The organism is Bradyrhizobium sp. CCGB12 (assembly GCF_024199845.1).
Lineage (GTDB): Bacteria > Pseudomonadota > Alphaproteobacteria > Rhizobiales > Xanthobacteraceae > Bradyrhizobium.
The window spans coordinates 3,112,322-3,168,074 of record NZ_JANADO010000001.1 but is presented as its reverse complement, the minus strand read 5'-3'; the positions used below and the strand labels follow the sequence as shown (position 1 = coordinate 3,168,074).

The 55,753-nt window shown below is 63.5% G+C and carries 57 protein-coding genes and 1 pseudogene (2 of these 58 cut by a window edge); 29 read left to right on the top strand and 29 right to left on the bottom strand.

Annotation, left to right across the window (positions count from 1 at the left end):
- Positions 1 to 828, bottom strand: the 5' portion of a protein-coding gene (locus NLM27_RS15240; RefSeq protein WP_254144083.1) for a LysR family transcriptional regulator. It extends 213 nt beyond the left edge of the window; 828 of the gene's 1,041 nt are visible here — the first part of the coding sequence; its start codon is at positions 826 to 828; its stop codon lies beyond the left edge, outside the window.
- A 76-nt stretch (positions 829 to 904) separates the two neighbouring features.
- Between NLM27_RS15240 and NLM27_RS15235 the strand changes: the two genes are divergently transcribed.
- The 5 genes from NLM27_RS15235 to NLM27_RS15215 all read left to right on the top strand — a co-directional run bounded on the left by NLM27_RS15235 (position 905) and on the right by NLM27_RS15215 (position 4,458).
- Entirely contained in the window at positions 905 to 1,516 is a 612-nt protein-coding gene (locus NLM27_RS15235; RefSeq protein WP_254144082.1) for a hypothetical protein, read from the top strand.
- Positions 1,503 to 2,123, top strand: coding sequence for a GNAT family N-acetyltransferase (locus NLM27_RS15230; RefSeq protein ID WP_254144081.1), 621 nt, complete (start codon positions 1,503 to 1,505; stop codon positions 2,121 to 2,123). The genes NLM27_RS15235 and NLM27_RS15230 overlap by 14 nt, the downstream gene beginning before the upstream one ends.
- Before the next feature lie 25 nt (positions 2,124 to 2,148).
- Positions 2,149 to 2,712, top strand: coding sequence for an isochorismatase family protein (locus tag NLM27_RS15225; RefSeq protein WP_254144080.1), 564 nt, complete (start codon positions 2,149 to 2,151; stop codon positions 2,710 to 2,712).
- A gap of 31 nt (positions 2,713 to 2,743) precedes the next feature.
- On the top strand, positions 2,744 to 2,911 hold the full coding sequence (locus NLM27_RS15220; protein WP_254144079.1) for a hypothetical protein: 168 nt from the start codon (positions 2,744 to 2,746) through the stop codon (positions 2,909 to 2,911).
- Between the two features lie 164 nt (positions 2,912 to 3,075).
- The gene (locus NLM27_RS15215) at positions 3,076 to 4,458 is read left to right on the top strand and encodes an aspartate aminotransferase family protein (RefSeq protein ID WP_254144078.1); all 1,383 of its coding nucleotides are present in this window, start codon (positions 3,076 to 3,078) and stop codon (positions 4,456 to 4,458) included.
- Positions 4,459 to 4,796: 338 nt separating this feature from the next.
- Here the strand turns inward: NLM27_RS15215 and NLM27_RS15210 are convergent, their stop codons facing one another.
- From NLM27_RS15210 to NLM27_RS15185, 6 genes are all read right to left on the bottom strand, one after another.
- On the bottom strand, positions 4,797 to 5,834 hold the full coding sequence (locus NLM27_RS15210) for an IS110 family transposase (RefSeq protein WP_254144077.1): 1,038 nt from the start codon (positions 5,832 to 5,834) through the stop codon (positions 4,797 to 4,799).
- Positions 5,835 to 6,031: 197 nt separating this feature from the next.
- Positions 6,032 to 7,180 carry a ribonuclease D gene (gene rnd / locus NLM27_RS15205; RefSeq protein ID WP_254144076.1) on the bottom strand — a complete coding sequence of 383 codons (1,149 nt, stop codon included), beginning with the start codon at positions 7,178 to 7,180 and terminating at the stop codon, positions 6,032 to 6,034.
- 418 nt (positions 7,181 to 7,598) lie between these two features.
- Positions 7,599 to 8,933 carry an ABC transporter substrate-binding protein gene (locus tag NLM27_RS15200; RefSeq protein ID WP_254144075.1) on the bottom strand — a complete coding sequence of 445 codons (1,335 nt, stop codon included), beginning with the start codon at positions 8,931 to 8,933 and terminating at the stop codon, positions 7,599 to 7,601.
- Positions 8,934 to 8,944: 11 nt separating this feature from the next.
- The gene (locus NLM27_RS15195; protein ID WP_254144074.1) at positions 8,945 to 9,814 is read right to left on the bottom strand and encodes a carbohydrate ABC transporter permease; all 870 of its coding nucleotides are present in this window, start codon (positions 9,812 to 9,814) and stop codon (positions 8,945 to 8,947) included.
- Positions 9,811 to 10,761 carry a carbohydrate ABC transporter permease gene (locus tag NLM27_RS15190; protein ID WP_254144073.1) on the bottom strand — a complete coding sequence of 317 codons (951 nt, stop codon included), beginning with the start codon at positions 10,759 to 10,761 and terminating at the stop codon, positions 9,811 to 9,813. The genes NLM27_RS15195 and NLM27_RS15190 overlap by 4 nt, the downstream gene beginning before the upstream one ends.
- 1 nt (position 10,762) lies before the next feature.
- Positions 10,763 to 11,611, bottom strand: a complete 849-nt coding sequence (locus NLM27_RS15185) for a phosphodiesterase (RefSeq protein ID WP_254144072.1) — start codon at positions 11,609 to 11,611, stop codon at positions 10,763 to 10,765.
- 262 nt (positions 11,612 to 11,873) lie between these two features.
- Here NLM27_RS15185 and NLM27_RS15180 point away from each other — a divergent pair, with 262 nt between their 5' ends.
- Positions 11,874 to 12,884 (top strand): M23 family metallopeptidase, encoded by a 1,011-nt coding sequence (locus NLM27_RS15180; protein ID WP_254144071.1) that lies wholly within the window; start codon positions 11,874 to 11,876, stop codon positions 12,882 to 12,884.
- 80 nt (positions 12,885 to 12,964) lie between these two features.
- On the top strand, positions 12,965 to 13,498 hold the full coding sequence (locus NLM27_RS15175; RefSeq protein WP_254144070.1) for a transposase: 534 nt from the start codon (positions 12,965 to 12,967) through the stop codon (positions 13,496 to 13,498).
- A 120-nt stretch (positions 13,499 to 13,618) separates the two neighbouring features.
- On the opposite strand, the gene NLM27_RS15170 is transcribed toward NLM27_RS15175, so the two are convergent.
- On the bottom strand, positions 13,619 to 15,094 hold the full coding sequence (locus NLM27_RS15170; RefSeq protein ID WP_254144069.1) for a YdiU family protein: 1,476 nt from the start codon (positions 15,092 to 15,094) through the stop codon (positions 13,619 to 13,621).
- A gap of 188 nt (positions 15,095 to 15,282) precedes the next feature.
- On the opposite strand from NLM27_RS15170, the gene aspS reads away from it, so the two are divergent.
- Entirely contained in the window at positions 15,283 to 17,055 is a 1,773-nt protein-coding gene (gene aspS, locus NLM27_RS15165) for an aspartate--tRNA ligase (RefSeq protein WP_254144068.1), read from the top strand.
- Between the two features lie 269 nt (positions 17,056 to 17,324).
- Here aspS and NLM27_RS15160 read toward each other — a convergent pair whose 3' ends face one another.
- Positions 17,325 to 19,295 (bottom strand): hypothetical protein, encoded by a 1,971-nt coding sequence (locus NLM27_RS15160; RefSeq protein ID WP_254144067.1) that lies wholly within the window; start codon positions 19,293 to 19,295, stop codon positions 17,325 to 17,327.
- Positions 19,296 to 19,542: 247 nt separating this feature from the next.
- On the opposite strand from NLM27_RS15160, the gene NLM27_RS15155 reads away from it, so the two are divergent.
- From NLM27_RS15155 to NLM27_RS15145, 3 genes are all read left to right on the top strand, one after another.
- On the top strand, positions 19,543 to 21,852 hold the full coding sequence (locus NLM27_RS15155; protein ID WP_254144066.1) for an NADP-dependent malic enzyme: 2,310 nt from the start codon (positions 19,543 to 19,545) through the stop codon (positions 21,850 to 21,852).
- A 343-nt stretch (positions 21,853 to 22,195) separates the two neighbouring features.
- Complete coding sequence (locus tag NLM27_RS15150) at positions 22,196 to 22,648, top strand: DoxX family protein (protein WP_254144065.1); 453 nt, start codon at positions 22,196 to 22,198, stop codon at positions 22,646 to 22,648.
- A 226-nt stretch (positions 22,649 to 22,874) separates the two neighbouring features.
- Positions 22,875 to 24,326, top strand: a complete 1,452-nt coding sequence (locus NLM27_RS15145) for an outer membrane protein (RefSeq protein ID WP_256569974.1) — start codon at positions 22,875 to 22,877, stop codon at positions 24,324 to 24,326.
- Between the two features lie 15 nt (positions 24,327 to 24,341).
- Here the strand turns inward: NLM27_RS15145 and NLM27_RS15140 are convergent, their stop codons facing one another.
- The 4 genes from NLM27_RS15140 to NLM27_RS15125 form a co-directional block, all read right to left on the bottom strand.
- On the bottom strand, positions 24,342 to 24,893 hold the full coding sequence (locus tag NLM27_RS15140; protein WP_254144063.1) for a dihydrofolate reductase: 552 nt from the start codon (positions 24,891 to 24,893) through the stop codon (positions 24,342 to 24,344).
- A gap of 7 nt (positions 24,894 to 24,900) precedes the next feature.
- A complete protein-coding gene (locus NLM27_RS15135; protein WP_254148830.1) occupies positions 24,901 to 25,929 on the bottom strand; it encodes a polysaccharide deacetylase family protein in 1,029 nt (342 codons plus the stop codon).
- A 166-nt stretch (positions 25,930 to 26,095) separates the two neighbouring features.
- Positions 26,096 to 26,665: a glutathione peroxidase gene (locus NLM27_RS15130; protein WP_254144062.1), complete on the bottom strand. Its 570-nt coding sequence runs from the start codon at positions 26,663 to 26,665 to the stop codon at positions 26,096 to 26,098.
- Positions 26,666 to 26,754: 89 nt separating this feature from the next.
- Complete coding sequence (locus NLM27_RS15125) at positions 26,755 to 28,359, bottom strand: L,D-transpeptidase family protein (RefSeq protein ID WP_254144061.1); 1,605 nt, start codon at positions 28,357 to 28,359, stop codon at positions 26,755 to 26,757.
- Between the two features lie 207 nt (positions 28,360 to 28,566).
- Between NLM27_RS15125 and NLM27_RS15120 the strand changes: the two genes are divergently transcribed.
- Positions 28,567 to 29,115: a CreA family protein gene (locus tag NLM27_RS15120; protein WP_254144060.1), complete on the top strand. Its 549-nt coding sequence runs from the start codon at positions 28,567 to 28,569 to the stop codon at positions 29,113 to 29,115.
- Positions 29,116 to 29,125: 10 nt separating this feature from the next.
- Here the strand turns inward: NLM27_RS15120 and NLM27_RS15115 are convergent, their stop codons facing one another.
- Positions 29,126 to 29,344, bottom strand: coding sequence for a hypothetical protein (locus NLM27_RS15115; protein ID WP_254144059.1), 219 nt, complete (start codon positions 29,342 to 29,344; stop codon positions 29,126 to 29,128).
- A 109-nt stretch (positions 29,345 to 29,453) separates the two neighbouring features.
- Positions 29,454 to 29,771, bottom strand: a complete 318-nt coding sequence (locus NLM27_RS15110) for a hypothetical protein (RefSeq protein WP_254144058.1) — start codon at positions 29,769 to 29,771, stop codon at positions 29,454 to 29,456.
- Between NLM27_RS15110 and NLM27_RS15105 the strand changes: the two genes are divergently transcribed.
- Entirely contained in the window at positions 29,752 to 29,916 is a 165-nt protein-coding gene (locus NLM27_RS15105; RefSeq protein ID WP_254144057.1) for a hypothetical protein, read from the top strand. The genes NLM27_RS15110 and NLM27_RS15105 overlap by 20 nt on opposite strands.
- Positions 29,917 to 29,950: 34 nt before the next feature.
- Positions 29,951 to 30,313, top strand: a complete 363-nt coding sequence (locus NLM27_RS15100) for a hypothetical protein (protein WP_254148829.1) — start codon at positions 29,951 to 29,953, stop codon at positions 30,311 to 30,313.
- Between the two features lie 65 nt (positions 30,314 to 30,378).
- Here the strand turns inward: NLM27_RS15100 and NLM27_RS15095 are convergent, their stop codons facing one another.
- Together NLM27_RS15095 and NLM27_RS15090 are read right to left on the bottom strand one after the other, a co-directional pair.
- On the bottom strand, positions 30,379 to 30,624 hold the full coding sequence (locus NLM27_RS15095) for a DUF6719 family protein (protein ID WP_254144056.1): 246 nt from the start codon (positions 30,622 to 30,624) through the stop codon (positions 30,379 to 30,381).
- 67 nt (positions 30,625 to 30,691) lie between these two features.
- On the bottom strand, positions 30,692 to 32,161 hold the full coding sequence (locus NLM27_RS15090; protein ID WP_254144055.1) for a PLP-dependent aminotransferase family protein: 1,470 nt from the start codon (positions 32,159 to 32,161) through the stop codon (positions 30,692 to 30,694).
- A 73-nt stretch (positions 32,162 to 32,234) separates the two neighbouring features.
- On the opposite strand from NLM27_RS15090, the gene NLM27_RS15085 reads away from it, so the two are divergent.
- The 5 genes from NLM27_RS15085 to kynU all read left to right on the top strand — a co-directional run bounded on the left by NLM27_RS15085 (position 32,235) and on the right by kynU (position 37,536).
- The gene (locus tag NLM27_RS15085) at positions 32,235 to 32,960 is read left to right on the top strand and encodes a pyridoxamine 5'-phosphate oxidase family protein (RefSeq protein WP_254144054.1); all 726 of its coding nucleotides are present in this window, start codon (positions 32,235 to 32,237) and stop codon (positions 32,958 to 32,960) included.
- Between the two features lie 53 nt (positions 32,961 to 33,013).
- Positions 33,014 to 34,291: an ArgE/DapE family deacylase gene (locus NLM27_RS15080; protein ID WP_254144053.1), complete on the top strand. Its 1,278-nt coding sequence runs from the start codon at positions 33,014 to 33,016 to the stop codon at positions 34,289 to 34,291.
- Positions 34,292 to 34,635: 344 nt separating this feature from the next.
- Complete coding sequence (locus NLM27_RS15075; RefSeq protein WP_254144052.1) at positions 34,636 to 35,445, top strand: alpha/beta hydrolase; 810 nt, start codon at positions 34,636 to 34,638, stop codon at positions 35,443 to 35,445.
- A 34-nt stretch (positions 35,446 to 35,479) separates the two neighbouring features.
- Positions 35,480 to 36,319, top strand: a complete 840-nt coding sequence (kynA, locus tag NLM27_RS15070) for a tryptophan 2,3-dioxygenase (RefSeq protein ID WP_254144051.1) — start codon at positions 35,480 to 35,482, stop codon at positions 36,317 to 36,319.
- 2 nt (positions 36,320 to 36,321) lie between these two features.
- Positions 36,322 to 37,536, top strand: coding sequence for a kynureninase (gene kynU / locus NLM27_RS15065; RefSeq protein WP_375142248.1), 1,215 nt, complete (start codon positions 36,322 to 36,324; stop codon positions 37,534 to 37,536).
- Between the two features lie 115 nt (positions 37,537 to 37,651).
- Here the strand turns inward: kynU and NLM27_RS15060 are convergent, their stop codons facing one another.
- Complete coding sequence (locus tag NLM27_RS15060) at positions 37,652 to 38,440, bottom strand: cobalamin-binding protein (RefSeq protein WP_254144049.1); 789 nt, start codon at positions 38,438 to 38,440, stop codon at positions 37,652 to 37,654.
- A gap of 118 nt (positions 38,441 to 38,558) precedes the next feature.
- On the opposite strand from NLM27_RS15060, the gene NLM27_RS15055 reads away from it, so the two are divergent.
- Together NLM27_RS15055 and NLM27_RS15050 are read left to right on the top strand one after the other, a co-directional pair.
- On the top strand, positions 38,559 to 38,957 hold the full coding sequence (locus NLM27_RS15055) for a PaaI family thioesterase (RefSeq protein WP_254144048.1): 399 nt from the start codon (positions 38,559 to 38,561) through the stop codon (positions 38,955 to 38,957).
- A 152-nt stretch (positions 38,958 to 39,109) separates the two neighbouring features.
- Complete coding sequence (locus NLM27_RS15050) at positions 39,110 to 39,715, top strand: GNAT family N-acetyltransferase (RefSeq protein ID WP_254144047.1); 606 nt, start codon at positions 39,110 to 39,112, stop codon at positions 39,713 to 39,715.
- A 60-nt stretch (positions 39,716 to 39,775) separates the two neighbouring features.
- On the opposite strand, the gene NLM27_RS15045 is transcribed toward NLM27_RS15050, so the two are convergent.
- The 3 genes from NLM27_RS15045 to NLM27_RS15035 form a co-directional block, all read right to left on the bottom strand.
- Positions 39,776 to 40,081 carry a hypothetical protein gene (locus NLM27_RS15045; protein ID WP_015686575.1) on the bottom strand — a complete coding sequence of 102 codons (306 nt, stop codon included), beginning with the start codon at positions 40,079 to 40,081 and terminating at the stop codon, positions 39,776 to 39,778.
- Positions 40,082 to 40,176: 95 nt separating this feature from the next.
- The gene (locus NLM27_RS15040; protein WP_254144046.1) at positions 40,177 to 40,863 is read right to left on the bottom strand and encodes a DUF2161 domain-containing phosphodiesterase; all 687 of its coding nucleotides are present in this window, start codon (positions 40,861 to 40,863) and stop codon (positions 40,177 to 40,179) included.
- A gap of 100 nt (positions 40,864 to 40,963) precedes the next feature.
- Entirely contained in the window at positions 40,964 to 41,644 is a 681-nt protein-coding gene (locus NLM27_RS15035) for an SDR family oxidoreductase (protein ID WP_254144045.1), read from the bottom strand.
- A gap of 118 nt (positions 41,645 to 41,762) precedes the next feature.
- On the opposite strand from NLM27_RS15035, the gene NLM27_RS15030 reads away from it, so the two are divergent.
- Complete coding sequence (locus NLM27_RS15030; protein ID WP_254144044.1) at positions 41,763 to 42,512, top strand: SGNH/GDSL hydrolase family protein; 750 nt, start codon at positions 41,763 to 41,765, stop codon at positions 42,510 to 42,512.
- Here NLM27_RS15030 and NLM27_RS15025 read toward each other — a convergent pair whose 3' ends face one another.
- Positions 42,513 to 43,256, bottom strand: a complete 744-nt coding sequence (locus NLM27_RS15025) for a tyrosine-protein phosphatase (RefSeq protein ID WP_254148828.1) — start codon at positions 43,254 to 43,256, stop codon at positions 42,513 to 42,515.
- Positions 43,257 to 43,340: 84 nt separating this feature from the next.
- Between NLM27_RS15025 and NLM27_RS15020 the strand changes: the two are divergent.
- Positions 43,341 to 43,668: pseudogene (locus NLM27_RS15020) on the top strand (MliC family protein).
- A gap of 112 nt (positions 43,669 to 43,780) precedes the next feature.
- Here the strand turns inward: NLM27_RS15020 and NLM27_RS15015 are convergent.
- Entirely contained in the window at positions 43,781 to 43,984 is a 204-nt protein-coding gene (locus NLM27_RS15015) for a DUF2735 domain-containing protein (protein ID WP_212286043.1), read from the bottom strand.
- A gap of 534 nt (positions 43,985 to 44,518) precedes the next feature.
- Between NLM27_RS15015 and NLM27_RS15010 the strand changes: the two genes are divergently transcribed.
- From NLM27_RS15010 to NLM27_RS14995, 4 genes are all read left to right on the top strand, one after another.
- The gene (locus NLM27_RS15010) at positions 44,519 to 45,553 is read left to right on the top strand and encodes a glutamine synthetase beta-grasp domain-containing protein (protein WP_254144043.1); all 1,035 of its coding nucleotides are present in this window, start codon (positions 44,519 to 44,521) and stop codon (positions 45,551 to 45,553) included.
- A gap of 182 nt (positions 45,554 to 45,735) precedes the next feature.
- Positions 45,736 to 46,437, top strand: coding sequence for a GrlR family regulatory protein (locus NLM27_RS15005; RefSeq protein WP_254144042.1), 702 nt, complete (start codon positions 45,736 to 45,738; stop codon positions 46,435 to 46,437).
- An 18-nt stretch (positions 46,438 to 46,455) separates the two neighbouring features.
- The gene (locus NLM27_RS15000) at positions 46,456 to 47,139 is read left to right on the top strand and encodes a substrate-binding domain-containing protein (RefSeq protein WP_254144041.1); all 684 of its coding nucleotides are present in this window, start codon (positions 46,456 to 46,458) and stop codon (positions 47,137 to 47,139) included.
- A 32-nt stretch (positions 47,140 to 47,171) separates the two neighbouring features.
- Positions 47,172 to 47,993, top strand: a complete 822-nt coding sequence (locus NLM27_RS14995) for a tetratricopeptide repeat protein (protein ID WP_254144040.1) — start codon at positions 47,172 to 47,174, stop codon at positions 47,991 to 47,993.
- Between the two features lies 1 nt (position 47,994).
- Here NLM27_RS14995 and NLM27_RS14990 read toward each other — a convergent pair whose 3' ends face one another.
- A complete protein-coding gene (locus NLM27_RS14990; protein WP_254144039.1) occupies positions 47,995 to 48,453 on the bottom strand; it encodes a hypothetical protein in 459 nt (152 codons plus the stop codon).
- A gap of 116 nt (positions 48,454 to 48,569) precedes the next feature.
- Here NLM27_RS14990 and NLM27_RS14985 point away from each other — a divergent pair, with 116 nt between their 5' ends.
- The gene (locus NLM27_RS14985; protein WP_254144038.1) at positions 48,570 to 48,719 is read left to right on the top strand and encodes a hypothetical protein; all 150 of its coding nucleotides are present in this window, start codon (positions 48,570 to 48,572) and stop codon (positions 48,717 to 48,719) included.
- A gap of 251 nt (positions 48,720 to 48,970) precedes the next feature.
- Entirely contained in the window at positions 48,971 to 49,675 is a 705-nt protein-coding gene (locus NLM27_RS14980; protein WP_254144037.1) for a GrlR family regulatory protein, read from the top strand.
- A 617-nt stretch (positions 49,676 to 50,292) separates the two neighbouring features.
- On the opposite strand, the gene NLM27_RS14975 is transcribed toward NLM27_RS14980, so the two are convergent.
- The 5 genes from NLM27_RS14975 to NLM27_RS14955 form a co-directional block, all read right to left on the bottom strand.
- Complete coding sequence (locus NLM27_RS14975; protein ID WP_254144036.1) at positions 50,293 to 51,579, bottom strand: hypothetical protein; 1,287 nt, start codon at positions 51,577 to 51,579, stop codon at positions 50,293 to 50,295.
- Positions 51,580 to 51,907: 328 nt separating this feature from the next.
- Positions 51,908 to 53,260 carry a transposase gene (locus NLM27_RS14970; RefSeq protein WP_254144035.1) on the bottom strand — a complete coding sequence of 451 codons (1,353 nt, stop codon included), beginning with the start codon at positions 53,258 to 53,260 and terminating at the stop codon, positions 51,908 to 51,910.
- 164 nt (positions 53,261 to 53,424) lie between these two features.
- Positions 53,425 to 53,721: a hypothetical protein gene (locus NLM27_RS14965; RefSeq protein WP_254144034.1), complete on the bottom strand. Its 297-nt coding sequence runs from the start codon at positions 53,719 to 53,721 to the stop codon at positions 53,425 to 53,427.
- An 86-nt stretch (positions 53,722 to 53,807) separates the two neighbouring features.
- Positions 53,808 to 54,611 carry a hypothetical protein gene (locus NLM27_RS14960; protein WP_254144033.1) on the bottom strand — a complete coding sequence of 268 codons (804 nt, stop codon included), beginning with the start codon at positions 54,609 to 54,611 and terminating at the stop codon, positions 53,808 to 53,810.
- A gap of 300 nt (positions 54,612 to 54,911) precedes the next feature.
- A protein-coding gene (locus NLM27_RS14955) for an ABC transporter substrate-binding protein (RefSeq protein ID WP_254144032.1) crosses the window boundary here: on the bottom strand, positions 54,912 to 55,753 show its 3' portion. It continues 160 nt past the right edge of the window; the window shows 842 of its 1,002 coding nt (coding positions 161-1,002); the start codon falls outside the window, past its right edge; it ends in the stop codon at positions 54,912 to 54,914.

Below are 55,753 nucleotides of genomic sequence, written 5' to 3'. Positions count from 1 at the left end.
GCTGACGCCGAGATCGACGGCAACGAGCGGCGCACCGAGCGCGATCGACACCGTCGGCAGGAAGCCGATGCCGGCACCGCGTTCGACAGCATAGAGCACGCCGACCGAGGAGTTGGTCTTGATCCCGACGACGCCTTCCAGCGATTTCAGCCCGAGCACGCGCGCATAGGCGCCGTCGTCGACCTGCGGCGCGCTCTGCTTGATGATGCGGTGGTCCTTCAGCTCAGCGAGCGTCGCCGGCACGCCGTAGAGGTTCTCGTACTCCTTGGAGACGAATGGATAGATGTGCAGCCGGCCGAGCTTGGCGACGATCAGATCCGGATTGGTCGGCGGCTCGAGCTGGATCGCGATGTCGGATTCCAGCCGCGCGACGTCGGCCTGCTCCATGGCGCAGCGCAGATCGACGGTGATCTTGCGATAGGTCTTCTGGAAATCGATCAGGCGTGGCAGGATCCAGAAATTGCCGGGCCCCTCCGTGACCGCGACGCGCACGGTGCCTGCGGTGTCGTTCGACGAACGCGAGGCACGGCGGAAGACGTTGAAGGCGTGACGCTCCATATGCGCAACGTCGGCGATCATCGCGGTGCCTTCATCGCTGAGCGTGAGTCCGCTCTGGTCGCGCAGGAACAGCTTGCAGCCGATACTCTCCTCGAGCCGGTCGATCCTGCGCATCAACGTGGTTGAGGTGAGCCCGAGCTCTTCGGCCGCATTGCGAAAACTTTTATATTTTGCGCATGCTAAAAACAGCTTCAAATCATCCCAGGACGCATCCAGGGCTTCTTCACGGTGCTGCATCATCGCAGCACCCCGGTGCAATAACTGCTGCATACTCCTGATCCCCAACCGCTAAGCTCGCCCTCATAGCGGGGTACGAAGCCGCAAACGATAGAGGGGCGATATCGGTATGGAAAGGGGCTCGTTTGCCGCAAGGCACGATTTCGACGCGCTGCCGCTGAGTCCGGACGTCGATGTCCGTTGCGCGCAATTTTCCGAAATCGCCGCACTTTCGCAGATGGCGCATCGCCTGGTGCCGGGCGTGCGGATTGGAACAGCCGAGCTTGCAAGATATTTCACGTTCGATCCCGAGAGCATCCTGACCTTCAGCCGGAAGGGCCGCCTGCTCGGCGGCATGGCCTTCCTGTTCCTCAACGAGCGCGGGCATGACGCGCTGCTGCTCGACGAGATCTGCCTCACCGCGCCCGAGACGCGCTATCTCGCATCGGCGAAGGATGACGTTGCAGCCATCTACATCTGGGCAATCGCGGCGACCGGGCGTGGCATCGCTGGTCTCGGCAAGGCGGCGGCTCATCTGCGACAGCTAAGGTTTCGTGGCGCCGATTGCTATGCGCAGCCGTCAACCGTGGCCGGACGCGACATCATGAAGGCGACGGGCTTTTCGCCCGTTCCGAGCTTCCAACCCGACCTCTGGTGCTACGAGCGCCCCTGGCACCGCCAACAGATGCCGATGCCGGGTGCGATCATCCAAGCAAGGAGTTTTGCAAATGCACGGTACTAGAATTCCTGTCGCCAAGCCCGACTCCCGCGCCATCACCATCCGCCTAGCGCGCGATCCCAGCGATCTCATGCTGGTCACCGCCATCCGCTCTGCGGTCTATCTCGCCGAGCAGGATTGTCCGTTCGAGGAGGAGTTCGACGGCAACGACATGGTCGCCGCGCATTTCATCGGCTTCGTCGGCAGCGAGCCCGCGGGGTGCCTGCGGGTGCGCTTCTTCGGCGATTTCGCCAAGGTGGAGCGGCTTGCGGTGCGTCACCAGCACCGGCGCTCGCGCGTCTCGTTCAAGCTGGTGCAGGCCAGCGTCGACTACGTGAAGCGCAAGGGTTTTCGCAAGATCTACGGGCAGGCGCAGGACCGGCTGGTCGATTTCTGGGCTCATTTCGGCGCCAAGCCGCTCGGCCACAACCGCAAAATCACCTTCTCCGACTTCTCGTACACGGAGATGCTGCTGGAGATCGAGCCGGGACCGGACGCCATTACGCTGGACAGCGATCCCTATGTGATCATCCGGCCCGAAGGCGATTGGGATCGGCCGGGCGTGCTCGACGCCTCCGCGGGGCGGGCGGTGACCTCGCCGCTGCGGGACCTCGCGCTCGCCGACCGCTGAAACAGGTGCAGCTGCGCGCAAGACAATGCCGGTTTCCATTCACGATGACCCGCCGATCCTGGTCTGCGCGGATCTCCAGGTCGAATATCTGACCCCGGGGCGCCGCCACGTCATCCTCGACGGCGACGCCGCCACCGCGCGCTGCATGGAACTGCTGACCCTGTGGCGCGGCAACCTCTGGCCCGTGATGCATCTGAAGCGCATCGCGCAGGCGGCCTGGTTCAATCCGGCATCCAGGCTGACCGATTGGATCGCGGAGGCGAAGCCGCGCCCGGGAGAAATGACGTTCGAGCATCCGCTGCCGTCGGCCTACAGCTCGTCGCGGTTTGTGGACTACATGTCCAATATCCGCAATGTGCGCTGCGTGCTGGCCGGCTTTTCCCTGGACGAGACCATCCTGGCCACCGCCGTGGACGGGTTTCACCGCAGCCATCGCTACGAGGTGGTCACTGACGCGGTGGCCTGCCGTCAGCCGGGCACGGGCGATGCGGCCGCCTACAAGCGTGCAGTGGTGAATGTCGTCGGGAACTTTGCTACGATCCATTCCAGCGCCGAACAGATCAGAACCAGCGGCGCTGTTGCGGTGTAGGCGGCCGCGATCGGCGGGTGGGGTTGAGACATTGTCACGGGGAGAGCAGCTCAAGGAGCTGGCAAGCGATTTGTCGCGTGCCGTCGAGACGGCGCGCCGCGTCGGCTTGCCCACAACGGTCTATCTGCTCTCGATGGCGCTCGTTGAGGTGAGGGAGGCCGCCGCCGCTGACAATGGGGATGACGACGACGCGGCCTGAGAGCTCTCCATTCCCGATATGCGGCTTTGTGCAACGCTGCTGAGCGCTTGCTGCCGACGAATTGGCGTTGCAAGCTTCGTCTCATCGCAATAGCCGGGTAACGTGATCATCAAGTGATGACGCCGGCTGTGTCGGCGACGTCACGACTGTAAGGGATCCCTGCAATGTCCATGCTGCCCAATTCGCAAGAGGCCCGGGATGTGGCCTACCAGCTCCATCCCTACACCAACGCGCGCACCCACCAGCAGGCCGGTCCCCTCGTGATCGAGCGCGGCGAAGGGCCTTACGTGTTCGATGGGGCGGGCAAGCGCTATTTCGAGGCGATGGCGGGTCTGTGGAGCGTCGGGCTCGGCTTCAACGAGAAGCGTTTGGTCGAGGCCGCGCATAAGCAGATGCAGGCGCTGCCGTTCTATCACACGTTCTCGGCCAAGTCGCACGGGCCCTCGATCGACCTCGCCGAGAAGCTGGTTGCACTCGCGCCAGTGCCGATGAGCAAGGTGTTTTTCACCAATTCCGGCTCGGAAGCGAACGACACGGTCCTGAAGCTGATCGCCTATCGCTCCAACGCGCTCGGCCAGCCCCAGCGCAAGAAGGTGATCAGCCGCCTGCGCGCCTATCACGGCGTCACCATCGCCTCGGCCAGCCTCACTGGCCTGCCGAACAATCACCGTTCGTTCGACCTGCCGCTGCCGAACATCCTGCACACGGGTTCGCCGCATTTCTATAAGGACGGCGCGCCCGGCGAGAGCGAGGAGGCGTTCGCGACGCGGCGGGCCGAGGAGCTCGACGCGCTGATCCAGAAGGAGGGGCCGGATACGATCGCGGCCTTCTTCGGCGAGCCGGTGATGGGGGCGGGCGGCGTCATCGTGCCGCCGGCGACCTATTGGGACAAGATTCAGAAGGTCCTGAAGAAGTACGACATCCTGCTCGTCGCCGACGAGGTGATCTGCGGCTTCGGCCGCACCGGCAAGATGTTCGGCTGCGAGACCTATGGCATCAAGCCCGATGCGATCGTGGTCTCCAAGCAGATCACCTCGAGCTATTTCCCGCTGTCGGCGATCATCCTGAACGACCGCATGTTCGAGCCGATCGCGGACGAGAGCAACAAGATCGGCGTGCTCGGCCACGGTTTCACCGCGGGCGGCCATCCCGTCGGCTCGGCCATTGCGCTGGAGAACCTCAAGATCATCGAGGAGCGCGGCCTGGTCGCGCATGCCGCCGAGCTCGGCGGCTACATGCAGGGCAAGCTGCGCAAGCTCACCAGCCATCCGCTGGTCGGCGAGGTTCGCGGCGTCGGCATGATCGCTGCGATCGAACTCGTGCTCGACAAGGGCCGCAAGACGGCAGCCGCGACGCCCGGCGCCGTCGGCGGCATCGCCAGCCGCATGCTCCAGGAGCGCGGCGTGATCTCCCGCAACATGCTGGACGCCATCGCCATCTGCCCACCGCTGATCGCGACCAAGGGCCAGATCGACGAGCTGGTTGCCGCCATCTCGGGCGTGCTGGAGGACATGAAGGGGGACGTGGCGAAGCTGACGCCGGCGTAGAGGCTGACGTGCTACCGTGAGCCGAGCGGCTCACCACACCATCGGTGTCGTCCTGGCGAAAGCCAGGACCCATATGTGGACGGCCCCCGTGGCACAAGAGCTTTGTGAGGTTTGATCGGATCGCTTGCATCCATATGTGCGGCCTGTTGATGCAGCTTTGTAGCCGCTGGCCAAGATGGTTTCCGCAACACGAGTTCCAATCACCGCTGCGACCTTGCTCGGCCAATGGGTCCCACGGATTTGCTCGCGTCTCGGGTCGACCGATCACACCATCTCCTCTGCTCCTGCAGCTCCGGTTCGGTCGGCGGACTAAGTCGCCGGCCGGCCGAATCTCTCAACTACGCGGCAACGGCCATTTGGGCATCGATCCGCGCGCTATCGTAGCTTTCCCCCGTGGTCATCAGTTTCCAGGCGATGCGAGCCATCTTGTTGGCCAGCGCCACTGCGGCCAGCTTCGGCGTCTTGCGCTTCAACAGCTCGATCAGCCAGCGAGGCCCGCGATCTCGGGTTTTGGCCATCTTCACCACCGAGGTTGCCCCGACCACCAGCAGCTGACGTAGCCTCTCATCACCTGCCCGGGTGATCTTGCCGAGCCGGGTCTTTCCCGCAGTGGAATGGTCCTTGGGCGTCAGGCCGAGCCAGGCTGCGAACAGCCGCCCCGAGCGGAAGGCGTGTGGGTCGGGCGCCTTCATCACCAGCGCCGCCGCCGTGACCGGACCGATCCCCGGGATCTGCGCCAATCGCCGGCTCGTGGCATCGGCCCGGTGCCAGGCCAGCAGCTTGGCCTCGACCGCCTTCAGCTCGACCTGCACCTGGTCATATTGGCGAGCCAGCATCGCAAACAGCTCGCGGGCCAGCGCCGGCACGCCTTCGTCCTGGCTGATCGCCGCCAGGAACGCGGCGAGCTTGTCCAGCCCCTTGGCCGCGATCAGACCGAACTCCGCCGCATGCCCGCGGATCGTGTTGGAGAGTTGCGTGCGACGCGCGACCAATTGCTCGCGGACGCCCAGCAGCATCAGTGCAGCCTGCTGCTCCGCCGTCTTCACCGCCACATACCGCATCCGCGGCCGGCTCGCCGCCTCGCACAGCCCTTCCGCATCGCGCCCGTCGTTCTTGTTGCGCGGCACGTAGGGCTTCACCAGCTGCGGCGCAATCAGCTTGAACGTGTGTCCCAGCCGGCCGAGCTCGCGTGCCAAGTGGTGGGCGGCCCCGCAAGCCTCGATCACGACCACCGTCGGCGGCAGCTTGGCAAAAAACTCCAGCATCGCCTTGCGGCTGAGCCGCTTGCGCAACACGACCTGCTCGGAGGCGTCAACGCCATGGAGCTGGAAAATATACTTCGACGTATCCATTCCAATGCGGATAATCTGACCCACGGACGGCTCCTGTGAATGAGTGTGTGACAACCTCATTCTGGCACACTGATGCCGTAGGGGGCCGTCCACCCCATCACCGCGTGATCTTTCGATCGAGCGCGGTAGGTGTACCGAACGACGAGTCGTCGCCAAATTCCTCGCTGGGGCAATGGGTCCTGGCTTTCGCCAGGACGACCGCGGGGAGGAATCGAGGCCGTCTAAGCCCGCTGCACCCCGATCACGCGGCCTTTCTCGATCGCGAGCGCCAGCTCGCCGCGCTTCAGCTTCAGCGCGGCGTCGCCGAACAATTCGCGGCGCCAGCCGCGCAAAGCGGGGACATCGGCCTCGTCGCTGGCTGCGATCTCCTCGAGATCGTCGACGGTGGCGATCACCTTGCTGGCCACGGCATGGCGCTCTGCGGTCATGCGCAGCAGCACCTTCAGCAGCTCGACGATGGCGGCGCCATTGTTGTTGTTGCGCGGCTTCTCCAGCTTCGGCAGCGTCGAGAAATCGCGCGCCAGCCCGCGCTCGACCGCGGCAACGATGTCCGCGCCCCATTTGGATTTCTCAAACCCCTTCGGCACCGAGCGCAGATGGGCGAGCTTCTCCAGCGTGTTCGGCGCGTGGGTGGCGATGTCGCTGATGGCCTCATCCCGCAGCACCCGGCCGCGCGGCACGTCGCGGCTCTGCGCCTCCTGCTCGCGCCAGGCCGCGACCTCCATCAGCACCGCGAGATCTTTCGGCTTGCGCACCCGCGTCTTCAGCCGCTCCCAGGCGCGCTCGGGGTGGAAGTCGTAGGTCCGGGGCGAAGTCAGGACCTCCATCTCGATGGAGACCCATTCGCTGCGGCGGCGCTTCTTGAGATCGGCGTCGAGCGCCGCGAACACGTCGCGCAAATGGGTGACGTCGGACACCGCGTAGTGCATCTGCTCCTTGGTCAGCGGCCGGCGCGACCAGTCGGTGAAGCGATGGGTCTTGTCCGGCCGGTGGCCGGTGACCTTCTCGACCAGCTGATCGTAGGCGATGCTGTCGCCATAGCCGAGCACCATGGCCGCGACCTGGGTGTCGAACACCGGATGCGGGATGATGCCCGCCTGATGCCAGATGATCTCGATGTCCTGCCGGGCGGCGTGAAACACCTTCAGCACGCCCTCATTGCCCATCAGCTCGAAGAACGGCTTGAGGTCGATGCCCTCGGCCAGGGTGTCGATGACCACGGCTTCCTCGGGGCTGGCCATCTGCACCACGCACAGCAGCGGGTAGTAGGTGGTTTCGCGCAGGAACTCGGTATCGACTGTTATGACGGGGTGCTTGGCCAGCCTGCTGCAGGCAGCTGCGAGGTCAGCGGTGGTGGTAATCAGATCCATGAACGGCCCATGACGAGATCATCAGCCGTTCCGCCGAAAGCGCTGTGATGTCAAGGGGCTCGATGCGAATTCGAGCCTTGCATTTGGGCCGGAATCGCGTTTCTCCGACGAAATTCCTATTCGTAGCGGACTCGCTGCGAGGATTTCCGGGCGCATGGCAGTGCCACCACAAGTACGCACATGGCGACCAGAGCCAGTCCCAGGAACTCGATAACCAATAGATCCACGACGAAACCCCTCAGAAACATTGCTAAACTTGTCTGGAGTGCGTTGAGGGTTTGTTAATTCTCGTGGTTACCGGCGGCGGGACGGGGCGGATGGTGGACGGCGGGTTAATGGGCAGGGCCGTCGGCCGTCCAAACGAATTCGGCGCCCCGCATGACGGAGCGCCGATGTTCGTTTGCCGTTGTAGCCGGCCTTACGGCAGCTTCAGCGACGTCTCCGCGTTGTACGGCTTGAGCGTCTCGTCGGCGGCCTTCTGGGCGGCGACGAGGGCCTCCTTCGGCTGCTTCTTGCCGTTGAGGACCAGCATCACCTCGTCCTCGAGGTTCTTGCGCACCGGCACGGTCTTGTAGGTCGCGAACCAGGGCTTTGCGACGTCGAGCTGCTCGACAGCGGTCTTGGCATCCGGGTTCTTGTTCAGGAACTCGACCATGTCAGGCGTCTTGTAGGCGGCCATGTTGGGCGCGAAATAGCCGGTGGCGCGGCTCCACCAGCCGCTCTTCTCGGGCGAGGTCATCCACTTGATCAGGGTCCAGGCGGCCTTCTGCTTCTCGGCTTCGAGCCCGGCCGGAATGATCAATGAGGCGCCGCCGATCGGCACGGCATTGCGGACGTTGCGCGGGATGAAGGCGACCTTGTAGGCGAACTTGGCGTTGTCGCGCACATAGGTCAGTGAACCCGTCGAGAGCATGATCATCGCCGCGTTGCCGGAGATGAAGGAGGTGCTGACGGCAGGTCCGGGCGTGGCGCCGGGCGGATGCACCTTGTGCTTGGCAATGAGATCGTTCCACCAGGTGAGCGCGCCGAGCATCGAGGGCGTGTCGTAATACACCTCGCCGCCGAACTCCTCGTTGTAGTAGCGCCCGCCGTTGGACATGGTGAGCGTTTCCATCATCCAGCCGCAATAGTCATAGGCGCAGGGGATCGCGATACCCCATTGGGTCACCTTGTCGCCTTCGCGCTTGGTCAGCTTCTTGGCCCAGTCGGTGAGCTCGGCCCAGGTCTGCGGCGGCTTGTTCGGATCAAGGCCGGCTTCCTTGGCCTTGTCGGCGTTGATGTAGAGCAGCGGCGTCGAATTGTGGAACGGCACGCCATAAACCGAGCGGTCGATCACCGCGTTGCCCTGCAGCGCTGGGAAGAACTGGCCGAGGAACTGCTCCTTGGTAGTACCGTCGGCCTTGATCAGGCTATCGAGATTGGTGAGCTCGTTCTCGATCTGCATGTCGAGCAGGAAATTCGCCGACATGATCACGGCAGCCGGTGGCTTGCCGGCCTTGATGGCGGCGCGGGTCTTGATCAGCGTGTCGTCGTACGAGCCGGTGTAGACCGCAGTCGCCTTGACGTTTGGATGGGTCTCGTTGAACTCCTTGATCAGGGTGCCCATGTCGCGGGCGAGCTTGCCGTCGACGGGGACGGGGAAGAACAGGTCGATCTCGGTCGGGCCTTCGCCGGCGATGGCCGGAAAGGCGAGGGCGCTAGCCATAGAGCCTGCCATGGCAAGGCCCAGCATGAGCCTGCGGGTAAACAGCATCGAAAACTCTCCTATTTGATGCCTGAGGTGACGAAAGAGCTGATGAAGCGCTTCTGGAAGATCAGGAAGGTGATGAGCAGCGGCGCGATCACCATCAGCGTGCCCGCGGCGATGGTGCCCCAGGCCTGGGTGCCTTCTGCAGTGGCGGTGAAGACGGAGAGCCCGACCGTGAGCGGCCGCTTGTCCGGCGAATTGATCACCATCAGCGGCCACAGGAAGTCGTTCCAGTGGCTGGTCACGGAGATGATGGCGAAGGCCGAAAAGCTCGGCATGGACAGCGGCACGTAGATGTGGCGGATGCGCTGGAACAGGCCGGCGCCGTCGATCAGCGCGGCGTCTTCCAATTCAGTCGGAATGGCTTCGAAGGCCTGCCGCATCAGGAAGGTGCCGAAGGCGGAGGCGAAGAACGGCATCATCACGCCGGTCAGCGTGTCGTAGAGGCCGAGCTGCGCCACGAGGGTCAGGTTCGGCACGATCAGCAGCACCGGCACCAGCATCAGCTGCATCAGGAACAGGTAGAAGATCAGCGTCTTGCCGGCGAAATTCAGGCGCGCGAAGGCAAAGCCTGCGAGCGTGATGGTGAAGAATTGCACCAGCAGGATGCCGGTGCAGATGATGGTGGTGTTGAGTGTGTAGCGCGGGAAGTCACCGATCTCCCAGGCATCCCTGATGTTGTCGAGCGTCGGCTTCAGGCTCGGCATCAGCTCGGCCATGAGGTTGATGCCGTCGGAGGCGGGGCGCAGGGTCGCCACGCCCATCCAGAGGAACGGGATCAGCCAGACCAGCGCGAGCAGCATGGTCAGCGCGAAGCCGAGCTTTGGCGTGATCTCGTTGCGGGTGGCGAGCGGGGCGTCCCGGAACAGCCGGTCGAACAGCGTCATGGGCCACCCTCGCGGTTGGCCAGCGTGCGGAAGGAGAGGGCGGTGAGACTCATCAGCGCGGCGAGCGTCAACAGCGTTGCCGCCGAGGCCTTGCCGATGTCGTAATGCTCGACCGCCTGCTGGTAGATGTAGAACAGCACGAGATTGGTCGAATTCGACGGGCCGCCCTTGGTCATGACGAAGACGTGGTCGACCTGCGTCACTGCATTGAGCGTTGCGATGACAGTGACGAACAAGAAGGTGGGCTTGAGCTCCGGCAGGATGATGTAGCGCAGGCGCTGGAACGGGCCGGCGCCGTCGAGATGGGCCGCCTCCATGACGTCCTCGGGCACCGCCTGGAGGCCGGCGAGGAAGAACAGCATGTAATAGCCGGCGTTCTTCCAGATCGTGATCACCATGATCGCTGAGAGCGCGATATCGGGATCGCCGAGCCAGTTCGGCAGCACCGGAAGCAGGCGGCCGATGTAGTAGTCGAGCAGGCCGACGTTCGGCAGGAAGATGAATAGGAACAGCGCGGAAGCCGCGACCATCGGGATCAGCACCGGCAGGAACAAGGCGGCGCGCAGCGCGCTGGTCACGGCGTTGGTGCGTGACAGTGCCAACGCGAACAGCAGCGCCAGGCCGATGCTCGGGATCGCCGTGCCGACGGCATAAATGAGATTGTTGATGACCGCGCCGGTGAAGGCGGGGTCGGCAAGCACCGCGCTGATATTGTCGAGGCCGACGAAGCGGACGGGCGCCTTCGGCGTCGTGCGCTGATAGAGCGCATCGATCAATACGCGGCCCATCGCGCCATAGGTGAACAGCGCGAGGAAGATCAGCGAGGGCAGCAGCAGGAGGTAGGCCGGCAGCGAAGCCTTGAAGCCGGCGGAGAAGCGCTTCAGGACGTGCAGACGCGGTGCCGCCGACGTCGCGACCGGGAGAGCCGCGGGTTCAGCGAGGCTCATCTCACCGCGCCGGGAAATTGAGCGCATAGTCGCGTCCGTCCACTCCCGCCGGTGGGTCGAATGGGAAGCGCAGACTGGTGTCGAGGAAGTCGTGGCTGTGCACGACCAGGTTCTCATCGTCGATCAGCACCACGCCATAGGCCGGGGGCTCATGGCTCGCCAGATGCGGCGCGTTGGCATTGAGCTCGAACCAGACCTGATGGTTGGTACCGCGCAGGGTCGAGAACGGGATCTTGCCGTAGCTGCCGAAGATCGGCCGGTGCACATGGCCGAAGAAGAGATGGCGGATGCGCGAACGATAGGGCGCGATCACCTCGGCGAATTCGGCGCTCTGTTTGAGCGCGATCTCGTCCATCGCGTGCACGCCGACCGGGAAGGGCGGATGATGCATGAACACCACGAACTGCTGGTCGGCGGGCGCTGCGGCGAGCGTGCTCGCGAGCCAGCCGAGGCGCTTGGCGCACATCTCGCCGGCGTGGCTGGTCTCGTCCAGCGTGTCCAGGAAGACGAACAGTCCGTGCTCGGTGGTGCGCGTGCCCTGCACGAAGCCGTTTGAATCGCGCGGCGCGGCCTTCAGGCCGTCGAGGCAGGCCACGCGGCGGTCGTGATTGCCGACCATGGCGATGTACGGCATTTTCAGCGCAGCCATCGCGTCGGCGAAATTGGCGTAGGACTCCGGCTTGCCCCAATGGGTGAGATCGCCGGTCACGACCGCGAAGGCGGCGTCGGACTGATGCTTGTTGATGTCGGCGACGGCCGCATCGAGCCGGGCGCGCGGGTCGAGGCCATAGAGCTGCTGGCCCGGGTTCGCCAGATGCGTGTCGGTGAGGTGGATGAACTTGAAGGGCATGGCGCGCTTTGTCGGGACTGTCTAGAGGATGGGTGCCTCCGGCAAGACGACCCTGACAGGCGGTTAGAGCGCGTGTGTTTCAGTTTGATGACAGCGGTTCCCGTGGGCTGTCGAAGGCGTGGACATGCGGACGACCGAACAGGCGCGCTTTGCGTCGCATGACGTCTCACGATTGAGATGCAGGGTACGATCTACCTTGCCGCGAGGATGCGATGATGGTTTGCTCAGGCAGCACATTGAATTTGCGTCGCGAGATTTCCGAATGTTGATGCCGCGTCCTCTCTGCAAGCTGGGATTGCTTGCTGCCTCCGTTCTGCTTGTCGTTCTCGGCGCCGTCCCCGGCGTGGTGCACGCCGAATTCAACTTCGCCCGCTACAAGGAGACTGATCTCGACGAATTCCTGGCGCGGCGGCGACCCGCCACCGGCATGGACATCTATCCGATGTTGCCGCTCAAGCTCGACGTCACGTTGGCCTCCCGTGGGGAGCCGTGCGCCAGCGGGGCGCTCAAGCGCGCCCTGATCATGAGCGGGATGCCCAAGCCGGACGCGGACGGCTTGCAGGCGACCAATTGCATCACGGTGCGCTCCGCCAAGGGCCGCGAGCTCAAGGTTTTCATCCAGGACGTGGTCTACGGGTTTCTTCCGAACGAGGTGCCGGTCGGCGACAAGCTGTCGCTCTATGCAGTCCATGCTTTCACGTCACCGGAAGGGCCGGGATTGCTGGTCAATGAATTCCTGACCCCGCGCAGTTTTCCGCGCGCCGACAAGCCGGCGGACAAGACGATGACGTCTTGCGGATGCTGGACCCAGGACGAGCATCCCGGAATCGACTTCACCTCCGACAAGCCCGGCGGCCCGGTGGCCGCGATGGCGGACGGCATCGTCGTCAAGATCGAGAACAGTGAGCAGGCGCCGGGCGATCTGCCTTTGATCGGCGGCTGTGGCCGCTACGTCGTTCTCAAGCACCCATATCCCAATGGCGGCATCGTCTACACGCGCTACGTCCAGCTTGGCCGCATCGTCGGGCCGAAAGGGGAGGTGCTCGCGATGGGAGCGAACGTCAAGGCGAAGGATACGATCGGCGAGATCGGCCCGAGCAAGGTGTTGCATTTCGAAATCCGCCCCGTCGCGCCCGGCAATACGAGGACTGACAAGGCTTGGGGTGAGCGCTACGGCAACGTGTCCGACATGGAGTGGTCGCGCTACGAGCCCGTCGATCCGCAGAAGTTCGATGCGGCCTCGTTCGGCGGAGTGCGCAAGGCGACGAAGTAGGCACAAAATTCGTAGGGTGGATTAGCCGAAGGCGTAATCCACCACTGTGAGCCAAATTCAAGCTGTGCTATCGATTTCAAATGTCCGACTACCGCCGCGTATTCGTTCCCGGAGGATGCTGGTTCTTCACGGTGAATTTGCTCGATCGGCGGAAAGCTCTTTTGACCGACCAGATCGAAAGCTTGCGGGGCGCGGTCGCAGCAACGCGGCAGAGTCATCCCTTCGGTGTCGATGCGTTCGTGGTTCTGCCGGACCATCTACATGCAATTTGGACGCTACCGCCAGGCGATGCTGATTTTTCGGCGCGCTGGCGGTTGATCAAGACACGTTTTGCCAAAGCAATTCCAGCGAACGAGCAGTTGAGCGCTGTCCGCGCCGCCCGGAACGAACGCGGTATTTGGCAACGTCGGTTCTGGGAGCATTTGATCCGTGACGAAGCCGACTACGCGCGCCATGTTGAGTACTGCTACTACAACCCTGTGAAGCACGGGCACGTCTCGAGAGTTTGCGACTGGCCGTACTCGTCGTTTCACCGTGATGTGCGCGCCGGACTGTTTCCAGAGGATTGGGGTGGGGATGCGAACATGGCAGGGAAGTTTGGCGAGCGTGCATGATGGCTGCGCCATTTTGTAGGGTGGATTGGCGAAGCGTAATCCACCTCGTTACTTTCGGCTTGATCGAGAGAAGAGGTGGATTACGCCTTCGGCTAATCCACCCTACGCACCGAGCTTGCTTCACGTCCCGCAGAACGTCTGCAGCACGCGCTGGTCCGGCAGCGGCGGATCGGCGTAGGCAACGTGGTCCGGCTGGTCCTCGAACGGTTTTGCCAGCACCTTCACCAATTCCTCGAACGGCGCGTAGTCGTCGTCGTTCACCGCGGCCTGGATCACGGCCTCGACGCGGTGGTTGCGCGGGATGAACATCGGATTGACGGCGTGCATGGCGGCTTGCCGCTCGGCCGCACTCTGCGGCTCCAGGGCGATGCGCTCGCGCCAGCGCCCGGCCCATTCGTCGAAAGTCGCGGGGTCCATGAACTGCGCGCGCGCGTCGCCCGCGGCCGGATCGCCTGCGGCGTCGCCGAGCTTGCGGAAGGTGAGGGTGAAGTCGGCCTGGTTCTTCGCCATGGCGTCGAGCAGGTCCTGGATCAGCGCTTCGTCGCCGTCGCGCTCCGTGAACAGGCCGACCTTCTTGCGCAGGCCTGCCTGATAGGCATTGCTGAAGGTCTCCGAGAAGGCGCCGAGAATGTCCTGGGCTTCCGCGATCGCCTTCTCCTGGTCGTCGGAGAACAGCGGCAGCAGGCATTCGGCGAGGCGCGTCAGATTCCACAAGCCAATGCGCGGCTGGTTGGCATAGGCGTAGCGGCCCATCTCGTCGATCGAAGAAAACACCTGCGCGGGGTTGTAGGAATCCATGAAGGCGCAGGGGCCGTAATCGATGGTCTCGCCGGAGATCGACGTGTTGTCGGTGTTCATCACGCCATGGATGAAGCCGACCAGGAGCCAGCGCGCGACGAGATCGGCCTGGCGCGCGACGACTGCGGCCAGGAGCGCGTGATAGGGTCGCTCGGCATGGAGCAGATCCGGATAGTGCCTGACGATGACGTGGTCAGCGAGCCGGCGGATCGCCTCGGTGTCGCGGCGGACGGCGAAGAACTGGAAGGTGCCGACACGGATGTGGCTGGAGGCGATCCGCGTCAGCACCGCGCCGGGCAGCGCGGTCTCGCGGATGACGTGCTCGCCGGTGACGACGGCGGCGAGCGAGCGCGTGGTCGCGATACCCAGCGCATACATCGCTTCGCTGACGATGTATTCGCGCAGCACCGGCCCGAGCGCGGCACGGCCGTCGCCGCGGCGGGAGAACGGCGTGGGGCCGGAGCCCTTGAGTTGGATGTCGCGGCGGATACCGTCCCTGTCGATGACCTCGCCGAGCAGGATGGCGCGGCCGTCGCCGAGCTGAGGCACGAACTGCCCGAACTGATGACCGGCATAGGCCATGGCGATCGGGTCGGCGCCGGCGGGAACCGTCTTGCCGGCCAGGATCTCGGCGCCCTCAGGGGTCTCCAGCAGGTCGGGATCGAGTCCGAGCTGGACCGCCAGTAGTCGGTTCAGCTTGATCAGCCGGGGCGCTGCCACAGGGGTTGGCGCGACGCGGGCGAAGAAGCTGTCCGGCAGCGCCGAATAGGAGTTCTGGAAGGGGAAATGGACCGTCATGGCCTCAAGATAGGGCTGGAACGCCTGATGGCAAAGGCTCGGCGCTTGAAAATGGGCACATCAGGCCCAAAACAGGGCGTTCCCTTGGTTGCCGCCCCCGGCCTCGTCGGGTAAACCCTGCCGCAACTTCGGACCGGTCGTTTCAGGCCGTCCGATTCGACCCCTCCGACATTGATTTTGGGACGACCATGCATCGCTACCGGTCACATACATGCGGCGCGCTCCGCGAGAGCAACATCGGCGAGACCATCCGCCTCTCGGGCTGGGTCCATCGCGTTCGCGACCATGGCGGCGTGCTGTTCATCGACCTGCGCGACCATTACGGCCTGACCCAATGTGTGGTCGATCCGGACTCGCCGGCATTCTCGCTGGCCGAAAAGCTGCGCTCGGAATTCGTGGTCAAGATGGACGGCAAGGTCCGCCGTCGCCCCGAGGGTACCGACAATGACGATTTGCCGACCGGCAAGGTCGAGATCTATGTCAGCGAAATCGAGGTGCTGGGCCCGGCCGGCGACCTGCCGCTGCCTGTGTTCGGCGATCAGGAATATCCTGAGGACATCCGCCTGAAGTACCGCTTCCTCGACCTGCGCCGCGAGAAGCTGCACCAGAACATCATGACGCGCGTCGAAATCATCAAGTCGATGCGTCGGCGCATGGAGGGGCAGGGCTTCTTCGAGTTCAACACCCCGATCCTGACCGCGTCCTCGCCGGAAGGCGCGCGCGACTTCCTGGTGCCCTCGCGCATCCATCCCGGCAAGTTCTACGCGCTGCCGCAGGCGCCGCAGCAGTACAAGCAGCTCTTGATGATGTCGGGGTTCGACCGCTACTTTCAGATCGCGCCCTGTTTCCGCGACGAGGACCCGCGCGCCGACCGTCTGCCGGGCGAATTCTACCAGCTCGATGTCGAGATGAGCTTTGTCACCCAGGAAGACGTCTTCGCGGCGATGGAGCCTGTGATCACCGGCGTGTTCGAGGAGTTCGCCAAGGGCAAGCCGGTGAGCAAGAACTGGCGCCGCATTCCGTTCGCCGAGGCGCTGCGCAAATACGGCAGCGACAAGCCGGACCTGCGCAATCCCATCGAGATGCAGGACGTCTCCGAGCACTTCCGCGGCTCCGGCTTCAAGGTCTTTGCGCGCATGCTCGAGGATCCCAAGAACCAGGTCTGGGCCATTCCCGCTGCGGGCGGCGGCAGCCGCGCGTTCTGCGACCGCATGAACTCGTGGGCGCAGGGCGAGGGCCAGCCCGGCCTCGGCTACATCATGTGGCGCGAAGGTGGCGAGGGCGCTGGCCCGCTCGCGAACAACATCGGGCCCGAGCGCACCGCGGCGATCCGCGCGCAGCTCGGCGTGAAGGAAGGCGATGCCGCCTTCTTCGTCGCCGGCGATCCCGACAAGTTCTGGAAGTTCTCCGGCCTTGCGCGCAACAAGGTCGGCGAGGAACTGAACCTCACCGACAAGGAACGGTTCGAGCTCGCCTGGATCGTCGACTTCCCGATGTACGAGTACAACGAGGACGACAAGAAGGTCGACTTCTCGCACAATCCGTTCTCGATGCCGCAGGGCGGGCTTGAGGCGTTGAAGGGCCAGGATCCGCTGACCATCAAGGCGTTCCAGTACGACATCACCTGCAACGGCTACGAGATCGCCTCGGGCGGCATCCGCAACCACGTGCCGGAAGCCATGGTGAAGGCGTTCGAGATCGCAGGTTACGGCGAGCAGGAAGTGGTCGATCGTTTCGGCGGCATGTATCGCGCCTTCCAGTACGGCGCCCCGCCGCATGGCGGCATGGCAGCGGGCGTCGACCGCATCGTGATGCTGCTCTGCGGCACCACGAATCTGCGCGAGATCTCGCTGTTTCCGATGAACCAGCAGGCCATGGACCTCCTGATGGGCGCGCCGTCGGACGCCTCCACCAAGCAGCTCCGCGAGCTGCATGTGCGGGTGAACCTGCCGCAGAAGTGAGGCGGAGCGGGCTGCATCTGCAACGACGCAGCCCGTAGCCCGGATGGAGCGGAGCGCAATCCGGGGCATCTCATGCGCTGACGGAGTTGTCCCGGATTACGCTAACGCTCCATCCGGGCTACGCGCCTTCCGCGGATGTGGGGAACTCTCTCCACATCGTCATTGCGAGCGCAGCGAAGCAATCCAGAATCTTTCCGCGGAGGGACTCTGGATTGCTTCGTCGCAAGAGCTCCTCGCAATGACGAGGCGGAGAGAGCCGCGTCTCTCTGTTACAGCCCCGTCGAAGCCTCGATCCTGAACTGCGCCAGCGCGACGATCGGCTCGCTGTTCAGGACATCCATGAGCTGAAGCACCGGCACCTTGCCGAGCGGAGTCAGCTTGATGGTCAGCGTCTGCCCTGGCGTCTCGACGAAGCCGGCAAGTGCGTCCGCCGCCGCCCGGACATCCACATTGGACGCCGCGATCTTCTCGCCCTGTGCCCTTATCATCTCGACGATGGCGCCGCGCGCCGCGTCGCGGCTGACATTCTGCATGCGCGAGAACTGCGCCACGACGAGATCGACGACGCCGCTGTCGCGCAAGGAGAGCTCGAGCGGGCCGGCCTCGACCTGCGCCATCTCACTGATAGCTTCCATCGGGTCGGTCGTGGTGAACAGGGCGCGCGGCACCTTGGCAAGCGCGAAGCGCGCTTGCGCCTTCGCGAGATTGCCGAGATCGAGGGTCGCAGGCGCAAGCGCGAACGCGCCCGATGACTCCGTCCAGGCCGCGCCGAGATCGAGATCGATCGCGAGCTTGTCGACGCCGGCCATGATCAGCGGCCGCTGCGCCGGATTGGCGGGGTCGGTGGGCGTGACCATCTTCACGATCAGATTGGCCTTGCTCGGGATCGAGCCGACGAGCTGGCCCCAGTTCAGGCTAATCGTGTCGATGGTGACCAGTTGCCGCGTGTTCTTGTACGGCGAAACCACGCCCTTGATCTCGGCGCCTTCGAGCACCCGGAACAGGCCCAGCATCTGATCGGGCGAGGGCGCCTGGCCGGGATTGCTGAAGCCGGCCGCCCAGCGGAGCAGGCTCGCCGCGCTGAAGGACTTCAGCGCGAAGCGCTCCATCTTGAGCTGCCCCTGCGGCATCGGCATGTCGAGGCCTTCCAGCGCAAATTTATCCTGATCGTATTTGACGGCGTTGAGCCTTGCCGTCCCTTGCGGCGTCTCGATCGATTGTTTGCCGATTTCCGCCTTGCCGATCCGAAACCCCTCGAAGAAGTCGGCCACCTTCGTGATCATCTCGCGCGACTGCGCCGGCGTCGGGATCGCGCGGTCTGCCGGCATCAACGCCATGATCTCGAGAGGACGGAATTTCGACGGCTGGATCGCGATGTCGTCGATGGCGAAGTTGTCGATTTGCACGCGCACGCCCGGTGCCATCGTCACCGCGTACGAATTGGCAGAGATGCGTCGATAGATCCTGTGGAAGCCGTCATCGCCGGACCCTTGCGGATCGAGTGCGGCCGTTATTGCGGTTGCGTCGAAATCAGTGACGGCCAACCCGGACAGCTCGCCGGTCATCTTTGCTGGCCTGCCCGGCTGGCTCAAGTCGAGCGTGTAGGTGACGCGATCGGTCTTCGCCGTTTCGATCTTGCCGCGATTGACGTTCTGGACCGCGAGACCGGAATAGATGAAGTCTCCGCTGCCGGCATTGCCGGTGCCCGCATCGACGTTGACCGCGATGGTCGGCACCGCAATCGAGGACGCCGAGACGGTTGCGTATTGCGCGAGCATGAAGCGGTACATGTCGATGATCGAGCCGGACAGCGGAGCGCTCGCCGCACGGGTGGGACCGGAAAAGTCGCGAGCGGTGATCTCAGGGATCTTGTAGTTCGCCTTCAGCTTCGCCCGCTCGGTGTAGGTGAAGGCGACCTCGACCCCTAACACCTCGATACTGTCGGCCGCGAAGTGGGCTTCGTCTGGCTGGCGTACGCCGGCGGCCGTGACCTTTGCGATCTTGACGCGGGCCAGCTCCGGCTGGCCGGGCTCGACATTGATGTCCTCGATCGTCAGCGTCCGGGTCGCGAGCTCAAACGCGATCTTGCCGTGGCTCGCCTTGCCGCCATTGGCGCGCATCTGCTCGAACGCCGCCTCGACCTCGCTAGTCGCCCGGTGCTGGACGTAGAGGTTGAATCCGAACCACCCGCCCGCGGCGAGCACGACTGCCACGATTAGGCCGATCAGGATTCGCTTCATTCCCAACTCCGGTTGCTCGTTTTGCACTGCGCAACCTGCCATATTCGGGAAATGCCGCGCGGTCCAGGGAAAGCTAGCGCTATCAGATATTTGACCGTGCGCCCTGTTGATGGGGGCGCAATCGGATGTTGCCACCGGGGCGCCCGCCGTGCTTCATCCCGTTTCCACGACCCGGAAATACCCTCCCATTGGGCTGGCTGCTCCGGATGAAGCATTTCGAGGCCGGTAACGCGAGGCGAGACACCGCATGTCGTCTTATTCTGATGATCTCCACCAGGCGGCGCTGGCCTATCACCGTCTGCCGCGCCCCGGAAAGCTCGAGATCCAGGCGAGCAAGCCGCTTGCCAATCAGCGCGACCTCGCGCTCGCTTATTCTCCCGGCGTCGCGGCCGCCTGCACCGAGATCGCCAAGAATCCGGCCGAGGCCGCCTCGCTCACCACCCGCGCCAATCTGGTCGCCGTGGTCTCGAACGGCACCGCCGTGCTCGGTCTCGGCAATATCGGCCCGCTGGCCTCCAAACCGGTGATGGAGGGCAAGGCGGTCCTGTTCAAGAAATTCGCCGGCATCGACGTCTTCGACATCGAGATCGCGGCCGACACCATCGACCGCGTGGTCGAGACGGTGGCCGCGCTCGAGCCCACCTTCGGCGGCATCAATCTGGAAGATATCCGCGGGCCGGAATGCTTCGAGATCGAGACCCGTCTGAAGGAGCGCATGAAGATCCCGGTCTTCCATGACGACCAGCACGGCACCGCGATCATCGTGGCCGCGGCGATCACCAACGGGCTCAGGCTCAACGGCAAGAAGCTGTCGGACGTCAAGATCGTGGCGTCGGGGGCAGGGGCCGCGGCCATCGCGACGCTGAATCTCCTGGTGTCGATGGGTGCGCAGCGCAAGAACATCTGGGTCTGCGACATCGACGGCCTCGTGCATGAGGGCCGCAACACCTCGATGGACCGCTGGAAGGCGGTCTATGCGCAGAAGACCGACAAGCGCACACTGGCCGACGTCATCGGCGGCGCCGACATTTTCATCGGTCTCTCGGCGCCCGGCGTGCTCAAGCCCGAGATGGCCAAGGCGATGGGCGACAAGCCGCTGATCATGGCGCTCGCCAACCCGACGCCGGAGATCATGCCGGAGGAAGCGCGCAAGGTGCGGCCCGACGCCATGATCTGCACCGGCCGCTCCGACTATCCGAACCAGGTCAACAACGTCCTCTGCTTCCCCTTCATCTTCCGCGGCGCGCTCGACGTCGGCGCCAGCGCCATCAACGAGGAGATGAAGCACGCCGCCGTCGAGGCTATCGCGCAGCTCGCGCGCGAGGCGCCGTCGGACGCCGTGGCCCAGGGTTTCGACACCGGCGAGACCCAGGGGTTCGGCCCAGGCTCGCTGATCCCAAGCCCGTTCGACCCGCGCCTGATCCTGCGCATCGCGCCCGCCGTGGCGAAGGCGGCGATGGAGTCGGGCGTTGCGACGCGGCCCATCACCAATTTCGACGAATACAGAGCTCTGCTCGAACGCTTCGCCTTCCGCTCCGGCCTCGTCATGAAGCCGATGTTCGCCAAGGCCAAGACCCAGCCGGTCCGCGTGATCTACGCCGAAGGCGAGGACGAGCGCGTGCTGCGCGCCACGCAGGTGGTGCTGGAGGAGAAGCTGGCGACGCCGATCCTGGTCGGCCGTCCGTCCGTGGTGGAGGCGCGCATCAAGCGCTTCGGGCTGTCGATCAGGGCCGGCAAGGATTTCGACCTCGTCAATCCCGAGGACGATCCGCGCTACCGTTCCTATGTGCAGTCCTATGTCGAGGTCGCCGGGCGCCGCGGCGTGACGCCCGATGCGGCGCGCACGGTGGTGCGCACCAACAACACGGTGATCGCCGCGCTCGCGGTGGCGCGCGGCGAGGCGGACGCCATGCTCTGCGGCGTCGAAGGCCGCTATATGAGCCATCTGCGCCACGTCCGCGAGATCATCGGTTTCTCGCCTGGTATCAGCGACTACGCGGCGCTGGCGCTGCTGATCACCAGCAAGGGCGCGTTCTTCATCGCCGACACACAGGTGCGGCCCAACCCGAGCGCGGAAGAGCTCGCCGAGATCGCTTCGCTGGCGGCCGTCCACGTTCAACGCTTCAACATCAAGCCGAAGATCGCCTTCGTCTCGCACTCCGATTTCGGCAGCTACGACACGGAGTCCTCGCGCAAGATGCGTCGGGCGACCCAGCTCTTGAAGGAGAAGCATCCGGAGATCGAGGCCGACGGCGAGATGCAGGGCGATACGGCACTTTCAGCTGCTGCGCGGAAGATGGTGCTGCCGCACTCCAAGCTCGAGGGCGAGGCCAACATCATGATCATGCCGAGCCTCGATACGGCCAACGTCGCCTATCAGATGATCAAGTCGCTGGCGGACGCGCTCCCCGTCGGCCCGATCCTGGTCGGCCCGGCGCGCCCGGCGCATATCCTCACCCCGTCGGTGACGGCGCGGGGCATCCTCAACATGACCGCGGTCGCGGTGGTCGAAGCGCAGGAGCGCGCCTCGCGGCAGCAGCCGACGTTGTTCACATAAGGGCACCGCTCCACGAAACTCGTCGTGCCCGGCTTGTCCCGCCTGCGCGGCCGAAGCCGCTTCGGCGAGGCGAAGGCCCGGGCCTCCACGATCTTCGTACCGTGGAGCAAGTCGCGGATGGCCGGGTCAAGCCCGGCCATGACGCCGAGAGAGTGGTGGCCGAATTTGTCCCGGTCGGTTCGATTCCGCTAGGGAGCGCCACTCCCTGCACAGCCCGCCGCTAGTTTTGAATTACCTTCAGTTCGCCATTTCCCCGTTTGTAAACTGGCGAATGACTCTTCATAATCGCACAGTACTTTCGTCAAGACGCCGATTTTAAAAAGCCTGAGCCAAGAGGCCGATCATGCCAGCGTTCGTGACTTTCGGGCGAATCCTGTTCGCCGTGCTGTTCATCTACACTGGCGCGACCAAGCTGTTCGCGATCCAGACGACGGCCGACTTCATCGCCACCAAGGTCGTCGTGCCCGAAATGATTGCGCCTTACGCCAAGCAGGTCGAGACCGCGACTGCCATGACCACCCCGCAACTGCTCGCGATCGCGGTCGGAGCGCTCGAGGTCATCGCCGGGCTGATGATCGCGCTGAATTTCGGCGCGCGATTCTTTGCGATGTTGCTGATCATCTACGTCGCGGTTTCGACCGTGCTGTTTTACGACTTCTGGAATATGGCGGCACCCGACAACGCCAAGATGCTGGTCGATGCGCTCAAGAACCTCTCGATCATCGGCGCGCTGTTCATGATCATGGGTTACGGCCGCACGACGCGCCCGGCTGAAGCGGCCTACGGGGACGTGTAGGACGTTACTGGGTGGGTTGGCCCGGCGGCTGCGCGAAGCGCAATCGCCACCACTGTCTGTTTCTGACGGGAAACAGACGAGGCTCCGTACGCGGTGCGCGTGAACCCTCATTCACACGTTATGGCTTTGAGAACACAGCGGTTCCACAATATCGCGTCCGCTGTGAACCACGCGCGCTTGCGACCTTGTGGACCTGCGTCCGTGCAGAATATGACCGGGCTGACGGTTGCGTGGGCGCAACCGGAGGCTATGGGGGCGGGACTTGGTTCATTCGAAGCGACGGGCGGCGTGTGCTCTTCTGGGAGCGGCACATGTTGCTGCATTTGCTGGGGCGACGGCACATGCAGCCGATTTGCCGGTGAAGGCGCCGCCGCGGGCAGTTCCCGTCGCGAACTGGACCCAATTCTATGTCGGCGCAGGGTTAGGCTTCGACTTCGCGACAGGTCGTTCGAATTTGACGCCGGTCGGCGGCGGCCCGGATTTGTTCACTCTCGACGGCCTGCAGGGCGCCGATCTCGGCCTGTCTGTTTTCGCCGGATTTGACGTCCAGGTTGCGCCGCGTGTCGTGGTCGGCGGCTTCGTCGATTACGACTGGTCGCGCCAGCGCACGACAGCCAGCGCGACGAGCCCGTTTTTTGGCCAGAGCCTGAGCGCCGCGATGCCGTCGCTGGACCAGGGTTGGACGATCGGTGGCCGCGCGGGATTTCTGGTGACGCCCGATATCCTGCTCTATGGCCTTGCCGGCTACAGCGAGATGCGGATCAAAAATTGGAGCCTCAACTACGTGATCCTCGGGGGAGGTCCGTCGTTCACCGTGCAGGAATCGGGTTTGACGTCGCACGGTTACACGGTCGGCGCCGGTGCGGAATATCGGCTCGCCAACAACGTGTCGTTGCGCGGCGAATACCGCTACGTCGCGCTTGGCCGCAACACCACGGTCGATCCACTCGGCGCGGTGTGGACCACCGACCTCTCCGAGCATGTGGTCAGGATCGGCGCGGCCTACCGCTTCGGACAGTTCGGCGGACCTGCGGCCGCATCGACGACGCCGGCGCTCAATCCGACATGGACCGGCGTTTACGTCGGCGCGGGCATCGGGGGAGACGTCATCACGCCCCATGTCGCGGGTTCGTTCGCCGGCGTGCTGGATTTCAACGCGTCCGGTCTCGGCGGTGCCGACGTCGGCGGCACATTCACGATCGGTTACGATCGCCAGATCGCGCCGAAATGGGTCGTCGGCGCGTTCGGGTTGATCGATGCCGGCACGAATGGCGGCGCCAGGGTCACGGCATCGGCCGGGGGAGCCGGTGTCGCGATCTCTTCGGACCTTGCCGCCGTGAAGTGGGGATGGACCGTCGGCGGACGCGTCGGCTATCTCGTGGCGCCGGAGACGCTGGTCTATCTGCTCGGTGGCTACAGCGGAACGACCGCGCAGTCGATCTCATACAATTTCCTTGGATTTCCCGGCACTGCTCCGACCCGGGAATATCACGGTGCGACATTTGGCGGTGGCTTCGAACGCTTCTTTACGGACAGCATCTCCGCCCGCGCGGAGTATCGCGTCACGCATCTTGGAGCGAGGGACGATCTGGCATCTGATTTCATGACCAGCCTGAGCGCCGGCGGTACCGTGCACACGTTGCGCGGCGTGCTGGCCTATCACCTTCCGGCGCCGTAGCGCAGATCGCCTGCGCTAGGCTCGGCGCCACGGCGTGACGGTGACGTCATGCGCCGCGTCGAGCAGATACGGCCTGCCCGGCTTCATCCCGTGCGAGGCGAGCACGTCGTGTGGCGTCCGGTTGGGCACGCCGACAAAACAGCCTTCGCCGCCGGGCAGCCGCACATGCGGGGCTTCCGACAGCCAGAACGTGTCGTAGCGATCCATGAACATGTCGAACACGACAGGGCCGCCGATGATCGCGACGGTGCCGGAGGCGACGTCGGCGAAGCCGCAGGCCTCTTCGAAGCTGGCATGTTCCGGATTCCACAACGTCGCGTTCGGCATCTCGGGATCGACGGTGAGCGCCTTGATCTTGCGGGTCAGGATCAGGCGCTTGCGCTTGGGCGAATTCGGCTGCTGCTCGTGCGAATTGCGGCCGTGCACGACCAGCGCGGCGCGATCGAGCGCCTGCTCGAAGAACAGCTTGTCGCCATCGAACTTCAGGCTGTCCGGCATCACATGCGTCGCGTCGGCGAGCATGCCGTCCGCGGAGACGATGACGTAGCCTTCGAACCGGAAAGACAATTGCCTTCTATTCCGAAACGGTCGTCACCACTGAATTGACCGGGCGCTGGCTCACCGTCGGCAGCTTGGCGTCCTTGAGCAGCTCCTGGTCGTATTCGGGCAGTGTCGAGGCCGGGAATTTCGCGCGCATCGCCACCACCTTGTAGCCGCCGGCCTTCAGGCGCTTGAGCAACTCGGGCAGGGCTTCCGCGGTGTGCTTCTGGAAGTCGTGCATCAGGATGATGCCCTTGCCCTTGGTGTCGAGCTTCTTCATCACGGTCTCGACCACCTTCTCGGGCTTGGAGGCCTTGAAGTCGAACGAGTCGATATCGCAAGAGAAGATCGCGACGTTGCGATTGCCGAGATAGGTGACCATCTCCGGCGGATGCTGGAGTGCCGGGAAGCGGAAGAACGGCGACGGCGAGATGCCGCCGAGCGCCCATTTCACGGCGCTGAAGCCCTTCTCGATCTCTTCCTTGCGCTGCGCTTCCGTGAGCTTCTTGTTGTTGAGGTTGGCGTGCGACCAGGTGTGGGCGCCGACCGTATGGCCGGCCGCGTAGACCTGCTTCAGGATCTCCGGCTCGTAGGTCGCGTGCTTGCCGATGGAGAAGAAGATGCCGGTGGTGCATTCATCGGCGAGCGCCTTCAGCACCGCGGGTGTGTTGCGCGGCCACGGGCCGTCGTCGAAGGTCAGGACAACCTCCTTGTCGCGCAGGAAGTCGAGCTCCTTGAAATGCTCGAAGCCGAAGCCCGGACCGCCCGTGGTATCGATCTCGACGGTGCGGGCAACACCGAGCGCGCCAGGCGTGTTGCAGGCTGCGCGCGCCGGCTGCGGCGCCTGTTTGGGGGGCGGCGGATTGACGAAGCCAGCTGGCGTGGCGGTGGCTGTAGCGGGAGCTGCCGCTGGAGCCGCAGCGGGCGGGGCAGCTGCCGGCGTTGCCGTCGGTGCGGCCTGCGTTGCCGCTGCGGGTTTGGCGGCCGGTGTCTGCGACCATGCTGCGCCGGTCATCGCAGCCGACATCGCGCTTACCAAAATCAGTCCTGCCGCCACACGCATGGTGATGTCCTCGAGATTGATCCCGTTGTTCTGCCGCGGCTTTTTCGCCTGCGGCAAAAACCATCCTGCCCCAAACGATCCTAGCCTAGATGGTGGGCCCTCGCCATTGCAACGGCTGTTTGATGCCCCGCCACAATTGTGCCCAACCGGATTGGCGCAGCTCGCGTCAACTGTCGGCCAGCGCCTTGACAACGGCCGTTTTGACCCGCGTATCGGTCGGCGCGACCGCGGACGGAAAGACCTCGGCGATATAGCCGTCCCGGCCGATCAGGTATTTGTGGAAGTTCCAGCGCGGAACGTCCTTCGGCCGGGTCTCGGCTGCCCATTTGTAGAACGGATGCGCCTTCGCCCCGACCACAGTTGCCTTGGCCGCGATCGGGAAGGTAACGCCGTATTGGTGGTGCGCGGTCTCCGTGATCTCGCCGGCGCCGCCGGGCTCCTGGCCGCCGAAATCGTTGGAGGGCACGCCGATCACGGTGAGCCCGCGCTCGCGAAATTCGCCCCAGAGCTCCTGAAGACCCGCATATTGCGGGGTGTAGCCGCAGAGCGAGGCGGTGTTCACCACCAGCAGCGGCTTGCCAGTGAAGGCGGCAAGGCGGATGTCGTCGCCGGACAATGCGGGAAAGGAGAAGGCATAGGCCGAGATCCGGCTCATGCCGCCGTCGGCGAATGCGCGTGTTGCGGGTGCAAGCATGCCTGCAAGCGCAGCGGTGAGCAAGGTTCTGCGGTTCATCATGACGGCGTCCCCCGAAATGATCCGGAGCGCATGTTACCCCGCCGGTGCGACGTCACTCGTCAACACCGCGTTATCGGGAGCCATGAAGCTCAGTACAGGCGGACGATGAAGTCGGTGCCTTCGCCGGTCTCGCCCTGGTTGATGCCCTGGTCGGAGACGATGATCGAGCCACCAGTGGTCAGCATCTCGTTGATCTTTGCCATGGTGTCGGCGGGGATCGCAATGCGGTCGAGGGCTTCCGTCGGACTGTCCGGCGTGACCACCGGCTTTGCGGCAACGGGGATCACGGCAGCGCCGCGCTGGCGGCGTGACACGCGTCCGTCGTCATCGCGCACGGCTGCGCGGACGGAGATCGGCAGCGACACCACCGACCAACGCAGGGCATTGGAATCGGCCTTGTCGAGTTCGGCGGTGAAGACATGCGTGCCGAGCGGCCTGTCACTCGCGGCGATGGTGACGGGCACCTCGAACAGCGGAGCGAAATTCTGCCGGACGTAGAGCTTGGAATCCTTGCGGCTGATGAAGACGGCGATCTGGCCGGCGCGCCTCGGCGCGTCCGGCTTTGCCGCAGGCGCGGGATCGGCAACGCGAGTCTCGTCCTTCTTCACGTCGGGCGAGGCGGCGAGTGCCGGCGCCGATGTGTCGGGCTTCTTCGCGGGGGCGGCAGCTTCGGTCTTGGCTGCTTCGGACTGGGCAGGCTCGGCTTTTGCCGGCTCGGTCTTGGCGGCGTCGTGCTTGTCGGCCGCTGTTGAAGCCTTGGGGGCTTCAGCCACGTCAGATGCCTCGGCGGTCTTGGTCTCGATCTTGTCGGCCGGCGCGGCGGCTTGCTCGCGGGCGGGTGCATTGCCGGTGGTCACATCCGACATCACGGTGTGGCCGACCGACGTGCGCAGTTCGAGCACGCTGTCCGCGCTGGCGGTCTTCGTCTCTGCTGCCGTGCTTTCAGTCGCCTTGGCTTCGGTGACTTTGGTCTGCAGTTCGCCCTTATCGGCCTTGTCATCGGCATTGATCTGCGGCGCGAGGCTGGCAGTGGGCTGCGGCGGCACACGCACGGAGGCGAGCAGCGGATGCGAGACGCTTTGCGGTGACATCTGGCCGGGCGCCACGATCACGCGCGCGCCCATCCTGGTCCAGTTCCACATCTTCACCGCGAACGCCATCGGCATGCGGATGCAGCCATGGGAGGCCGGATAGCCCGGCAGCACGCCCGCATGCATGGCTACGCCGGACCAGGTGATCCGCTGCATGTACGGCATCGGCGCGCCGCTATAGATGTTGGAGTGGTGGAATTTGTGCTTCTGGATGACGCTGAACACACCCATCGGCGTCGAATGGCCCTTCATGCCTGTCGACACCGGGGATTCCGCGAACACGCCATTGGTGTCGTAGACCGTCACCTTCTGCCGATCGATCGAGACCACGATGACCAGCGGGCCTTGCGGCTTGGTGCCGGCTTCCTTCGCGGCGGCGATCTCCTTCTTGCCCGCCGCACTGCGCTTCTGCGGCTTCTGGCGCGGCATTTCGGGACGCCGATCCTGCCTGGGGTAATAGGACCCGTCGGAATAATCGGTCCAATAATAATACGCTGCGTCCGCCTGGCCGGCCGTACCGATCGCGCCTGCCGCCGCCAAAATGACGACCTGCCACAGCCGCGCCGGTTTAGCTGACGAACCGGACCCGTTCACGCTATTCATCCTCGAATCCATAATCCAAATCAGACATTAGTCTCGCAGAGGGGATACGCGTTCACTAGCAAAGTGGTTCTGCCGTCAGCGACTTTTGTTCGGGACGTAGCAGAAAAGCCTCACAGAGCGGTAAACGGCGACCGCGCCGCTTGCCGCTCGTCTTCCTGACCGGCCAGGCGATGCCTACATTGCGGTGACTTGTTACCGGAGAACTTCATGTCATCTCGTTTCCCTGGTCTTGCCGGCATCCGCTTGAAAGGCCTCGCTTTATTCCTCCTGGCTCTGGCTGTTCCGGTGGCTTCCGCGAGAGCTGCCGACGAGCCGGATCTGATCTTCCGCCGCTCGACCGTGTTCAAATGGATGAGCCCGAATGACAAGCTCGCGACCTATGGCCTCGACGACCCCGAGGTCGAGGGCGTGGCCTGTCATTTCACGGTGCCGGAGAAGGGCGGCTTCAAGGGCTGGCTGGGCCTGGCCGAGGAGGTCTCGGACATCTCGCTCGCTTGTCGCCAGGTCGGCCCGATCAAGTTCAAGAACAAGATGGAGCAGGGCGACGACATGTTCCGCCAGCGCCGTTCGCTGTTCTTTAAAAGGATGCAGATTGTGCGCGGCTGTGACGCCAAGCGTAACGTGCTGGTCTACATGGTCTATTCGGACAAGCTGATCGAGGGTTCGCCGAAGAACTCAACCTCGACGGTGCCGATCATGCCGTGGGGACCTGCGGACGCAAGCGTCCAGAAGTGCGGGGAGTTCTTCACGCATTGACGCGCTGCGTTCACTCAGTGACGACAGCGCGGCTGGCGCGCGGCGTTGCAAGATACGATCCGGTCAGCCGCACGAAGGTCTGTGGCGCGGCTTCAAAGCCGCGGTTTGATTGCAGCGCCATTTCACCAGATGACGTGGCGCCGTTGCGAACGGGGCGTTGATCTCCGCGGCCCGTCCATTGGTCCGCCTCGTGTGTCGCGGCGCGATCTGTCGGCATCATGATGGCCATCCCTCACGTGAACGCGCCCGGTGATCCCGGGCGTCTCGATTTCGATGGCTTGGGTCGCAGCCGAAGCGCCCCCGGTTCGACAGGGCCCAGCCTTCGTTCGGCTTCCTCTTCAGCAGAAAAACGTAAAATGCGTGTGAAGCGCGTGAGGCTGGCGCGTGACGGCGCCTGCATCCGAGGCTCCCCCAAGCTTGAACAGGAACTTGTCGGGCGGCTTTGGGCCGGAGCGCGGGCCATCTGAAATGATTGGGCTTTTTGGCCGAATGTTTCGTCGTCCCGAATGCCACGAAACAATTCTCACGAAGATGAAACCATTTTCGGCTTTTGGCGCATCACGCGCGAAACCGCCCATGGTTATCAGCTTCACCACGTCGACGGCGCACCGCCGGCCACGATTCGGAGACAAGACCATGCGCGCGCTCAGCTTCATCCTTGCCTTCGGTTTCGTGCTCGCCGGCTCCTCGTTCGCAGGTGCACCGGACGGCAGTCTGCCCGGTGTCGGCACCTTCCAGTACAGTGGTTCGCCGCTGACGATCACCGCACCGCAGCCGATCGTGCTCGCCACGCGCTTTTGATCGCCAACAAGAAAATCAGCCGGCAATGGCCACCATGCTTGTTCGCTTCTGCGCCGCAGCGTTCATATCCCTCCTGACGATGAATGCCGCTCAGGCGCAGGTACGCGCTCCCTCGAGATTGCCGGATCCCCGCAGCGAATTCGTGCGTCAATGTGCGCCGCGCATGCTCGGGCGCTGGGAGCACCCGGAAGAGGTCTGCGGTTGCCTGCACGACCATGCCGCCGCCGTCGTCGAGGACCGCGATTTGCGCGAGGCGCTGCTGCGCGGCATCAGCGAGACCGGCGTACCGACGATCGAGACCGACTGGGTGCCGACGTCCAAGCAGGGCGAAATCGGCGAGACCTTCACCAAGATCGCCAAGCCGACCTTGCAGTGCATGTTCGACCCGGCGAAGTAGCGCGCCGCGTTATCGAGCATGATCTCGTCGGAAACCGCTGCGCACTTTTCCGGATCATGCTCTGATCATTTCGTCTTCGGACCGTAACGCGGCACGCAGGCGCTGGTCCGCGCGACGCCCTTGTCGGTCATCTTCGCGCCGCGCACCTCCTTCACCTGTCCGGCGGGGCAGGTTCCGTCATCCACGAGCACGCGCTGGCCGAGCTTGAGGTCGACGATGTCCTGCTCGCGTCCCACGGTGACGGCATGCGCCGTCGTCGCGAGCGCGGCGGAGAGCAGGAGCGAGAGGCAGACTGCACGGCGGAAAAGCATGATGTGAGGTCCCGGCATCGATGCCGCAATGTAGGGATGGGCTTGCGATTCTGGTAGTGAGGCTTCGTCACGCCCGCCGGGCCGATTTGGCTCTCGTGCGCAGTGCGGCGCGTGATTCCCGGGCCAGCCGTTCCGCTGACGCCACAAGCTTCGGAATCGCGTGGCCGGAAAATCCCAGCACGAAGCCGGGCAGGGGACGCGCGCGCGAATAGGTGTCGGCGAGCAGCCATCCGTCCGCGCCCGCGGCCTGCCTGGCCTCTACCGCCACCGCCAGATCGACCGACGGTTCAAACTGGGCGACAAGATGCAGCCCTTGTGAGGGCACCGGCACCGATAGCGCGCCGTCGGATTCGGCTTCCAGCGTCGCGGCCAGGGCATCACGCGCCTCGCGATAGAGCTTGCGCACCCGCTTGAGGTTCGCAGCGAAGGCGCCGGAATTGAGCATATCGGCCACCGCGCCTTCCATCAGCGTGCCGGGAAAGCGGTCGAGCGCGGCGCGCGCAGCAGTCGCATCCCCGATCAGGCGCTCGGGCAGGGCGCAATAGCCGATACGCAGGCCCGGAAACAGGGTCTTGGCGAAGGTGCCCATGTAGATCACGCGCTGGAGGTGATCGATGCCGGCAAGCGACATCAGCGGCGCGCCGTCATAGCGGAACTCGCTGTCGTAATCGTCCTCCAGCACGAAGGCGCCGGCCTGCTTCGCCCAGTCCAGCAGCTCGAGCCGCCGCGGCATCGACATCTGGACGCCCAGTGGAAACTGGTGCGACGGCGTGACATAGGCCGCGCGCCCAGACAGCGCCGCCGCACGGCCCTTGGCCACGTGCAGGCCGTGCGCGTCGACGGGAACGGGCACGGTGCGATATCCGCATTGTGCGATGGTCTGGCGCACGATCGGATAGCCGGGGTCCTCGCACCAGACCTTGTCGTTTGGCTTCAGGATTGCGCTCAGCACGATGCGCAGCGCATGCAGCGTGCCTGATGTGAGCATGATCTGATCGGGGTCGCAGCGCAGGCCTCGCGCCGACAACAGGTGATCGGCGATTGCCGCGCGCAGCTCGCGGCTGCCGCGGGGACCGCCATAGTGCAGATGCTCGGGTCCGAATGCGCGCATGCGGCGGCCGACGAAGGCGCGGAAGCGCTGCAGCGCCCGCTCGTCGATATGGGTGCAGCCGAGCGCGAACGCGCCTTGCCTGGGCGTTTCGATCACGGCCTTGGGCGTCTTCGTCTCGGCCGCGCGCGCCGGAATCCGCGCTGCGACGAAGGTGCCGGAACCGACGGTCGCCTCGGCAAAACCGTCGGCGATCAGGCGTTCATAGGCGGTGACGACGGCATTGCGGCGGAAGCCGGTCTGCTGCGCCAGCGTCCGCGACGGCGGCAGCGCTTCGCCGGGCTTGACGAGACCGGAGACGATCATCTCGCACAGCGCTTGGTACAGCCGGTGCGCGGCCGAGGCGCCCGCCGTGATGTGCGGACCGGCGAGGTCGAGCGGCAGCTCGGCCTTGGTCGGCGAGGAAGAATTGGTTGGAATTTTTTGCATGGAATTGGCACTATCGCAGACCAAATCCGCCGCTACAACTCTCCTGGATTGTTTCCAATTCCGGGGTGCGGCCGTGAGCCAGGTTGAGACTTCCAATTCCTATCCGACGTCAGCGCGCAACCAGGTGAAGCGTCGTCACGACCGCGGCTTCTACGATCACGCGACCGTTCACCGCATCCTGGATTCCTCGATGCTGTGCCACGTGTCCTACGTCATCGACGGCCAGCCTTATTGCACGCCGACCTTCTTCTGGCGCGAAGGAACGAAGCTGTACTGGCATGGGAGCAGCGCCAGCCGCATGCTGCGCAACCAGACCAAAGGCGAGCGCGTGTGCCTGACGGTTGCGCAACTCGACAGTCTCGTGCTGGCGCGCTGCGGCTTCAATCACTCCGCCGACTACCGCGCCGTGATGGCGTTCGGCACGGCCTACCTCGTCACCGATCTCGAGGAGAAGGAGCGTGCGGTGATCGCGATGGTCGACCGCTTCTTCCCGGGGCGCACGGCGAACCTGCGCCAGAGCAACACGCAGGAGATCAAGGCGACCTCCTTCATTGCGATGGAGATCGAGGAGGCCTCGGCCAAAGTCCGCGCCAAGGGCGTGGCCGACGACGATGAGGACTACGAATTGCCGATCTATGCCGAGCGCATCCCGGTGCGCACGGTGCTCGGCGCGCCCGAGCCGTGTCCGCGCCTGCTCGACGGCGTCAGCCGGCCTGCGACACTGGCGGGCTATTCGGAAGGCCGACTGCTCGAAGATGCATTGAGGGATGCTTATTTTGTGGAGTACCCGAACGGCTGAAATCGGCTAGCCTGCGCTCCATCGATGATCTGAATGCCGATTGGAGTTGCCTGATGGATGCCGAAACGCAGCAGAGGATTCTTGACGCCGTCGACGCCGGCTTCGAAGCCCAGCTTGCGACCACACGTAATTTCGTCGCGATCCCCTCGACCCGCGGGGCGGAGGGACCGTGCCAGGACATGATCGGAGACCTCTTGCGCCAGCGCGGCTACGAGGTCGACGACTGGCATATCAATGTCGACGACCTCAAGGATCTGCGTGGCTTCGGCCCGATCGAGCACGACTTCTCCAAGGCGCGTTCTGTGGTGGGCACCTATCGCCCGCAAACCAGCGCCGGCAAATCACTGATCCTTCAGGGCCATTGCGACGTGGTGCCGGCAGGTCCGCTGGAATTGTGGGATACGCCGCCGTTCTCGCCCGTCATCAAGGACGGCAAGATGTTCGGCCGCGGCGCCTGCGACATGAAGTCCGGCACCATCGGCGCGCTCTATGCGCTCGATGCGATCACGGCCGCCGGCTTCAAGCCGACGGCGCGGATCCACTTCCAGTCCGTGATCGAGGAGGAGAGCACCGGTGTCGGCGCGCTCTCGACGCTTCAGCGCGGCTATCGTGCCGATGCCTGCTTCATCCCGGAGCCGACCGGCGGCAAGATGGTGCGCTCGCAGGTCGGTGTGATCTGGTTCCGCCTGCGCGTGAAGGGGCATCCGACTCACGTGGCCTTCGCCGGCTCCGGGGCAAATGCGATCATGGCGGCCTATCATCTGATCCAGTCGCTGCAAAAACTCGAGATCGAATGGAACGAGCGCGCGAAAGCCGATCGGCATTTCAAGGCGCTCAACCACCCCATCAACTTCAACCCCGGCATCATCAAGGGCGGCGACTGGGCCTCCAGCGTGCCGGCCTGGTGCGACGTCGACTGCCGGATTGCCGTGTTGCCGGGCTGGTCGATCGCCGATCACCAAAAGGAGATCATGGCCTGCGTTGCGGCAGCCGCGCGCAACCACCGCTTCCTCGCCAATAACCCGCCGGAGATCGAATGGTCGGGGTTCCTGTCGGAGGGGTATGAACTGACTGACGCCGCCGCGCCCGAGGCCGCGTTCGGCAAGGCCTTCAATACCGTCTATGGCGGCGCGGTCGAAGACCTCGTGTTCACCGCGCTCACAGATACCCGCTTCTACGGCCTCAACCACGGCATCCCGAGCCTGTGCTTCGGCGCGAGCGGCGGCGAGATGCACGGCTTCAACGAGTTCGTCGACCTGGACTCGCTGAAGAAGACGACCAAGGCGATGGCGCTGTTCATCGCGGAATGGTGCGGCGTGGAGAAGGCGTAGGCCTCTCACCGCCGTCATTGCGAGAAGCGAAGCGACGAAGCAATCCAGACTGCCGCCGCGGATAGATTCTGGATTGCTTCGCTGCGCTCGCAATGACGGATGAAAGTCCGGTAGGGTGGGCAAAGGCGCGCTTGCGCCGTGCCCACCATTTTCCTTTCCCTCAATCTCGAGGTAGACGGTGGGCATGCTTTCACTTTGCCCACCCTACGGCATCGCGGCCCCAGCGACTGCCACCACCAGTGCGCCTAAATCCTTTAAGCTTAAAATAAAGACTAGGATGGCGGCCGCGCCGGTGGCAGACTGGAGGCGGGTTCGCTGGGCCTTTTAAGTCCTTGGGAGTAACGATGCGCGATTGGGATGATGCTTATGCCAATTCGGCCCATATCCCGGGCTCGGACAAGATGCCGGCGCTGTGGGCAGAGCGGGCGGCAGCCTACCGCGCCGGACTGAAGGATTTTCGTGCGGACATCGCCTACGGCGCCGGCGAGCGCCAGCGCCTCGACCTGATCCTGCCCGACGGTGACAGCAAGGGTCTCGTCGTCTTCGTCCACGGCGGCTACTGGATGCGTTTCGACAAGTCGACCTGGACCGACCTCGCCGAAGGCGCCCGGCATCATGGCTGGACGGTGGCGCAGCCAAGCTACACGCTGACGCCGGCCGCGCGCATCTCCGACATCACCGCCGAGATCACCGCCGCGATCGCCAAGGCGGCTTCGCTAGTCGCAGGGCCGATCCGGCTTGCCGGCCATTCTGCCGGCGGCCATCTCGTCACGCGCATGCTGTGCGACGACAGCCGGCTCGAGCCTGCCGTCTACAACCGCATTGCCGGGACGCTCTCGATCAGCGGCCTGCATGATCTGCGTCCGCTCCTCAAGACCAAGATGAACGAGACGCTGCGTATGACCGTGGAGGAGGCGACCCTGGAAAGCGCAGCGCTGCATCTGCCGCGCGGGCATGTGCCTGTGACCGCGTGGGTTGGTGGCAGCGAACGCCCCGAATTCATCCGCCAGTCTGACTTGATGGCCAATGTCTGGACCGGTTTCGACGTGCCGACGCACCTCGTGATCGATCCCGGGCTCAACCATTTTACTGTGATCGATGGGCTCAAGGACCCATCATCGTCGATCACCGGACGCCTGATCGGCCTCGACTGACGGGGCGAGGGATGATCGATCGAAAGGACCTGTCATGACGTCCAGCGATTACGATCCTGCAAGCGAAGGCGCCGAGACCGATTTCGCCCGGCGCATGTCTTATGGCGACTATCTGGCGCTGGATGCGATCCTCGGCGCGCAGCATCCGCTCTCGGAAGCGCACGACGAGATGCTGTTCATCATCCAGCATCAGACCACGGAGCTGTGGATGCGCCTTGCCATCCACGAGCTCAGCGCCTCGCGCCGCGCCATCGCGCGGGACGAAGTGCAGCCCGCGATGAAGATGCTGGCGCGGGTATCGCGCATCTTCGAGCAGCTGAACGGCGCCTGGGACGTGCTGCGCACCATGACGCCGAGCGAATACACCCGCTTCCGCTCGCAGCTGGGCCAGTCCTCGGGCTTCCAGTCGCGCCAATACCGGTTGATCGAATATATGCTCGGCAACCGCAATCATGCCATGCTGAAGCCGCATGCGCACGACGCCGAAGTGACGAAGCTGCTCGAAGCCGAGCTTGCGATGCCGAGCCTCTATGACGAAGTGCTCCGGCTCGCCGACCGCAGCGGGCTCAAGATGCCCGCGGCCGTGCTGGGGCGTGACGTGCGCGAGACGCACAGCTTGAATGAGGGCGTGCTGCAGGCCTGGCGCCAGGTCTACGAGACGCCGGAGACGCACTGGATGCTCTACGAGCTCGCTGAGAAGCTGGTCGATTTCGAGGATTATTTCCGGCGCTGGCGCTTCAACCATGTGACGACGGTGGAGCGCGTCATCGGTTTCAAGCGCGGTACCGGCGGCACCGGCGGCGTCAGCTATCTCAAGCGCATGCTGGAGGTCGAGCTGTTTCCCGAACTCTGGCGCGTGCGTACCATTCTCTAGAGATGTCCATGACCAAGTCGCAGCTTCGCGTTTATGACGACACCAGGGCGTTGTTCCATCTGCCCGACGGCGTGATCTATCTCGACGGCAATTCGCTCGGTGCGCTGCCAACAGGCGTTGCCGAGCGTGTCAACCGCGTCATCACTGACGAGTGGGGCAACGAGCTGATCCGCGCCTGGAACACCGCCGGCTGGTATGCCCAGCCGCGCCATGTCGGCGATCGCATCGCACGATTGATCGGCGCGGAGGGCGGCTCCGTGATGGTCGGCGACACGCTGTCGCTCAAGGTCTATCAGGCACTCGCGGCCGCGCTCGACCTGAACGCGTCGCGCAAGGTGATCCTGTCGGATATCGGCAACTTCCCGACCGACCTCTACATGGCCGAAGGCTTGATCGAAACGCTCGGGCGGGGTCATCGATTGCGTCTGGTCGCGCCGGAGAAGATCGAGGCCGCGCTGTCGGAAGAGGTCGCAGTCCTCTACATCACCGAGGTCGACTACCGCACCGGACGCCGCCACGACATGGCGAAGCTCACCGCGAAAGCGCATGCGCTCGGCATCGTCACGGTCTGGGATCTCGCCCATTCCGCCGGCGCGCTGCCGGTCGATCTCGCGGGTTGTGGTGTGGATTTCGCCGCGGGGTGCACCTACAAATATCTCAACGCCGGCCCCGGCGCGCCGGCCTTCCTCTACGTCGCACCGCGCTGCGCCGACAGCGCGCGCGCGGCGCTGTCGGGGTGGATGGGTCATGCCAAGCCGTTCGCGTTCGAACTCGCCTATGCCGCGGCCGGCGGCGTCGAGCGCATGCGTGTCGGCACGCCGCCAGTGTTGGCGATGGCGGCGCTGGAGGCCTCGCTCGACATCTGGGACCGCGTCGATATCGCCGAGGTCCGGGCGCGATCGCTGGCGCTCGGCGATCTCCTGATCGCGGAGGTCGAGCACCGCTGCCCGTCCTTGAAGCTGGTGACGCCGCGCGTGCACGCGCACCGCGGCTCGCAGGTCTCCTTCGCCTTCGACGGCGGCTACGCCGCCATGCAGGCGTTGATCACCCGCGGCGTCATCGGCGATTTCCGCGCGCCCGACATCATGCGGTTCGGGATCACGCCGCTGTATATCGGCGAGAGCGAGATCGTGCGGGCGGCCGAGATGATTGAGGAAGTAATCGCAGGCGAGGTGTGGCGGCGGCCGGAGTACCAGGTCGTGAATGCGGTGACGTGAGGAAGAGCGCGCGCCCAGTCGTCATTGCGAGGAGCTCTTGCGACGAAGCAATCCAGAATCCCTCCGCGGAGACACTCTGGATTGCTTCGCTTCGCTCGCAATGACGACGGAGAGATCAGGGGCGCTCGCCCCACAGCGCCGCCACGATTGCATCAAGCCCGTCCGTCAGCGCCGCCGGTCCCGGCTGCAGGATGATCGGCGACTTGATCTCGACAATGCGATTGTCGCGCACGGCCGGAACCTCGCTCCAGCCGTCGCGCTGCTTGATGCGAGCAGGCACGACCTTCTTGCCGCACCATGAAGCGAGGATCACATCGGGCGCGGCCTCACGCACAGCGTCCGCCGAGACGATGCGGTCCTTCGCGGCCTGCCGATGCCGCAGCTCGGGAAACGCATCCTCGCCGCCGGCGATCTCGATCAGCTCGGACACCCAGCCGATGCCCGAGATCAGCGGCTCGTCCCATTCCTCGAAGTAGACTTTTGGCCGCGGCGAGGGACGGGGCGCCGCGGCGATCGCGGCGAGGCGCCGCTCAAGATCCTGAACGAGGTCCTCCGCGCGCTCGGCGGCGCCGACCAGTGCACCGAGCGTGCGGATCATCGTCAAGATCCCGGCGACGTCGCGCTGGTTGAAGACATGGACATCGACGCCGGCGCGGACGAGATCGGCAACGATGCCGGCCTGGAGATCGGAGAAGGCCAGGACCAGGTCCGGTTGCAGTGCCAGGATCTTCGGGATGTCCGCCGACACGAACGCCGACACCCGCGGCTTCTCCCGCCGCACCTGGGGCGGACGGACGGCGTAGCCGGAGACGCCGACGATGCGGTCCTGCTCCCCGAGCAAATAGAGCGTTTCGACCGTCTCTTCGGTCAGGCAGACGATGCGGCGGGGCGGGAAGTGGCGCATGCGAGAAGCCTATGCACAATGTCTGCGCCGATGTCAGCCCGGCCATGACCTCCGACGTCATTGCTTTGCCGCGCGAAGCAATTCACGCTGATACAACAAGGAATTGGGAGGAGATCCGATGACGCCGCTCGAGAAACTTAAAGCGATGAAGATGCCGTTTGCCGAGCTCAAGGGCGTCGAGTTCGTCGAGGCTGAAAAAGATCGCGTGGTGGCGCGAATGACCGTGCGCCCCGATCTTTGCACGCTTCACCACACCATCCATGGCGGCGCGGTGATGGCGCTGGCCGATTCCGTCGGCGCCGCGGCGACCGTGATCAACCTGCCCGAGGACGCCAAGGGCACGACGACGCTGGAGAGCAAGACCAATTTCATCGGTGGGGCCAAGGAAGGAACCACAATCATTGCCACCGCCACCCCGGTCCATCGGGGGCGGCGGACCCAGGTCTGGACCACCCGGCTGGAGACGGAGGACGGTAGACTGGTGGCCGTGGTGACTCAGACGCAACTGGTCCTGTAAGACCGTGGCGGCTTGATTTTGTTAACGAATTGGTCGCTCACGGTGCCTCTAACTTGAGCAGGTTCCCATCTTGAAAATTATGGTGCGATGCACAATATTGGGAGCCTAGGGATTCGAACGCCTCCTCGAGGGACACCAAGAGGAGTTTTGACGTGGTACTTGAAGAGACCATCCGCATCGCCCCGGGCTATGTGCGGACCCTGATCCAGCAGGAAGAATTGCCGCTCCTGCGCGATCATCTGTTGAGACTGGATCCCGCAAGCCGGCACGACCGCTTCAACGGATTTCTCGACGACAGCTTCATCGAGCGCTACGCCGCCCGGTGCGCCGAAGACGGCACCGTGATCGTCGCCTACATCGTCGATGGCGTGGTCCGCGGTGCGGCCGAGCTGCATCCCGCGGAGGATGATTCGCTGCCCGAGGTCGCCTTCAGCGTGGAGACCTCCGCGCGCCGCCACGGCGTTGGCACCGTGCTGTTCCGCCGCCTGATCGCGGAAGCGCGCTGGAAGGGCTACAAGCGCCTGCGCATCACCACCGGCGCCGAGAATCACGCCATGCGGGCGTTGGCCAGGAAGTTCGGCGCGGATCTGTCATTCCGCCATGGCGAATCGACCGGCACGATCGATCTCGCCAAGACGCCCGAGGCAGAGCTTGCAGATCTCGCGGCTTCGCCGTTCACGGCAGGCCGGGCTTTGCTCAGCTTCAATTCGACCTGCTGGAAGATCATCTCCAGCATGTACGGCAATCGCGCCGCGTAAAACAAAAAGCGGACCGGCAAGGCCGGTCCGCTTTCGTATTCTGGGTCACGAGGTGAGCGCTCAGGTGCCGGTGCGCTTGTCGTTGCCGAAACGGCGGACGACGCGGCGTTCGACCACCACGGAGCGCTGCGCGCCCTGTTCGCCGGCGATCACGCGCGTGGCAGTGATGCGGCTGTTGGTACGGGCCTGCTTCTTGACCTCGGCCTGCACGACATCGAGCGGCATCCCCATCAGCGCTGCCGCGATCTCGGCCTGCTGCTCCTGATCGTCGGTGATGCCCACAGCGGCGAAGATCGCCTCGTCCAGGGTGGGCGGATCGTGGCGCACGCGCCGCGTGCCATATTTGGTATTCCAGTCTGCGCTCATAACGGCCTCGTCTTGATGCCGGGATACCTAGTGCCGTGAATGTTGCATTGCAATATGGAATCGGTGTGGCATCTCAGCTATGCACCGGTCGGGTGTCACGGCCGTGACGCGGCACCTGCATCGGTTTCAACCCGTTGCTGTGGCCAGCGTTTCAACGCCGCGTGCCCCGCCTCGGTTAGCCCGTAAATCCCACGTTCGGCCCGCTCGAACCAGCCATACACATTGTTAAGCAAGATCTTGCCGGCATCGGGACAGCGCTCGCGCAACTCGCGTACGTGCCGCGGGCCCGCGGCGAGCACCGAGGCACAGGCCAGCGCCTGCTGCCGATAGGCCGTCATGATCGGCGCACGGGTGCTGCCGCCGAGCACGGGATCGCCCTGGCGGCGCTGATGCTCGGCAACGAGGCGCGAGCGGACCTTCGGCTCGCGGCGCGGCGCCGCCGTCGGCGGCTTCACCAGCACCTCGACCTGGCCACGATCGGTGACCCCCAACATGCCGAAACCGAGACGGCGGCAGAGATTGCGATAGCGCGCATCGCTTTCGCGTCCCTTGCCGCGGGCCGACATCCTGGCGGCGATCCAGACCTCGTCACCGGCCGGCGCGCGGTCGACCGCTTGGAGGATCAGCTCGAGATTGAAGGTGAGCTTCAGCTCGCCGATCACCACCACAGGTGGATCGCCGGCGCTGAGGCCGACAAGGTCGCAGCCGCCGATCTCGCCCTTCACGGTGAAGCCGAGCTCTTCGAGGAAGCGTTTGACGGGCAGATAGAGCGCGGTTTCCAAGGGAATGTCCGATCGGAGAATCAGTCGGGAGCAGTCTAGAGCCTTCTCGGCTCAGATTGAATCACAGCTGACGCCCGGATGCCGCCGCCCAAGCTTCGACTCACACCCGTCCGCCAACCGGGATCAGCGCCCCCGTGATGCCGCTTGCGCCGTCACCGGCGAGAAACAGGATGACTTCGGCAAGCTCCTGCGGCGTCACCCATTTGGAAAAGTCCGCCTTTGGCATGTCCGCGCGGTTGGCCCTGGTGTCGATGATCGAGGGCAGCACGGCGTTCACCGTGACCTTGCCCTTCCACTCGTTGGCAAGTGCCTCGGTGAGGCGATGCACGCCGGCCTTCGAAGCCGCATAGGGCCCCATGCCGCTGCCGGCCTGGAGCGCGCCCATGGCGCCGAGATTGACGATGCGGCCGGCCTTGGATGCGGCGAGGTGCGGCAACGCCGCACGCGAGGTGTTGAGCGCGCTGAGCACGTTCAGCGCGTACATGCGCTGCCAAGTCGTGATGTCGCCGTCGCCGACGGTCTCGAAAGCGAAGCCGCCGGCGATGTTGATCAGCGCGTCGAGCCGGCCAAAATGCCTTGCGGCCGCATCGACGGCCGCCTTCGCCTGCGCCGCCTCGGACAGGTCGACGCGGCCGATCTCGATGCTTTCAGGCGTTGCAGGGGCTTGCGAAGGCGCATAGTCGATACCCGCGATACGCGCGCCGCGCGCCTGCGCGGTCTCGGTGACCACCTTGCCAAGCGCGCCGAGCGCACCGGTCACGACAATCACTTTTCCCTGCACGAGACTCTCCATTGTTTCAGTTCGCGCCGACCATTGCTCCGCTCGAATTGGACTTGCAATGGCGGCGGCTTCAAGGCTGAATGATCGACGCAACCTTGGATGGCGGGAGGGGATTGATATGTCCGAGAGTCTGCCGGCCGTGGACGCTCCCCAAGGCATCATCAAGCTCCAACACCCGCTGCGAAACCTGTTCAATGCGCTGCGCGGATCAGAGCCGGTTCGTATCGTCGCGATGGGATCGTCCTCGACGGCTGGACGGGCGGACGTCGTGCCTTGCCCCTATCGCCTCGAGATGTATCTGCGGCAGCACTATGCCGAGCCATTACCGAACACTCGGATCGATGTCTTAAACCGGGGCAAGGGCGGGCAGGAAGCACCGGAAGAGTTGAAACGCTTCAAGACCGATATCTTTCCCGACAGCCCCTCGCTGGTGCTTTGGCAGATCGGTACCAACGCGGTCTTTCACAAAGATAAGTACAAGTTCAAGGATGTTGTCGACGCGATCACCGACGGGGTGCACCGGTTGCTTCAGCCGCGAGAGCAGCCGATGGACGTCGTGTTGATCGATCCGCAATATGGGACGGCCATGCTCCGTGACGACAAGGCGGAGCTTTCGGAAAAGATGGTCATGGAGATCCGCAGGATCGCGGAAACTAAAAAGGTCAACGTGTTTCAGCGTTGGGCCCTGATGAGGCATTGGCACGTGCAGAACGGCGTATCGTTCGAGCAATTGCTCGATCCTACGGATTGTCCCGACATGCTCCATCAAAGCGACTGGAGCACGCTCCAGGTTTCCAAAGCGCTTTGCCGAGCGATCACAGACGCCGTCCTGGCCGCAAGCTGGCTTCCCGCCGATCGGCAATCCTGATCACGCCTGCAGATAGCGCTCCTTCAGCGCGGTCCGCTCGACCGTGCCGAGCTTGAGGCCGTCGCGCAGATAGGTTTCGATATCGCCATAGTCCTTGCCAACGGCTTCGAAGGCTGCAGCAAGGTAAGAGGCTTCGACGCTGCCGATGGCATTGCGGACGTCCTCCGGCAGGTCGATGGCCGCCGTCGCATCGCGCTTGTAGTGCTGGTTGGTCAGCAAATAGTCCTCGGCAATGACGTCATCGGCGACGCCGAGCGCATGAAGGATCAGCGCGCTGGCAAAGCCGGTGCGATCCTTGCCCGCTGTGCAATGGATCACGAGCGGCGCGCGGTCTTCCAGGAGATGGCCGAACAGGTTGCGAAAGCTGTGCGTGTTGTGGCGAACGTAGTTGCGATAGGATTCGCGCATGAGCTCCAGCGCGACCGGCGCCGTCAGCGTGCCCCTCGCGAGCTCGGCGCGCAGCGCCGCGACGACAGTCGGCTCGATCGGCAGCGAATGTACTGTGATCTCGTTCACGACGCAGACGCCGGCTGCACGCTCCTGAAGCCCACGGAAATCGAATGCGCTTCGCACGCCCAGCGCTCTGACGATCTCGATGTCGGCCGCGGTGAGCTGGCCGAGATGGTTGGAGCGGAAGATGTGCCGCCAGCGGGTGGTGCGGCCGTCGGTGGTCGGATAGCCGCCGAGATCGCGAAAATTGCTGGCGCCTTGCAGGGCGAGGTGGCGGGCAGGGGAGTCTTTCAGGGAAGAGTCTTGCATGGGATCAGCTTGGGTTATGGTTCCATTGGACGCGCTGCGGCGTCCTTGAGTCCATTACAGGGGGCGATCATGGACCGACACAAGGCCATTGTTTTGGCTATCACCCTGCTTGCAGCTGGAGTTCTCGGTTCGCGGCAGGCCGATGCGCAAACCTTCCAAACCTACCGCTGCGCCGATGGTACGCAGTTCATCGTCGGGCTTTATGACGATGACAAGCGCGCATTCCTCCAGATCGACGGCGAGCCGGTGACGCTCGCCAAGCGGCTGGCGGTGTCGGGAGCGCGTTATTCGGGGGGCGGGGGTCACGCTGAGGATTCCCAAGTCCGGGCCTACCACGGTGAAGCACCTGAAGCGGCCGGTCACGGCCTGCGCGGTGGTTGAAAAGCCCGGGATCTAGCCGGGTAGGCAGCTGGAATTAAAAAGGGCCGAAACATCGTTGTTTCGACCCTTTTTTCGAACTGCCGCCGAGCGCTTGCGAGGGCGCGGCGGTATCAAACCAGCCACAGGCATCAGCGATCCCATTTCGGCTTGGCTTCGTCGACCGCTTCCTGATGGTACCAGCTGTCGCTGCAGATCGAGACGTTCGCGGGAAGCGACGCGTGATCGGCGGGAAGGCGGGTCTCGCCATGGCGGCGTCCTGCGAGAGCCGCACGGCCCCCGGCGGGGAATTGGTAGATCTTCGCAGATCCGTGACTCAGACCATTGTTCATCATTGCGATTTCTCCTTGGTCGAAAGCGCCTTGGCCTCCATGGTGCGCCCGACTCGTTCGATTGTGGTTACCGGAATCCCCATATCGGCCGCGCATCCCGAATTGCAAAGTGCTGAAAAGGAAATCAGTTTCCGCCTAATTTGTAGGCAGGCAGCCTTCTGCACCCTCCAAAGCACCGCGCAGATGACCAACGCTGGGGCCATTCCAAAAGTTGCTAGGCACGGGCGAAGACTTTGCGAAAATTGCCGGGCGTTGATGCGCGTTTCATCGGCGACGTGGGGGACCAGGCGGCCTGCTCCAGAATCAGGCGTTTTCCGCGGGATTTTGCGGTGCAGCTTCACGCGAAGGTGCGCGGCTGTGACGCATGCCGCTGTGGACAAGCGGCCGTCGGGCGGAGAGGAGCCTGCCCCGAGGAGAACCTTGGAGACTGCGGCCTTTTGGCACGCAAAATGCTTGTAGGGGGCCGGCCGATGATGGCCGGGTACAAACGTGCGGGGCTCTCAACCCCACCTTTCGCATCATCTACAGAGAGGCTCAATGACCAAGTATAAGCTCGAGTACATCTGGCTCGACGGATATACGCCGACTCCGAATTTGCGCGGCAAAACTCAGATCAAGGAATTCGCGTCGTTCCCGACGCTCGAGCAGCTTCCGCTCTGGGGCTTCGATGGCTCCTCCACCCAGCAGGCCGAAGGCCACAGCTCCGATTGCGTGCTGAAGCCGGTCGCCGTCTTCCCGGACGCTGCCCGCACCAACGGCGTGCTCGTGATGTGCGAAGTCATGATGCCCGATGGCAAGACCCCGCACGCCTCCAACAAGCGCGCCACCATCCTCGATGACGCCGGCGCCTGGTTCGGCTTCGAGCAGGAGTACTTCTTCTACAAGGATGGCCGTCCGCTCGGCTTCCCGACATCAGGCTATCCGGCGCCGCAGGGTCCGTACTACACCGGCGTCGGCTACTCGAACGTCGGCGACGTCGCCCGCAAGATCGTCGAAGAGCATCTCGACCTCTGCCTTGCTGCCGGCATCAACCATGAAGGCATCAACGCGGAAGTCGCCAAGGGCCAGTGGGAATTCCAGATCTTCGGCAAGGGCTCCAAGACCGCTGCCGACCAGATGTGGATGGCCCGCTACCTGATGCTGCGCCTCACCGAGAAGTACGGCATCGACATCGAATTTCACTGCAAGCCGCTCGGCGACACCGACTGGAACGGCTCCGGCATGCACGCCAACTTCTCGACCGAGTACATGCGTACGGTCGGCGGCAAGGAGTACTTCGAGGCCTTGATGGCGGCCTTCGACAAGAACCTGATGGACCACATCGCGGTCTACGGCCCGGACAACGACAAGCGTCTGACCGGCAAGCACGAGACCGCGCCGTGGAACAAGTTCAGCTACGGCGTTGCCGACCGCGGCGCCTCGATCCGCGTTCCGCACTCCTTCGTCAACAACGGCTACAAGGGCTACCTGGAAGACCGCCGCCCGAACTCGCAAGGCGACCCCTACCAGATCGCTTCGCAGATCCTGAAGACGATCGCGTCCGTGCCCGCCGACAAGAAGGCGGCCGCCTAAGATCCTCCCGGGCTGGCCCGGGTTGGCTTTCAATCCGCCGGAGCTGCAAGGCTCCGGCGGATTTTTGCGTTCTGATGACGGTCGTTCCTGTGGCCTGTCAGTCTCGGCCGCGCGAAACTTGTCCATCGCCGCCGAAAGCGGGATAGAGTGGACCCGGATGCGCAGGGCCGGGGACACGGCTGGTGATTGAAGGCTTCTACAAGGTCAGATTTCAGCTCGGCGACAACGTCGGCCGGGCCGTGATGCATGCCGGCAATGGCAAGATGCTCGGCGGCAATTCGGCCTTCGCCCATATCGGCACCTATGAGAAGACCGAAGTTGGCGTCGACGTCGTGATCAAGACCGTCCGCCACAATCCCGATCCGAACTACCGCGCCATGGCCGGCACCGACGATGCGACCTTGATCGCGAAGGGCTGGGCGGACGGCGATCTCTATCGCTTCAAGGGTGAGTTGAAGGAGCTGCCGGGCGTGCCCTTCCAGTCGGTGATGACGCCGATCAGGGAAGACGAGGTGCCGATCGCCGGCGGCGTCGGCGAAGGCGGCATTGCCGATGGCCTGTACTCGATCCATCTGCGCATGCTCGACGGCCTCGATGGCGGGCTCACTGGCGTGATGCTGCTCAATCAGGGCCGCATCCTCGGCGGCGATGCCGCGTTCTATTATCTCGGCAGCTACACCGCCGCGAAGGGCCGCTGGAAGGGGCAGATCCTCAATCAGGAGCACACGCCGGCCAAGGACGATCCGATCTTCGGCGGCCACGAGGTCGGCATCGGCTTCTCCGGTAGCTATGACAGCGAACAGGCGGTGCTCGAGGCCGCGGCGCTCGCCGGCAAGCGAAGCCTGCGCCTGACCGCGACCCTCAAGCTGATGCACCGCGCCTGATCGCGACAGGAATTGCACATGGAAAATGTCCGCATGCTCTCGACGCTCGGCCTGATGGGCGCGATGCGCAGCCTGTCTTCGGCCTTCGAAGCCGCCAGCGGCATCCATGTCGATGCCGACTTCGCGCCGACCCTGGCGCTGCTCAAGCGGCTGCGGGACGGCGAGGCCGCCGATCTCGTCATCCTCACGCGCGAGGGGCTCGACGAGATGATCGACGAGGGCCGCGTGGTCGCCGCGAGCGCGGTTGATCTGGCGCGCTCCTTCGTTGGCATCGCCGTGCGGGCAGGGCAGGCGCATCCCGGCATCGTCAGCGAAGCCGCGCTGCGCGAGACGCTGCTCGCGGCGCAGTCCGTCGCCTATTCGCGGCTTGGCGCGAGCGGCGTGTATTTCGCCCAGCTGATCGTGCGGATGGGCATAGCAGCGGAGATCAATGCCAAGGCCACCATCGTGGAGCAGGGCTTTACGGCGGAGCGGCTCATCAGCGGCGAGGCTGACCTCGCCGTGCAGCAGATCAGCGAGCTGAAGCAGGTTGGCGGCATCGAGGTCGTCGGTCCGATCCCGCATGGATTGCAGACGCCGGCCGTGTTCTCCGCCGGACGCATGGCGAATGCCAGACGTGCCGAAGCCGCCGACCGGCTGCTGCGCTATCTGGCATCGCCGGAGGTCGTGCCCGTGCTCCGCCAATCGGGACTCGAGCCTTGAATTTGCCGGGGCCGGGACGCAACGTGGCGATCATGCGCACTCATTTCCTCGCAGCCCTGTTAGCGCTCGCGGCGCCCGCGGCGGCACAGGCGCAATCGGCCGATCTCGTCCTGTGCGACCGCCTGGCGGCCGATCCCAGCGATCCCGACAAGCCGGTTGATGTGAAGGGGGTAACTGACATCGCGGCGTCCGACATCGCGACCGCCATCAAGTTCTGCAAGCAGGCTGCGCCATCCTCGCGGCGGGCGATGTTCGAACTCGGCCGCGCCTATGCGGCCAACAGGCAAACAGGCGAGGCGATCGTCGCCTGGCGCAAGGCCGCGGACAAGGGATCGAGCGCGGCGATGGTCGAGCTCGGCGTGGCCTACGGCACCGGCTCCGGCGTTGCGAAGGATGAAGCGCAGGCGCGAAAACTGTTCGAGAAGGCGGCGCAGGCCGGCAATCCCCGCGGTGTCAGCAATCTCGCCGCGCTCGGCGGCGCAGGTGGCGCCGCGCCGGCCGATCCCGCGCAGGCACGCGCGCTGCTGGGCAAGGCCGCCGAGACCAACGCGGAGGCGCAGTACCAGCTCGGCCTGATGCTCTCCGAAGGCACGGGCGGTGCGAAGGACGATGCGGCGGCGCGTGCGCAGTTCGAGAAGGCGGCCGCGCAGAACCATCCCGGCGCGCTGGAGCGAATGGGCGCCTTCGCGCAGGAAGGCCGCGGCGGTCCGAAGGACAAGGACGCCGCAAAAGCCTATTACGAGCGTGCCGCAGCGCTCGGCGACGAGGACGCCAAGAAGGCGCTGGAGCGGCTGCGCTGCCCCTATGCGATCAAGGACAAGCAAGGCAAGCTCGTCACCACGCTGTGCTTCTAGTTCACTTCATGTAGTAGGCGAGATCGTTGCGGGCGTCGCGATAGGTGGTCTCGAGATAGAAGGGATATTTTCGCGCGGCCTGCGCCACCGCGCGCACCACGCAATCCCAGAAATCGCCGTTCCAGTCGAAGTGCTTGTTGTACGCGTCTTCGAATTTGACGGCCGTGATGATGGCCTCTCCGATCGCTTGATCGTCGGCGCGCGGATGGGCGCGCTTCAAATAACCGAACATCGGCCCTTCATGGGCGTGGTCGCGTTCGCTGCGGTATTTCGCGCTGAACTGCTCCGGCGTGAGGGTGCGATTGATGCGGATCTCTTCGGCGGTCGGACGGCCCTCGATCGTGCCCAGCCGGTAGCGCTGGCGCCAGAGCGCGTAGGCTGCATCGAGCAGCGGCTGTTTCGCGGCGCTGGCGATGATTGCGCTGATCTCGTCCTCGGCCGATGGCTGCGACGTATCCATGCCGCTTGGTCGCGCGCTTGCCGCGGCAGGTTCGAAGCCGGCCGCGATCGGATAGGGCTCGCTGGGAACTTGACCCTGCGCCGGTCGTTGCCATGGGCAGACCGGGAGATGCAACCATGATCCGCAAACTCGCATCCGGCGAATATCGCCTCTATTCGCGCAAGGTGAATCCCAAGACCGGCAAGCGCCGCAATCTCGGGACCTTCAAGAACCGTGCGGCCGCCGAGAAGCACGAGCGCGAAGTGCAGTACTTCAAGCGTCACTAGGCGCGTGCAACCTTTTCGACACCGGGACACAAAAGTCGCAAAACAACCCCATGCACAGTAGCCAAGTCATTGAAATCGCAAACATACGGATTTTGCGAAATCAATTTGACCCGTCGGGCAAAACAGGGGCATAATGGCATCGTGTCGGCGAGCCCTCCCGCGAGGGGACGTGCGCTGAAAAGCCGGTGGCTCCAGTGCAGCGACGATGCTAGGTAGCCCACGATCCTTTTCCGATTTTGCGGTTCAAGACATTGCTGGACGGACTTTACAAGGTTGAATACGGCGTTGGCGGCGCCTTCGGCCGTAGCATCATGTGCATGCACAATGGCAAGATGCTGGGTGGCAATTCCGCTTTCGCGCATCTCGGGACCTATGAGGTCAGCGACGGCGCGATCGAGGCCAATGTCATCACCGAGCGCCACAACGAGGATCCCAATTACAAGCCGCTGATGGGCACCGACGTCGCCGCGATCAAGGTGCGCGGCAGGACGGAAGGGTCGACGATCCTGTTCGAGGGCAAGGCCGAGCCAGTGCCGGGCAGCGTGTTCTGGGCCAATCTCGCGCCGCTCGACGACGAGGCGCTGCCGCCGCGCGGCACTGTCGGCCCCGGCGGTATCGTCAACGGGCTATACTCCATCCACCTCCGTGCGCTCGACGGCATCGACGCCGGCCTCTCCGGCGTGATGCTGCTGATGGACGGCCGCATCCTCGGCGGCGATGCGTTCTTCTATTATCTCGGCTCCTATTCCTCGGCGGACGGCCGCTGGAAGGGCGAGATGCTGAACCAGGAGCACACGCCGGCGAAGGACGAAAATCCCGTGTTCGGCGGCTACGAGGTCGGGATCGGCTTCTCCGGAACCTGTACGGAAGACAGTGGCGAGCTCGAAGGAATCGCGCTCGCCGGCAAGCGCAGCCTGCGGCTGGCGGCCTCGCTCAAGCTGATGCGAAGGGCGTAGGTTGCTGATAATTCCGTCGCGTCTGCCCTCAGAAGGCGACATTCAAGCCAAGCATCTGGATGTCCGCCGTGGGGCCAGAGGCTGCCTTGCCCGCCTCGCTGTATCACCTTCCTCCCCAAGCGACACAGGCGACTCCGGCAATGGCTCCGGGCAGACTTCCGAGCAAAATCCCGGGGCTATGAAGACCCAGCGGGAGAGGAACGAAGTAAAGTAGACCAATCGAGAGCAGACCGCCCGAGAGCAGACAAGCGATACTCCTCGACCAAAGAGGCAGTGATCTATCGATCATCTCGCGATCAACGCAATAGATGAGGACTGCAGGGGGGAGCCCAAACAGGTAGATGAACGGTAAACCGAACAAGGTGCCGAACACTAGCAAGCCTGGCAGTCCGAGCACTACACACAACACCGCCCATCCGATCAGTGGCCCAGCCAATGCGAAGATGTATTGTCGGCGAACTTGTCCAGCATCTATCACGAAAGCGACCGTACTCGCGTTGCTTCAACGGACCTTTTCCTCATTGAGCCGGAAACTCCCAGTCTCAATTAGGATCTTGGCAACCACATATGTCCGCTAGGGGCCCCAGAAGCGGACGACAGTGGATTTCTATGTCGCCTCAGACATCGCCCCATAATGATGCGAGCCCGAAGATAAATGGCCGATAAACAAACTCATCGCGCTCGACGACCAGTGACGGGCCAATGGGCCCCCAATTGGACCGGCCGGAGACCTCAACCCCATCGATAAAGTTGACCTGAGGCAAACGCACGTAGGGAACGGACGGGTTCGTATAGGGATCGGAATACTCGAAACCGGTTGGAAATTCCGAGACCGTCGGTCGGCAGTATCCAAATCCTCTGGTTGCGCCGTTGCGAAAATCGATGCTTGCACCAACATGCGGTCCATTTTGAAGTAGGGTCTCCGCGCGTGTCGCGGCGTCTGGAGGCCACGGCAATGCGATCCAGCCGCCAATATCCGGGTAATAAGAGGGCGCAATGAATCGCGTGTGCTTTTTTGGGCGATCCAGGCCACGTCTGGGCATGCCTAGCATAGATACAAATTCATGCTGCATGACTTGATTGGCCGGATACGGCGTCGCTTCATCATGATCCGTCAGCACGGGCTTAGCGTAAGTGAATGGATGGATCGCTTCGCTATCTTGCTGCGTGGCGGGCAGCCAGAACCGCGGCCTTTCGGCCGGCCAAAGTTCATGCGCACGGTCTTTCCCTTGCCCGAAGAGCCGATAGCGGGCGTAGCTAAAACAAACAACTCCCATTGGGATGCGGGCTGCGGCTAAGTCACGGTCCCTGAGTGCTGAGGCACCGGCTCGAGTCCAGTATGAAGAGCGCTTGACTAGATTCGGCTGTTCGCGCCGGAATTTCTCGAATGCAGCGCGGTCGGCTCGGTCAATCGTAGCACCGCCAAATCTCAAGACCGACAGCGGGCTGTCGTAAGCATCATCCGACATATATGCAGTGCCGAAGGCCAACGTCTCCGCATCCTCAAAGACGACGACGGCCGGCAGCAAGTCAGGAGCGACTCCACCGTTCGCTGTTGTCTCACCACGGCAAGCCACCGGCGGATGAACGATAAGCGCTTTGCCATCGCTCATTCGTCGCCCAAAGACACTCGGCGTGACCCCAAGCTCTGACGTCCGGCCACCATCCGCGTAATTGATTTGACGTCCGCCGCAAGTGACCACGATATCAAAGTCTTGCGGTTCGCCTTTATAGGTCAGCTTTACTTTTAGGCGATAGTAAGTACCGGTTTCGCGCTGTACAGATTTAACGAAATCCCAATTGCCTCGAAGCGCTTGAAAGACCGGCGAACGCTGCGCAGCGACGATCGCCGCAAGAAATGCGGCCACTACGACCACGAAGAGAAGAGCTACTTTAGCCTTCATGGACGACTTTTTGTCTCAAGAGTTTCCAATTCTTAGGGCCACCCAGCGCGCGATGTAGCTGCTCTTGCTTCTTTACACGCCACCCAGATTGATTATCGCAATTTGCGCAACCAAGGGTTAAAGCGAAGTTTGCTCTGCCCGCAAGTTTCCGTCGAGTTTCGCTTCGGGTCAAAGGCGGCCTTGGCGAGTTTGCACGGACTGTTCGGGTCACCATCAGGAAGCGGACTTCGCGGCGCTATGAGCTACGGTCAGCCATGGACCGATTCCGTTGAAGAAGTCCGTCTCGCGGCAGAGGCGGCCGCAAATTGCAGCGCGAACCGACCATCTCTCAGGCCGCCTTTGGCTGCGGCATTGGGACCAGCTTAGCTAATTTCCGAAGGTTCTGCGCGGCTGCTGCGAGGAGGAACTCGTCACGGGCACCATTCGGTCCACGTAGTCGCAGTCGGTCCAGCCTGAGAATGCGTTTGAGGTGAGCGAACAACATTTCGACCTTCTTGCGCAGTCGTCTTGATGTTCGCCCCTCCCAGGTGTTGGCAATCGCCCGCGCCATGTCGCGGGCCCCCTCATGAATCGAACGAGGCACCCTTCGAGCAGGCGTGTTCGGGCAGCAGCGTGGCCTCAAAGCACAAGCGTCACAGTCAGCCTTGCTCGCTCGATAAAGCAACGTCTCGCCATCATTCACACGTGTCCCTGTTGTGGTCAGTGTCTTGCCGCCAGGACAGATATAAACGTCGCCGGCTGGATCATAATTGAAGTCCTCCCGTGCGAAGGTGCCGTCCTTGCGTGCCGATTTGTCGAACACGGTCACATGCGGCTCGATGCCGTGTTCATCGACCAGCCAGCCCAGCATGTCGGCTGAACCATAGGCACTATCACCGAGGAGTCTGGACGGGTGGAGAGCGAAGTTCTTCGCGGTTCGCTCGATCATGCGCTTGGCAGCGAGAACTTCCGCCTGCCGTATCGCCGTGGTCGGCTCCACGTCGACAATGATCGCGTTCTCCACATCGATCAGATAGTTGGTAGAGTAGGCAAAGAAAGCCTGCCCGCCATGGGCGCCGGTCCAGCGTGCGGCTGGATCAGCCGGTGAGATGAACTTGGGGACGATCTCGGTCGCGGCCCCAAAAGCCGCATCGTCCAAGACGGCTAGATACTCGTCGATGGCACGGCTTGCAGCTTGTGGGGGCAACCCCTTCTCGCCCTCGACGCCGTTCTGCCGGTTCGCGTCGGCCTTGATCAGGCTGGCATCGACTGCAAAGCTTTCTCCGCCAACCAGCCCCTCGTCGATGCAGCGGCGCAATACGGCCTCGAACAGCTGTCGCAACAGATCACTGTCGCGGAAGCGGCCATGTCGGTTCTTCGAGAAGGTCGAGTGATCGGGCACGTCACGATCGAGCCCAAGGCGGCAGAACCAGCGGTATGCCAGGTTGAGGTGGACCTCTTCGCACAAGCGACGCTCCGATCGGATACCGAAGCAGTAGCCGACCAGCAGCATCCGGATCATCAGCTCGGGGGCGATCGAGGGACGCCCGATCGTGCTGTAGAAGGGTGACAGCTCTCGCCTCAGCCCATCGAGGTCCACGAACCTGTCGATTGATCGCAACAGATGATCGCTCGGAATGTGCCGCTCGAGCGAAAACTCGTAGAACAACGCAGCCTGCTCACCCAGCTGATGTCCCATCATGATTCAGTCCTCTCGCGACGACTGAATCAGCGAAGATCAATCGGCGCAAGCGTCGACTTTTTCAACAAAATCGACCAAAAGCGGACATCAACAGGACGACGCCAAACACATGGCAGCTTGTCGGCTGCCATGGTCTGGCGCGTTTTTGCCTTGCGTTGATCGCCTCAATCCATACCGCCAATGACGCCAAGAAATGAACCACCGAAGAAGGAAGCAGCAAGCATCATGAGATAGGTCACCGCGGTGGGACCAAGTTCTGGCTCGTGCTGAAAATGATGAAATCCGAGCAGCACTAGCAGACAAAAGCCCGCGCAGATTGTCGGCAAAAGCGCCCGCCGCCGTGTTGCGAGCCGCTGGGCCGGGGTAGCCCACTGAGGGTGCTGTGATAAATTTCTGGATCGACGAAGCGATATCGCGGCACTCGCGACTACCACGATCAGACAGGCAGCGAGGAAGTACATTAGGCATTATCCTTGTGCCAAAAGCCGCGAAGCGGGGCCAGGAGCTAACAACAACGCGCTTGTACGGAGTTGGTGGAAACCCAAGTTTAATTTTCGGCAAAAGAGTCCAAGAGCGATCGAAACCCTTTCCTGATTTCACCTGCTTGGTAAACGTAGTCACGACTGAACTCCAAATTCAGAACGCCGTATTGCGCGCCGGTGGGCTCTGCGAGAGTGCAGTAAGGATTCTTGTCAGAGATGTTATTGCAGGCGAAAATCAGGGGTCCGTCGGCCGTATCCTTGAGAAACAGATCGGAATCTGCCTCACATAGTTTGTAACCAGAAGCGACTGCTCGGAAAGTGCCTCGGCCTTTCTCTTGACACCGACGATCCCATAGAAGCTTTCGTTCGGACAAATCCAGCTCCTCCTGTCCCCCTCGGATCGTTGCAATCACCTGATCTTGGAATCCATCGCGATACGGATGCTCTACAAACCTATCGGCATTGTTCGCGTTTCTGGGCGCCAAGTCAGGGAGCAGGACGCGAATTTCGAATGTCGTCGTTCGAGGGTCGGGGGCGACACTTGATCGATCTAAATCCACAAGATAGTTGCGCGGAACTTTGTAGACCTTGTTACCAAAAGGGATCGGAACCACCGAGGTGTTAAGGGAGGGATGCTCTTGCAGTGGATCTTCCCTAAACGCACCCCTTTGTACCCACTCTGCAAAGGACTCGCGTTTCTCCAGGAGCGGATCTGAATTGGCGGGGTAAAGGAACACCCTGTAACCGAAGAAGCCCGCTATCAGCAAAACCACGACCACGGAGGAAGTAACCCACTTCATCACGTCGGACGTTTCGGCGCGGGTTAGATCGCCCGTCTCCCGGCCTTGCCTACGTCCAAATTCGGGCATGTCCCATTTGCCTCGCTCCACTGAGGAGCCCTACCTTTTTGGTTGCAGTTCGATAGTCCGTCAACCGCGAGCCGAGCAAGTGCTCAATTTTTCATGAACGAAAGAGTCCGCTACGAGTCAAAAGCGGCAATCGAGAGAAAACCAGCCCCGCGTCCGGTTCACCGCCGGTAGCCGATTCGGCTGAGGGTCGAAATGCGAAGAACTCGGGACAAGCAAATCTAGTCCGCCACAACGTAATAAGCGGACCACCGTCAGACGCGCCGTTGTTTCGCTAATGGGTCATGAGCAGAAGACGGCGGCTCATTCAATGACCTTATCGGCGCGGGCGAGTAGCGAGGGAGAGATCGTCAGGCCAAGCGCCTTCGCAACGGTCACATTGATGATCAATTCGTTCTTGGTCGGCAACTGGAAGGGAATGTCGCCCGGCTTAGCTCCTTTGAGGATTAGATGGATGTCATTAGCGACCTGGCGGCTAAGGCTAGATAGATCGACTCCATAAGATATGAGACCTCCTGCTTCAACAAACTGGCGGTACGAGTATATCGTGGGCATCCGTGCTTGCTCGGCCAGCGTGACGATCAGCCGCCGATACGTGACGTGCTCTTCGATATCTGGCATAATGATCCCTGCCACGTCCGCCGCGGCGGCCGACGCAAAGGCGCGTCGATACTCCGCTTCTTGAATGGGGCTTTCGAGTGGGAGGCCGAGGAGCGAAAGTCCTGCGCGCCGGGCCGCGTCACGCGCTTCCGCACCGAAGCGACTTTCCCACATCACCTGTGGAGTTATGTAAGCTAGCCGGGATGCCCCTGGCACCATCTCCTTCAAGAGTTCGATGCGCTTGCCTTCAATCTCCTTCCCTGCATCGACGACAATACCAGTGATGTTGCCGTCTGGTCGCGCCAAGTTGTTTACGAGCCCTAACGCAATCGGATCACCCGTCAACGCAACAATCGGAATAGCGGCCGTCGCTTGCTTGAAATGCCGGGTCAAGCGGCCGGTCATGACGAAAATTACATCGGGCATTGAGTGGACCACCCTGCGGGCAAGCTCAGGATAGTTCTCGGATCGCCCGTCACCCGAATAGCGCTCCACCACCAGATTGCGTCCCTCGATGTAACCAAGCCGCTTCAGCTCTTCGAACA

Coding starts and splice junctions, on each gene's coding strand:
- NLM27_RS15235 (WP_254144082.1), top strand. CDS start 905: ATGGAAAGGGGCTCGTTTGCCGCAAGGCACGATTTCGACGCGCTGCCG.
- NLM27_RS15230 (WP_254144081.1), top strand. CDS start 1,503: ATGCACGGTACTAGAATTCCTGTCGCCAAGCCCGACTCCCGCGCCATC.
- NLM27_RS15225 (WP_254144080.1), top strand. CDS start 2,149: ATGCCGGTTTCCATTCACGATGACCCGCCGATCCTGGTCTGCGCGGAT.
- NLM27_RS15215 (WP_254144078.1), top strand. CDS start 3,076: ATGTCCATGCTGCCCAATTCGCAAGAGGCCCGGGATGTGGCCTACCAG.
- rnd (WP_254144076.1), bottom strand. CDS start 7,180: ATGGATCTGATTACCACCACCGCTGACCTCGCAGCTGCCTGCAGCAGG.
- NLM27_RS15200 (WP_254144075.1), bottom strand. CDS start 8,933: ATGCTGTTTACCCGCAGGCTCATGCTGGGCCTTGCCATGGCAGGCTCT.
- NLM27_RS15195 (WP_254144074.1), bottom strand. CDS start 9,814: ATGACGCTGTTCGACCGGCTGTTCCGGGACGCCCCGCTCGCCACCCGC.
- NLM27_RS15190 (WP_254144073.1), bottom strand. CDS start 10,761: ATGAGCCTCGCTGAACCCGCGGCTCTCCCGGTCGCGACGTCGGCGGCA.
- NLM27_RS15185 (WP_254144072.1), bottom strand. CDS start 11,611: ATGCCCTTCAAGTTCATCCACCTCACCGACACGCATCTGGCGAACCCG.
- NLM27_RS15180 (WP_254144071.1), top strand. CDS start 11,874: ATGTTGATGCCGCGTCCTCTCTGCAAGCTGGGATTGCTTGCTGCCTCC.
- NLM27_RS15175 (WP_254144070.1), top strand. CDS start 12,965: ATGTCCGACTACCGCCGCGTATTCGTTCCCGGAGGATGCTGGTTCTTC.
- NLM27_RS15170 (WP_254144069.1), bottom strand. CDS start 15,094: ATGACGGTCCATTTCCCCTTCCAGAACTCCTATTCGGCGCTGCCGGAC.
- aspS (WP_254144068.1), top strand. CDS start 15,283: ATGCATCGCTACCGGTCACATACATGCGGCGCGCTCCGCGAGAGCAAC.
- NLM27_RS15160 (WP_254144067.1), bottom strand. CDS start 19,295: ATGAAGCGAATCCTGATCGGCCTAATCGTGGCAGTCGTGCTCGCCGCG.
- NLM27_RS15155 (WP_254144066.1), top strand. CDS start 19,543: ATGTCGTCTTATTCTGATGATCTCCACCAGGCGGCGCTGGCCTATCAC.
- NLM27_RS15150 (WP_254144065.1), top strand. CDS start 22,196: ATGCCAGCGTTCGTGACTTTCGGGCGAATCCTGTTCGCCGTGCTGTTC.
- NLM27_RS15135 (WP_254148830.1), bottom strand. CDS start 25,929: ATGCGTGTGGCGGCAGGACTGATTTTGGTAAGCGCGATGTCGGCTGCG.
- NLM27_RS15130 (WP_254144062.1), bottom strand. CDS start 26,665: ATGATGAACCGCAGAACCTTGCTCACCGCTGCGCTTGCAGGCATGCTT.
- NLM27_RS15125 (WP_254144061.1), bottom strand. CDS start 28,359: ATGAATAGCGTGAACGGGTCCGGTTCGTCAGCTAAACCGGCGCGGCTG.
- NLM27_RS15120 (WP_254144060.1), top strand. CDS start 28,567: ATGTCATCTCGTTTCCCTGGTCTTGCCGGCATCCGCTTGAAAGGCCTC.
- NLM27_RS15115 (WP_254144059.1), bottom strand. CDS start 29,344: ATGGCCATCATGATGCCGACAGATCGCGCCGCGACACACGAGGCGGAC.
- NLM27_RS15105 (WP_254144057.1), top strand. CDS start 29,752: ATGCGCGCGCTCAGCTTCATCCTTGCCTTCGGTTTCGTGCTCGCCGGC.
- NLM27_RS15110 (WP_254144058.1), bottom strand. CDS start 29,771: ATGAAGCTGAGCGCGCGCATGGTCTTGTCTCCGAATCGTGGCCGGCGG.
- NLM27_RS15100 (WP_254148829.1), top strand. CDS start 29,951: ATGCTTGTTCGCTTCTGCGCCGCAGCGTTCATATCCCTCCTGACGATG.
- NLM27_RS15095 (WP_254144056.1), bottom strand. CDS start 30,624: ATGCTTTTCCGCCGTGCAGTCTGCCTCTCGCTCCTGCTCTCCGCCGCG.
- NLM27_RS15090 (WP_254144055.1), bottom strand. CDS start 32,161: ATGCAAAAAATTCCAACCAATTCTTCCTCGCCGACCAAGGCCGAGCTG.
- NLM27_RS15080 (WP_254144053.1), top strand. CDS start 33,014: ATGGATGCCGAAACGCAGCAGAGGATTCTTGACGCCGTCGACGCCGGC.
- NLM27_RS15075 (WP_254144052.1), top strand. CDS start 34,636: ATGCGCGATTGGGATGATGCTTATGCCAATTCGGCCCATATCCCGGGC.
- kynA (WP_254144051.1), top strand. CDS start 35,480: ATGACGTCCAGCGATTACGATCCTGCAAGCGAAGGCGCCGAGACCGAT.
- kynU (WP_375142248.1), top strand. CDS start 36,322: ATGTCCATGACCAAGTCGCAGCTTCGCGTTTATGACGACACCAGGGCG.
- NLM27_RS15060 (WP_254144049.1), bottom strand. CDS start 38,440: ATGCGCCACTTCCCGCCCCGCCGCATCGTCTGCCTGACCGAAGAGACG.
- NLM27_RS15055 (WP_254144048.1), top strand. CDS start 38,559: ATGACGCCGCTCGAGAAACTTAAAGCGATGAAGATGCCGTTTGCCGAG.
- NLM27_RS15045 (WP_015686575.1), bottom strand. CDS start 40,081: ATGAGCGCAGACTGGAATACCAAATATGGCACGCGGCGCGTGCGCCAC.
- NLM27_RS15030 (WP_254144044.1), top strand. CDS start 41,763: ATGTCCGAGAGTCTGCCGGCCGTGGACGCTCCCCAAGGCATCATCAAG.
- NLM27_RS15015 (WP_212286043.1), bottom strand. CDS start 43,984: ATGATGAACAATGGTCTGAGTCACGGATCTGCGAAGATCTACCAATTC.
- NLM27_RS15010 (WP_254144043.1), top strand. CDS start 44,519: ATGACCAAGTATAAGCTCGAGTACATCTGGCTCGACGGATATACGCCG.
- NLM27_RS15000 (WP_254144041.1), top strand. CDS start 46,456: ATGGAAAATGTCCGCATGCTCTCGACGCTCGGCCTGATGGGCGCGATG.
- NLM27_RS14995 (WP_254144040.1), top strand. CDS start 47,172: ATGCGCACTCATTTCCTCGCAGCCCTGTTAGCGCTCGCGGCGCCCGCG.
- NLM27_RS14990 (WP_254144039.1), bottom strand. CDS start 48,453: ATGGATACGTCGCAGCCATCGGCCGAGGACGAGATCAGCGCAATCATC.
- NLM27_RS14985 (WP_254144038.1), top strand. CDS start 48,570: ATGATCCGCAAACTCGCATCCGGCGAATATCGCCTCTATTCGCGCAAG.
- NLM27_RS14975 (WP_254144036.1), bottom strand. CDS start 51,579: ATGAAGGCTAAAGTAGCTCTTCTCTTCGTGGTCGTAGTGGCCGCATTT.
- NLM27_RS14970 (WP_254144035.1), bottom strand. CDS start 53,260: ATGATGGGACATCAGCTGGGTGAGCAGGCTGCGTTGTTCTACGAGTTT.
- NLM27_RS14965 (WP_254144034.1), bottom strand. CDS start 53,721: ATGTACTTCCTCGCTGCCTGTCTGATCGTGGTAGTCGCGAGTGCCGCG.
- NLM27_RS14960 (WP_254144033.1), bottom strand. CDS start 54,611: ATGCCCGAATTTGGACGTAGGCAAGGCCGGGAGACGGGCGATCTAACC.